Raw genomic sequence first — 56,951 nt, forward strand, 5'->3', positions numbered from 1 at the left:
CTCAAGGAACGGACGCTTCCTTTGTACTCACCCTCTCGGGCTTTCCTCCGGGCTTCCCTTCGGTGTTCCAAACTCTATCAGTGTTTTTCCGGCCCCCTGACCACCGTCCTGCGAGCATGCAGAAGGCGACCCCGGGATAGGATCTGACAAGTTGGGTGCTGCCAGGCCAGGCAAAGACGCTTGGTCGCGTCGCTCGGCCTCAAGCAGGAGTACGACTGTACATGCGGCCGTCGAGCAGGTGCAAATCGATTAGAGGTGTGGTCTAGACCACTAATCCAGACCTCTCGGGCGGAACCGGTACTACATATGACATACCCTGCTCCTCAGTGTGCCGTCCGGGACAGGCAGTGACGGCCCCATCACATTTCCACCCCTGGGAGGCTTCCCATGACCAGCGTGACGTCCCCGCTCGCAGGACGCGCCATCGGACTGACCGAGGTGCCCGATCCGGTCTTCTCCGGGGCCATGGTCGGCCCCGGCACGGCCATCGACCCCGTACGTGAACCCTCCGAGGCCGTCTCTCCCGTGGACGGAGTCATCGTCTCCCTCCACCCGCACGCCTTCGTCGTCGTGGACAGCGAGGGGCATGGCGTTCTGACCCATCTCGGTATCGACACCGTGCAGCTCAACGGCGAGGGTTTCGAACTGCTCGTCAACAAGGGCGACACAGTGACCCGGGGACAGAGTGTCGTGCGCTGGAACCCTGCCGCCGTCGAGGCCGCCGGCAAGTCCCCGGTGTGCCCGATCGTGGCTCTTGAGGCCACTGCCGAGTCTCTCTCCGAGCTCCGCGAGGACGGCGATGTGAAGGCCGGCGACAGGCTCTTCTCCTGGGAGTGACGTCAGTGCCGTCATATGACGGTGTGCAGGACAACCACCGCGGCGGCGGGACCCGCCGCACTATCGGAGACGGGTGAGATGGAGACAACGCTGCGAGGCGTCGGTGTGAGCCACGGTGTGGCGATCGGCGAAGTTCGGCACATGGGGACGGCGGTTCTGGAACCGCCTGCCAAGCAGATTCCGGTTGAGGACGCGGAGCGTGAACAGGGGCGCGCCCGCCAAGCCGTGGACGCTGTGGCGGCCGACCTGATGGCGCGCGGCAATCTGGCGGGGGGCGAAGCCCAGGCGGTACTCGAAGCCCAGGCCTTGATGGCCCAGGACCCCGAGTTGATGACGGACGTGGAGCGCCGCATCTCGGTCGGCAGCACGGCCGAGCGGGCGGTGTACGACGCTTTCGCCGCCTACCGTGACCTGCTGGCAAGTGCCGGTGAGTATCTGGCCGGGCGGGTGGCCGACCTCGATGACGTGCGGAATCGTATCGTCGCCCGGTTGCTCGGGGTTCCGATGCCGGGCGTTCCGGACAGCGACGAGCCGTACGTACTGATCGCTCGTGATCTTGCGCCGGCCGATACGGCGCTGCTGGACCCGGCCCTCGTGCTCGGTTTCGTCACCGAGGAGGGCGGGCCGACCAGTCACAGCGCGATCCTGGCGCGGGCGCTCGGTGTGCCCGCTGTGGTGGCGCTGCCTGGGGCCGGTGAGCTGGCCGAGGGGACGGTTGTCGCCGTGGACGGCAGCACCGGCGAGATCTTCGTGAACCCCAGTGATGAGAAGAAGGCCGAACTGGAGGCTGCGGCCGCCGCGCGCAAGGCCGCTCTCTCCGCTTCCACTGGGCCGGGTGCCACCTCCGACGGTCACAAGGTGCCGTTGCTCGCCAATGTCGGCGGTCCTACTGACGTGCCGGCCGCACTGGAGGCGGGGGCCGAAGGTGTGGGGCTCTTCCGTACCGAGTTCCTTTTCCTGGACGACAGCAAGAACGCGCCGTCCGAGGAGAAGCAGGTCGAGGCCTACCGGCAGGTGCTTGAGGCGTTCCCCGAGGGGCGTGTCGTCGTGCGGGTGCTGGACGCCGGCGCGGACAAGCCGCTGGACTTCCTGACGCCCGCCGACGAGCCGAACCCGGCGCTGGGTGTGCGCGGGCTGCGTTCGTTGCTCGACCACCCCGACGTACTGCGGACTCAGCTGACCGCGCTCGCCAAGGCCGCCGAGGGACTGCCTGTCTACCTTGAGGTCATGGCCCCGATGGTTGCGGACCGTTCGGACGCGAAGGCGTTCGCGGACGCGTGCCGGGAGGCGGGCCTGCGGGCGAAGTTCGGCGCGATGGTGGAGATTCCGTCGGCCGCGCTGCGGGCGCGGTCGATTCTGCAGGAGGTCGAGTTCCTGTCGCTGGGGACCAACGACCTCGCGCAGTACACGTTCGCCGCCGACCGTCAGGTGGGTGCGGTGTCCCGTCTGCAGGATCCGTGGCAGCCCGCGCTGCTCGACCTGGTGGCGATGTCCGCCGAGGGGGCGAAGGCCGAGGGCAAGAGCTGTGGTGTCTGTGGCGAGGCGGCGTCCGACCCGCTGCTGGCTTGTGTGTTGACCGGTCTTGGGGTCACCTCCCTTTCCATGGGCGCGGCTTCGATTCCGTATGTGCGGTCGACGCTGGCGAAGTACACGCTGGCCCAGTGCGAACGGGCCGCGCTGGCGGCCCGGGCCTCGGACAGCGCCGAGGAGGCGCGTCAGGCGGCTCAGGCGGTGCTGTCCGGCGAGTAGTCAGGCCAGAGGCCGTCCGTCGGTTCTGGTTCAGGGGCGCCCTGCCACTGGGTGGGGCGCCCCTGGCGTGTTCAGTGGTGGTGTCCTCCTGGGGGTTGTTCCAGGTCACCGAGGTCGGGCGGCACGCAGTAGTCGACTCCTGATTCCGGGGAGATGAGGTCTCCGGATTCGACGTCGGTGCAGTAGGCGTCGAAGACCTCGCCGGCGGTCAGGGGTTCCAGGCCGTCGCCACGCAGGCGCCAGCCGTAGATGCAGTCGGTGGTGTCGGGGTTGGTGGTGCGCATGACGAGGCCGCCGGGGCTTCGGGTGGCGATGCCGAGGGCGAGGACGCTGGTGAATTCGAGGGCTTCGACGTCGTCCAGGTGGGTGGATCCGTCCTCGTCCTGGTCGGCGTGGAGGGCGCAGACGATGGTTTCTGGTGTTCCCGAGACGCTGCAGACCAGGTGGCGGTTGCCGGGGCGGGCCGTGTCGAGGATGCGGACGAGGAGGCCGGAGGCCCGGGTGAAGGCCGCGCGGCCGATGTCCTCGCCGCAGGTGGCGCAGGTACCGAGGCGGGCCAGGAGTGTGGTCACGTACTCCCAGGTCGCCTGGCGGACGGCCTCGTCGACGAGGGCCGGGAGCAGGTCGGCGAGGGGTTGGCCCTCGTAGGGCAGGGTGGGGCCGGTGGTGGCGAGTTCGGCGGTGAAGCGGGTGCGGCTGGACGGGTTGTCGGGGTCCAGGCCGCTGTCGGTGCAGAACTCGGCGTATTCCTGGGGGTCGAAGAGGGCCACGCTGGTGTGGCTGCCTTGGGAGGCTCGGCTCCTGAGGAGTGCCTCTACTTGCTGGAGGTAGGCCGTGTGGTCGTCGAAGGTGAAGCTGCGGTAGCGCCGCATGGCGCGGAAGTCCTGCTCGTCGGTCAACAGGCCGATGGTGCCTGCGATTTCGCGGCGCAGAACGCGTCGCATGGTCTGGTGGTCGGTGTGCGCCATGTTTCCCCCTGTGCGCTGTCGATCAATGCTCACTCACAGTAACCGGCGGCACTGACAACGGCGTCCGAGCGAGGGGCTCACGGACCAGACGGTGCTGAATCACGCAGGTCAGAGCGATGGCGGAGCCGAAGACGGTCCAGCCGAGGGGGCCGGCGGCGATGGCCGCGGTGACCGCGAGTGGGCCGACGCTGCGCTGGGTCGACTGGGCGAGTCCGTGGACGCCGAGGTAGGCGCCTTGCGCGGTGCCGGGTGCGAGGGCGACGGAGAGTTCCCAGGAGACGGTGGCGTGCAGCATTTCCGCCATGGTGAAGGCGGCTGCCGATGCGGTGAGGAGCACAGTCGCGCTGACGGCTCCACCGGTGGCCGAGAGGGTCAGGGTGGTACCGCCCAGGGCGAAGGCTGCGGAGAGCGGTATGAGCAGGTTGCGGGCGGCTTTCGTGGTGGCGCCGAAGCGGGCCAGGGGGACTTGGAGGGCTACGACCATCACGTTGTTGAGGACCATCAGCAGGGGTGCCAGGCCGTGCGGTGCCTCGCTGGCGTGGGCGATCCACAGAGGCAGGCCGACCTTGAAGACGGCGTCGTCGAGGAAGAGGACGGTCTCGGTCGTGACGTAGGCGAGGTAGGTGCGGTCGCGCCAGGGGTTCGGAGGCTTGTTCGCACGCGGCGTGTCCTTCGATGTCGCGATGACGCGCTGTGGTGACGGGGGTTCGCCGCAATGCACGGTGAGTGTCGCGACGGCGACGAAGGAGAGGGCGTCGCCGAGAAGGAGCCAGTGGTAGGCGGCGGTTGTGCCGACGGCGAGTGCGGCCGCTGCGGCGAGACCGCCAAGGGCCCAGCCCGCGTTGGCGACGGTTCGGCTGATGGCCTGGTAGCGGATGCGGTGCGGTCCGGCGACGCGGGTGGCGTAGAGCTTGGTGAGCACGTTGGCGGCGCGGTCGCCGAAGCCGCCGGCGGCCGAGAAGGCGATCAGGAGGACGTAGTTGTCCGTGGTGAGCAGGGCGAAGGAGGCGAGGGCGCGCAGGAGTTGGAGGGCGGTGAGGACGCGGGTGAGCGGGAAGCGGTCGGCGAGGCGACCGCCCAGGGGTGCCCCCGCGATGCCGATGGCTCCCGCGATCGCGGCGAGGGTGCCGACCTGGGCGACGGAGAGATGTGAGACGTAGGTGAAGTACAGGACGGACACGGAGGCCCACAGGCCGCTGCCGGTGCGGTCGACGAGAGCGATCGCGAGCATTCTGCGACCGTCGCGTCCTCCGGGTATGCGTTTCGGCCGTACGGCTGTGCGGCGGGTCGTGCTCACTGCTCCCCCTTGCGTCGCATTATGTATTGATACATAGTTGATGACGTGGCAATACAATATGGGATCAGTGGTACGACGGCCAAGGGGATTGCCGCGTCCGTCGAACGGTCCGTGGCCGAGGGCGTGTTGGGACCGGATGCCGCGCTGCCTCCGGTGCGGCGGCTCGCGGACGAGCTGGGGGTGAGTCCGGGCACGGTCGCCACCGCGTACAAGGAGTTGCGGCAGCGGGGCATCGTCGTCACGCGCGGGCGGGGCGGCACCGTGGTGGCACAGGCCCCCGCGATGGCGTCCCGCCGGCCGCCCCGGGTCCCGGAGGGGCTGCGGGATCTGGCCGGCGGGCACCCCGACCCGCTCTTCCTGCCCGCGTTGGCGCCGCCGTCGCGGCTGTCCCCGGGGGCGCGCTCGCACCGGTCGACGCCTCGGCTCGCGCGGTTGGAGCAGGCCGTACGGGACTGGCTGGGACGCGACGGTGTGCCCGTGGAGCAGGTGACCTTCGCGCACGGTGCGCTGGATCTGATCGGGCGGTTGCTGTCGGTGGAGTTGCGGCCCGGGGACGCGGTGGCCATGGAGGATCCCGGGTATCACCATCTGCTGGATCTGGTCACGGCGTTGGGGCTGCGGAGCGTGCCGGTCGCCGTGGACGACGAGGGGCTGCGTCCCGATGCGCTGCGTGTGGCGCTCCGGGCGGGTGTGCGTGCCGTGGTGTACAGCCCCCGGGCGCAGAATCCGTACGGCGGCAGCTTCTCGGCCGCGCGCCGCGACGCCCTGGTCGAGGTGCTCCGGGACGGGCCCGAGATCCTCGTCGTGGAGAACGATCACGCGTCCGCCGTGGCGGGCGCTCCCCTGTGGTCGCCGGTTTCCTGTGGGTTGCCGCGCTGGGTGCACGTGCGGACGGTGAGCAAGTTCCTCGGCACCGACCTGCGGTGGGCCGCCGCGGCCTGTGATCGGACCACGCTGGCGCGGCACGACGGGCGGTTGCTGCTGACGTCCGGCTGGGTGAGTCATCTCCTCCAGGAGACCGTCCACGGGCTGATGACGGACGACGGCACGCGCGCGTTGGTCACGCGGGCGCAGGAGGCGTACAGGCTGCGCCGGGAAACTCTGTTCACTGAACTGGGCGGCCGGGGGATCGAGGCCCACGGGACGAGCGGGATGAATGTCTGGGTGCCGGTGCGGGACGAGTCCGCCGTGGTCAACGGGCTGCGGTCGTACGGCTGGTGGGTCGCCGCGGGGGCGCGGTTCCGCCTGTCGTCGGAGCCGGGGGTACGGATCTCCGTCGCCGAGCTCGAACCGGCCGAGGCGGTGCGGCTGGCCGCGGACTTCGCCGCAGTGCTCGGCGAGGGCGAGTCCGAGGCCACCTATGGAGGGTGATCCGCCGCTACGGGAGGGCGATCAGGCGCGTTTGCGGGCGAGGTCCTCGTAGAAGCTCAGCAGGTCGAGGTTGTCGATGGAACCCGGGTTGACCGCCTTCTCCAACGGGGTGCCCTGGAGGAGGCGTTTGACGGGTACCTCGATGCGTTTTCCGGTGAGGGTGTGCGGGACGCCGGGGACCTCGATGACCTCGTCGGGGACGTGGCGCGGGGAGAGTTGTTCGCGGACCGTCTGCTTGATGCGGCCCAGGAGTGCGTCGTCCAGGACGGCTCCGGGAGCGAGGTGTACGAAAAGGGGCATCCAGTAGCCGCCGTCGGGCTGTTCGATGCCGATGACCAGGGACTCCCTGATCTCCGGGAGCCGTTCGACCGCTTCGTAGATGTCGGCCGAACCCATGCGCACGCCTTGGCGGTTGAGCGTGGAGTCGGAGCGGCCGTGGATGACGACGGAGCCCCGGGGGGTGACGGTGATCCAGTCGCCGTGGCGCCACACTCCGGGGTAGGTGTCGAAGTAGCTGTCGTGGTAGCGAGTGCCGTCGGGGTCGTTCCAGAAGTAGATCGGCATGGACGGCATGGGGTTGGTGACCACGAGTTCACCGACCTCGTCGACCACGGGGTGGCCGTTCGGGTCCCAGGACTGGAGGTCGGTGCCCAGGCCGGGGGCCTGGAGTTCACCGATGTACACCGGGAGGGTCGGTACGGCTCCGGCGAAGCAGGAGCAGACGTCCGTGCCGCCGCTGACCGAGGCGATCCACAGGTCGTCGCGGACCTCGTCGTGGAGCCAGCGGAACCCGTCCGGGGGCAGCGGTGAGCCAGTGGTGGCGACGCACCGCACCTTGGAGAGGTCGAAGTCTCGGGAGGGGTGCACGCCGGCCTTGCGGCAGGCCATGACGTACGCGGCCGAGGTGCCGTAGAGGGTCGCACCGGTGCGTTCGGCGATGCGCCACTGGGCGGCCGTGTCGGGGTACCCGGGGCTGCCGTCGTAGAGGACGATCGTCGTGCCCGTCAGGAGACCGGAGACGAGGAAGTTCCACATCATCCAGCCGGTGGACGTGTACCAGAAGAAGCGGTCCTCGGGGCCCAGGTCGCAGTGCAGGCCGAGTTGTTTGAGGTGTTCTACGAGGATGCCGCCCTGGGACTGGACGATGGCCTTGGGGAGGCCTGTCGTGCCGGAGGAGTAGAGCACCCAGAGGGGGTGCTCGAAGGGGACCTCCTCGAAGACGGGTTCCACGTCGGCCGAGGTGAGGGACGACCAGTCCAGGGCGCCTTCGGGGGCGTCGGTGCCCAGGAGGGGGATGTGGACCACCGCGCGGAGGGTGGGCAGTTCACGGCGGAGTTCGGCGACCGTGTCGCGGCGGTCGTGCTCCTTGCCGCCGTAGCGGTAGCCGTCGACCGTGAACAGCACGACCGGTTCGACCTGTTGGAAGCGGTCGAGGACGCTGCGGGCGCCGAAGTCGGGGGCGCAGGAGGTCCAGACGCCGCCCACGGCGGCTGTGGCGAGCAGGGCGACGACGGCCTGCGGGATGTTCGGGAGGTAGCCGCTGACGCGGTCCCCGGGGCGTACGCCGAGGGTGCGCAGTTCGGCGGCCAGGGAGCCGACCTGGCGGCGGAGCTCCGCCCAGGTGACCGGGGTCGGTTCGTGGGTCTCGTCGACGTACAGGAGGGCCGGTTCGTGGGCGCGGGTGGCGCTCGCGCGCAGGGCGTGCTCGGCGTAGTTGAGGGTCGCTCCGGGGAACCAGTGGGCGCCGGGCATCGAGCGGTCGCCGAGCACGCGCGCGTAGGGGGTCGAGAAGCGGACGTCGAACCACTCGGTGACGGCCTGCCAGAAGGTGTCCAGTTCGTCGACGGACCAGCGGTGCAGCGCCGTGTAGCCGCCGCCGGCGGGGGCTCCGTGGTGTTCGGCCGCCCAGGACTGGAACCTGGTGACCTGTGCCTGGGCGATGCGTTCCGGATCTGGCTGCCAGAGCGGCAGGGGGTTCGCGGTCGACATGGGGCGGCTCCCGGGACTGTGCGCGTCGTGTGCGTCGGTCGCGCACGTGCGGGGGTGTGCGCGTGACGCGGCTGACACGGACGATGCCATGTGATCGACTTCTGCACCAGGGCACGTTCCAGATGATCCGTGCCGTGAAGATGTGGTCCCACCACGGGTGAACGGAAGTTGAACGACGCGGTTATCCGGGGCTCGTAATGGCAGGGTGAGCAGCATGGATGGTCGTGACCTGGTGCGTTCGGTGAAGGTGGTCGGTTCAACGGGGGCGGCGCAGGGGTTGCGTACCGTACGGGCGGCGTGGCGCAGGAAGCGGGCCGACGCCACCGGGCTGCCCGCGCGGGGGGCCGAGCGGGCGCGGGTGCCCGGGCCGGTGCGGGACGCGGAGCCCGGGCCCGGCGGCGGGGTTATCCGGTTCAGCCGTTCCGAGCTGCGCATCACCGTCGCCGTGAACGGGGCGGTCTTCTGGGGCTGGGACGGGGCCGCTCCTGAGCCCTCGTACGCGCTGGCGGGGCGACGCCCGGAGCCGGACCCCCGGGCCGTCCTGGAGCCGGACAAGGACGGCGGCTGGCGGGTCGTGGCGGAGCGGGTGACGGTCGCCGTGTCACGGCACGGAGCGGTCGAGGTGCGTACGCCCGGCGGTGTGACGCTGCGCCGGGATCTGCCGCCGCGCTGGTGGGAACCGGTGGGCGGGGGCACGGCGCGCTGGATGCAGCGGTCGGAGGTGGCGGCGGACGCCCGGTTCTTCGGACTCGGCGGGCGTGCGTCGGGTCCCCGGCTGCGCGACGGGACGTACCGGCTGTGGAACACCGACCCCGGGCGGGCCTTCGGGCCGGACGACGATCCGCTGTACATCACCATGCCCGTGCAGTTGGTGGTGGCCGACGCGGCCACGCATCTGGTGTTCCACGACACCTCCTGGGACGGCACGGTGACACTGCGGGAGGGCGAGGAGGGTGCCGGTTCCGGGCATGACCGGGCCGGGGCGTCCGAGCTGCGGATGGACGGTGGTCCGCTGCGCTGCTGGGTGATCGTGGGCACCCCCGCGCGCGTGCTGCACGCCTGGGTCTCACTCACCGGTGCTCCCGCGCTGCCGCCTGCGTGGGCGTTGGGGCACCATCACGCGCGGTGGGGCTTCGGCAGCGAGCAGGAGGTCCGGCGGATCGTCGCCGGCTACCAGGAGCGTGGTCTGCCGCTGGACGCCGTCCACCTGGACATCGACCACTACGACGAGCACCAGGTGTTCACCGTCGACCACGAGCGGTTCCCGAAACTGCCGGTGCTCGCCGAGGAGTTGGGGCGGGACGGCATCCGGCTGGTGTCGATCGTCGACCCTGCGGTGAAGGCCGAGCCTGGGAACGCCGTCTATGACAGTGGCACGGCCGAGGACGCCTTCGTACGGGACGCCTCTGGGCGGCTGGTGCGGGGCGTCGTATGGCCCGGGGAGGCGGTTTTCCCGGACTTCACGCACGCGCGTGTGCGGGAGTGGTGGGGCAGGCTCTACGAGGAGCGGCTCGCCCAGGGGTTCGCGGGTTTCTGGCACGACATGAACGAGCCCACGTCGTTCGCCGCCTTCGGGGAGTCGACGCTGCCGCGTTCGGCCCGGCACGACCTGGAGGGGCGCGGCGGTGACCATCGTGAGGCGCACAACGTGTACGCGCTGTGCATGGCCAGGGCGGCCTACGAGACCTTGCGCGAACTGGCCCCCCAGGAGCGACCGTTCCTCTTCTCGCGCTCCGGGTGGGCCGGGATGCAGGCCTACGGGGGCACCTGGTCCGGCGATGTGGCCACCGGCTGGCCGGGGCTGCGGGCCTCGCTGTCGCTGGTGATGGGACTGGGGCTGTGCGGGGTGCCGTACTCGGGTCCGGACGTGGGCGGCTTCGACGGGAGTCCGTCGCCCGAGCTGTATCTGCGCTGGTTCCAACTGGGCGCGTATCTGCCGCTGTTCCGTACGCACGCGAGTCTGCGGGCGGGGCGTCGCGAGCCCTGGGAGTTCGGCGGTGACGTGCTGGAGCACGCGCGCGTGGCGCTCGTCGAGAGACGGCGGCTGCTGCCGTACTTCATGACACTGGCGCATCTGGCGCGGCGGACCGGGGCGCCGTACGTGCGGCCCCTGTGGTGGGGTGCTCCGGAGGATCGTGCGCTACGGGACTGCGAGGACGCCTTCCTGCTGGGCGACTGCCTCCTGGTGGCGCCGGTGCTCACCCCGGGGTCGGACCGGCGTGCGGTGCAGTTGCCGCGGGGGCACTGGTACGACACGGAGACGGAGCGGGTCTACGAGGGGCCGGCCCAGGTTCTCGTCGACGCCCCGTTGTCGCGGATCCCGGTGTTCGCGCGCGCGGGTGCGGTGCTGCCGGTGCGCGGTGCGGACGGAGGTCTTGAGCTGGAGGTGTGGGCGCCCGCCCGTGGGCGGACCGGGGGCGGGCTGGTGGTGCCGGACGCGGGCGACGGCTGGGACGAACCGGAGATCGAGCGGTACGTCGCCCGCTGGGAGGGCCGGCGGGTGGTCGTGGAGCGGGAGTCGGAGGACGGCGTGAGCGCGCCGTCCTGCCCGGTGCGGATACGAGGGCTGGGCGAGGGCTGACCTCAGATGTACCGGCCCTCGAACCAGGCCCTGACGGCCACGGAGTGCAGCGGGAAGGCGAGCTCCTCCGGCCTGCGCAGGAGGTGCCAGCCCTCCGTCTCGTCGGTGGCGGCGGACTTGGGCAGGGTTTCGACCGGGCGTTCCGGGAGGACTCCGAAGAGCAGGAGATGGCCGTCGGGCGAGCTGATCGCGTCGACGAGTCGTACGTCGCGGCTCGCGGCCTCGATGCCGGTCTCCTCCCTGAGTTCGCGGACGAGAGCCTGCCGCCAGTCCTCGCCGTGGTCGACGTAGCCGCCCGGCAGGGCGACGCCTCCACGCGCGGGGGCGACGGTTCGGGTGATGACGACCAGGGCGGTGCCCTTCGTGTCGTACACGGGCTGGAGTGCGACGGCGACGGGCAGCGGGTTGCGGTAGGCGACCGTGCCGCAGGCCGGGCAGGTGCGGGGCCAGCCGGAGACGCCCTCTCCGTAGGGCGATCCACAGCTCGAACAGTGGGAGTCCGGCGCGGAGTTGGGGACGGAGCCTTGAGTTTCGGACACCCGGCGGACTGTATCCGATCAAGCGGAGGGAGTCTTTCCGGGGGCCGTGCGCGAAACGGGAGGGACGGCCGGAACCACCCCCGTGGGCCCCGGCCGTCCCTCCCGGTATCACGACGCCGGAAGCGGCTCGTTGGTTCACCGAAACGCCCTGCTCATTTTCCGTTGCCCGTGGCACACTTCTGACGTTCCGTCAGATCCAGTGCTGTGGAGGGACGTTGTCGCGGACACGCACACCTGTGGTCACCGATTGGTTCACCGGGGACGGGGACGCCTTCCGGCTGCTCGGCACGCGCTGTTCGGCGTGCGCCTCTGTCTTCTTCCCGCGTGAGGACGGGCATTGCCGCAATCCGGGCTGCCGGGGCGGCGAGTTGGAGGAGGTCCCCCTGTCGCGGCGCGGGCGTATCTGGTCGTACACGGACAGCCGGTACCGGCCACCGTCACCGTATGTGAGCGATCCGGAACTTCCGTGGGAGCCGTACGCGTTGATCGCTGTGGAGCTGGAGTCCGAGCGGATCGTGGTGCTGGGACAGGCGGTTCCCGGGATCACCGTCTCCGATCTGACGGTGGGCATGGAGGTGGAGGTCGTCCCCGGTGTGCTCGACGAGGACACGGAGACGACCTGGACGACCTGGCACTGGCGGCCTGCGGGGGTGACGGCATGACGGGGGACGTGGCGGTGCTCGGTGCGGGCATGCACCCCTGGGGCAAGTGGGGGCGGAGCTTCGTCGAGTACGGCACGGCGGCGGCCCGGGCGGCGCTCGCCGACGCCGGGCTGGAGTGGCGGGACGTCGGTTCGATCGTCGGCGCGGACACGGTGCGTGGCGGGTACCCGGGGTATGTGGCGGGCGCGACGTTCGCGAAGGCGCTGGGCTGGCAGGGCGCCCGGGTGGCGAGTGTGTACGCGGCGTGCGCGTCCGGGGCGCAGGCCGTCAACGCGGCGCGGGCGCAGATCCTGTCGGGGCTCGCGGACGTGGTGCTGGTCGTGGGCGCCGATGCCGCGCCCAAGGGGTTCTTCCGGCCGGCCGGCGGCGAGCGGCACGACGATCCGGACTGGCTCCGCTTCCGGGTCCTCGGGGCGACGAACCCGACGTACTTCGGGCTGTACGCGCGCCGACGGATGGCCCTCTACGGGGACACCCCGGAGGACTTCGCCCAGGTGAAGGTGAAGAACGCCGCCCTGGGCGCGCTGAATCCGTACGCGCGCTACCGCAAGCGGGTCTCCGCCGAGGAGGTCGCCGCCTCCGCGGTGGTCGCCGATCCACTGCGACTGCTCGACATCTGCGCCACCTCGGACGGCGGGGCCGCACTGGTGCTGTCGAGCATGGAGTTCGCGCGCCGGCACGGGACGGCGGACCCGGTGCGGATCCGCGCGGTGTCCACGGTGACGCCGCGCTATCCCAACACGGTGCTGGACCTCCCGGACATCGCCACGGACTCCGCGGCGGGCGCGCCACCGCCGGACGAGACCTTCCGGGCGTCGATAGCCGGCGCGGCCTACGAGGAGGCGGGCATCGGCCCCGAGGACCTCTCCCTGGCCGAGGTGTACGACCTCTCCACCGCCCTGGAGTTGCAGTGGTACGAGGACCTGGGGCTGTGCGCAGAAGGAGGGGGCGCCAAGCTGCTGCGGGAGGGCGCGACGGCCCTGGGCGGGCGCATACCGGTGAACGCGAGCGGTGGACTGGCCTCCTTCGGGGAGGCGGTGCCGGCCCAGGCGATCGCCCAGGTCTGCGAGTTGACCTGGCAGTTGAGAGGTGACGCGGGTGACCGGCAGGTCGCGGGGGCACAGGTGGGGATCACCGTGAACCAGGGGCTGTTCGGGCACGGGTCGGCGGTGCTGGCGGTGCGGTGAGCGGCGGAGTGCCGCCCAACCGGCGCGATCGGCCCGCAAGGTGCGTGAACGTCTAATGAACTGGGCCTGGGCGTACGCCGGTGGCGTCATCATGCTGCCGTGCGCTCCAGGACGGACACTCTCCGCTTCGCCTTCCAGCCGGTGGTCAATCTGACCACCGGTGGAATCGCGGGCCTGGAGGTGCTGGTCCGCCCGGAGACCGGCGACATCCTGGCCGAGGCCCGCCGCGATCCCGAACTCGACGGCAAGCTCGCCGTGTTGGCGGTCCGCGCCGCCGCCCGCAAGGAGACGCTGCTGCCGTTGCACATCAATGTGTTCGCCGGCACCCTCGCCGACCTCGGCGGGCTCACCGCGCTGCACAGCGCGGTCCGCGAGTCCGGACGCCTGCCGTGGGAGGTGACGGTCGACGTCGTCCCACCGTTCACGCACGTGCCGCGACGGGCGCTCCTGGAGGCGGTGTCCGCGCTGCGCGGCGAGGGCTTCCGGATCAGTGCGGACGGCGTCGGCGACGGTGACGTACCCCTGCGGCTGCTCACGGACCTCGCGCCCGACCTGGTGAAGCTCGACGCGTCGCTGCTGGAGCGGCCGGCCGCGGTGCGCGCCATGCGGACCCTGTGCGAGGAGTTGGGCGCCCTGCTGTCCGTGGAGGGGGTGGAGACCGAGGCGCAGTGCGCTCAGGCCCGGGCGGCCGGGGCCCAGTTGGCGCAGGGCCAGCTGTTCGCGCCACCGACGCGGATCCCGGCGGCGGACGTATACGTTCCACCCCGTGTCCCCGGTCTCGCCATGACGCAGTCGTCGGGGCCGTGGGTACGGGAGTTCGTGCGGCCGGCCGCACTGCTGCCCGACACCGCGTCCGCCGGCCAGGTGCGGGCGTTGCTGACCGGCTCGCCCGATGTCTCCGGAGTGGTGCTCGTGGACCGGGACGGGGTGCCGGTCCGGTCGGTGCACCGGTCCCGCTTCCTGCTGTCGATGTCGGGGCGCTACGGCCACGCCCTGTACGCCGACCGGCCCGCGGCCAAACTCGGGGACGAACCGCGGACGGTGGGCGTCGACGCGACCGCCTGGGAGGTCCTGGACGTCGTCGCGGTCGGCGACGCGGACCGTACGTCGGACGACGTGGCGGTCGTCGACCGGTACGGGCGATGTGTGGGCGTCGTACGGCTGGCGGACCTGGTACGGGCGTTGGCGGAGACGCGGGTGGAGGAGGCGGCGGGTCTCAACCCGCTGACCAGGCTGCCCGGTTCGGACGCGATCACCGGCGAGGTGGACCGGCGGATCGCGGACGGCCGGACGTTCGCGCTGAGCTGGCTGGATGTCGACCACTTCAAGCAGGTCAACGACGGGGCCGGGTTCGCGGCGGGCGACGAGTTGATCCGCTCGGTGGGACGAGCGCTGCAGTTGACGGCGTCCGGGCACACGCGCGTGGGGCACATCGGCGGCGACGACTTCCTGGTGCTCACCGATCCGGAGGGGCTGGAGCCGCTCGCCGCGACCGTGCTGGAGGTGCCCTGGGCGGCCGGTGGCCGGACCGTGACGCTGTCCCTGGCCACCGTGCTGTGCGTCCCGGGCAGCGTGACCGACCACCGGCAGGCGGCGGCGTCGCTGGCTCCGCTGAAGCAGGCGGCGAAGGCGCTGGACGGCACGAGCTGGGTGCTGGGCCGGGCGGGGCTGGACGGGTACGAGATCCTGTGCGGCGCCCCCACGGTGCCCGTACGGGCCTCCCGCACGGCGGCGGAGCCCCGCGGGCACTGAGCGGATCCTGCGGCGTCCTACGGGGCTCCAGGGGCCGTCAGGGCGGGTGTCACCGTTGCCGTCCGCGACCTTGACGCTCCTTCGGCACCGGTGAACACTTCCCGGTGTCGGTCGACATCGCCGTACATTCTCGGCGTACCAGGCACTGCGCCGCGCGGGCCGCACCCGCGCTCGGGCCCACTCCCCCACGGGCGATCTCGGCTGCGACGGCACGCTCGTCACGGACGCCGGGCGGGGCTCGGGACCCTCCCTGCCTTCGGCTGAAGTCGCCAAGGGAACCGCACCCTGCACGGAGGACCGGGGCCGACCGTCCCGGGCCCGGGCCTAGGAGCCGCCATGAGCAACGGAGACATATTCGTCGGTGAGGTCATCGGCACCGCGATCCTGATCCTCTTCGGCGCCGGCGTGGTCGCCGCCGTCGTACTGAACTACTCCAAGGCACAGAACTCCGGTTGGATCGTCATCGCCTTCGGATGGGGCTTCGGCGTGATGGCCGGTGCGTACACGGCCGCGCCGCTGTCCGGCGGTCAGCTCAATCCGGCGGTCACGATCGGGATCGCCATCGACACCGGGAAGTGGGACAAGGTCCCGCTCTACATCGCGGGACAGATGGTCGGCGCCATGCTCGGCGCGGTGCTGTGCTGGCTGGTCTACTTCGCGCAGTTCCAGGCCAACGCCGAGGAGGAGATGGCGCAGCCCACGCTCGGGATCTTCTCCACCACGCCCACGATCCGCAATGTCGTGGCGAACCTGATGACGGAGATCATCGCGACCGTCGCGCTGGTCCTGCCCATCCTGGCCTTCGGGCTCACCAAGGGACTGGGCACGTCCGGCACGGCGGTACTCGTCGTCTCCTTCCTGGTGGTCGGCATCGGTCTGTCGCTCGGCGGGCCCACCGGGTACGCCATCAACCCGGCCCGGGACCTCGGCCCCCGCATCGTCCACGCGCTGCTGCCGATCCCCAACAAGGGGACCTCGGACTGGAGTTACGCGTGGATCCCGGTGGTGGGGCCACTGATCGGCGGGGCGCTCGCCGGAGTCATCTTCAACGCGGCCTTCTGACAACAGTGTTCGAGCAGTCATCCGAGAGCAGCCCTCTGAAGGATCCGAAGGAAACGACAAAGGGGTCGTCATGACGGACAGGTTCGTCGCCGCAATCGACCAGGGCACCACTTCCAGCCGCTGCATCGTCTTCAACCAGGACGGCGCGATCGTCGCCGTCGACCAGCGTGAGCACCGCCAGATCTTCCCGAAGCCTGGCTGGGTGGAGCACGACGCCACCGAGATCTGGTCCAAGGTGCAGGCGGTGGTCGCCGGGGCGATCGCCAAGGCCGGACTCCGTGCCGACCAGCTCAGCGCGCTCGGCATCACCAACCAGCGCGAGACGACGGTCCTCTGGGACCGCGCCACCGGCAAACCCGTGCACAACGCCATCGTGTGGCAGGACACCCGCACCGCCCCCCTGTGCAAGCAACTGGGCGGCTCGGACGGGCCGGACCGGTTCCGCGAACAGACCGGACTGCCGCTCGCCAGCTACTTCTCCGGGCCCAAGGCGGCCTGGCTGCTCGACAACGTGCCCGGTCTCAGGGACCGCGCCGAGCGCGGCGAGATCGCTTTCGGGACGATCGACTCCTGGCTGATCTGGAACCTCACCGGCGGCACCGACGGCGGACGGCACGTCACCGACGTGACGAACGCCGGGCGCACCATGCTGATGAACCTGGAGACCCTCCAGTGGGACCCGTCCATCCTCTCCGCGATGAACGTGCCCGAGGCGATCCTCCCCGAGATCAGGTCCTCGGCCGAGGTCTACGGCACCGCGGTCGGCCAGCTCGCGGGCGTGCCCGTGGCATCGGCCCTGGGCGACCAGCAGGCCGCCGTGTTCGGGCAGGCCTGCTACGACGTGGGCACCGCGAAGAACACCTACGGCACGGGCAGCTTCCTGCTGCTCAATACCGGGAACCGGCCGGTGCCCTCGAAGAACGGGCTCCTCACGACGATGGGCTACAAGATCGGCGACGAGGCGCCGGTCTACTGCCTGGAGGGATCAATAGCCATCACGGGCGCGCTCGTTCAGTGGTTCCGGGACCAGCTCGGCATCATCCGCACCGCCGACGAGATCGAGCCCCTGGCCGAGAGCGTGGACGACAACGGCGGCGCGTACATCGTGCCCGCGTTCTCCGGGCTGTTCGCCCCCTACTGGCGCTCGGACGCGCGCGGTGTCGTCACCGGGCTGACGCGGTACGTCACGAAGGCGCACCTCGCGCGCGCGGTGCTGGAGGCGACGAGCTGGCAGACGCGGGAGGTCGTGGACGCCATGTTCCAGGACTCCGGGGTGCAGATCACCACCCTGAAGGTGGACGGCGGCATGACCAAGAACAACCTGCTGATGCAGCATCAGGCCGACGTGCTCGACGTGCCGGTGATCCGGCCCAAGGTCTCCGAGACGACCTGCCTGGGCGCCGCCTACGCGGCCGGGCTAGCCACCGGTGTGTGGAACGGCCTGGACGAGCTGAAGTCGCACTGGCAGAAGGACGTCGAGTGGACGCCTTCCATGGAGTCCTCGGTGCGGGACCGCGAGTACCACAACTGGCGCAAGGCCGTGGAGAAGAGCTTCGGCTGGCTGGAGGAGGGCGACAACTAGGCACGCGCGCGTGGTTGATGAGGCACACGCGCGTGCGTCCTTCGAGGAGCTGCGGCTCGTACCCCGGTCGGCGGAGGTACGGGCCGCGCCCGCGGCTCAGCTGGTGACGCTCTGGCGGCGCTTCGCGCCGTAGGCCATCGCGTGCTGGACGACCTCGATGAGGACTTCCTTGACCGACGACCGGTCGCGCGCGTCGCAGAGCATGAGCGGTACGTCCTGGTCGAGGTCCAGGGCCTGCCGTACGGTCTCCACCGGATAACGGGCGGCGCCCGCGAAGCAGTTGACGCCGACGACGAAGGGTATGGAGCGCCGCTCGAAGTAGTCGAGGGCCGCGAAGCAGTCCTCCAGGCGGCGGGTGTCGGCGAGTACGACGGCGCCCAGCGAGCCCTCGGAGAGCTCGTCCCACATGAACCAGAAGCGCTCCTGACCCGGTGTGCCGAACAGGTAGAGCACGAGGTCGTCCCGCAGGGTGATGCGGCCGAAGTCCATGGCCACGGTGGTGGTGTGCTTGCCCTCCACCCCACTGGTGTCGTCGACCGGACGTCCTGCCTCGGTGAGCAGTTCCTCCGTGCGCAGCGGCCTGATCTCGCTGACCGCGCCGACGAGGGTGGTCTTGCCCACGCCGAAGCCGCCGGCCACCAGGATCTTGAGCGTGACGGGCTCGACCGGAGGCTTGCCTCGCTCAGAACGCCCGAAGATCATCGATCTCTTCTCCTGCTTGATGGGGGGCGGGTCCTACTTGATGAGGGGGGCGCGGGTCGGGTCCGCGCCGGTCACAGTGCCCGGAGGCCGCTGATGACGTCGCGGAGAATACTCTCGTCGACCAGTTCGGCCGGGGGTACGGGCCGTGAGACGTGGACGAGTTCCCCGTCCACGAGGTCTCCGATGAGGACCCGTATCACGCCGATGGGCAGGTCGAGTTCGGCGGCGAGTTCGGCGACCGACTGCGGGGCGTCACGGCACAGACCGACGATGTCCACGTGTTCCGGGGACAGCGCCTGGTCCGCCTCGGAGTCGTCCGCCCGGGACTCCGCGACCACCACCGCGATCAGGTCGAGGCGGTGCTGTCCCGCGCTGGTGGTACGGCCGCGCGTCATCGCGTACGGACGGACGACCGGTCCGGCCTCGTCGTCGAACCAGTGGCCTCTTCCCTGACCGTCTCTGCTCATGTCACTTCACTACCCGCCGGAGGACAGATCGGTGCGCGGAGCCGCGCCGAGATGCACACCGACCCGCTTCACGAGCAGTGTCATCTCGTAGGCGACCTGTCCGACGTCCGAGTCCGCGTCGGCGAGGACGGCGAGGCAGCTGCCGTCACCGGCGGCCGTCACGAACAGGAAGGCCTCGTCGAGCTCTACGACGGTCTGCCGTACGCTGCCCGCCTCGAAGTGCCGGCCGACACCCTTGGCGAGGCTGTGGAAGCCGGAGGCCACGGCGGCCAGGTGTTCGCTGTCCTCGCGGGTCAGATCCTGGGACACGCCGGTGGGCAGACCGTCGCCGGAGAGCACGATCGCCTTGCGGATGCTGGCGACGCGCTCGACGAGGTCGTCGAGGAGCCAGTTCAGTCCGCGCTGGTCGGTCGTGTCGTGGCCGGTCGCCTTTGGTGCGGTCATCGACCGTCCCCCTTAGTTCCTTGTGCTGTGCCGCCTTGGGCGTCGTCGCCCTCGGCGTTCTCCTCGCGGCCGCGCTGCCAGCCGCGCTGGAGCGAGGCCATCCGGCTGCGTACCTCGTCGGCGTCGCGCTCCACGACCTCCGCCGGGCTCGTGGTGCGCCGTTCGGGGTCCTTCTTCAGCTGCGGGGCCAGGTTGGCCTGGCGCACACGTCTGGGCAACGCCCCGGGGTCGGGCCCGGTTCCGCGCGGTGAGGATTCGGAGTCGGGAACGCTGGACGCGATCTCGGCACGCCGGGTGCGTCGGGGAAGGGCCGGAGCCTCGGACGGTTCACCGAGTCCGCGCCCCGGAGCGGTCTCGGCGCGCCCGACGGGCACGTCGGTGCGGCGCCGTAGCGGCGTGTCACCGCGCCGTCGGGCCGGCAGCGGTGCCGGACCGTCCGTTTCGGATCGACCTGTGTTCGGAGCTTCCGAGGAACCGTCGAATCCACCGTCTCCGGAGTCCCCCGGGTCCCTTCGGGAACGCTGTTCCACGACCGGGCGCCCATGGGAACTCACGAGCTTGGGCGTCCGGCGACGGGGCAGCGGAAGCGGTTCGCCCCGTTGGGCGCCCGCATCCGCGCGCGGTCCGTCGTGGGCCTCGGAGAGCTGCTGGCGCGGGTCTACGGGGCGGACGGGGGCGAGGTCGTCCCGGAGGCCCGGGCGGCGAGGGCGGAAGACCTCGCCGCGCCCGGCGTCCCCGTCGTCGAGCGCGTTCGGGAAGCCGGCGGGGGCGTTCAGGTCGACCGGGGCCTCCAGTTCGACCGGCCCGTCCAGGAGGGCGGGCGGCAGGCCGGGAAGCTTCACGGGCACCTTGGAGAGCGCGGAGCGGTGCCCCTCCTCGAACTCGGCCTCCTTCGTCGGCTGGGGCCGGTCGAGGCGGAAGCCGATGCCGTTGGTGTCCGGGACCTCGTCGCTCAGCAGGGCGTCGGGGATGAACACGACGGCGGTCGTGCCGCCGTACGGGGAGGGCTGGAGGGAGACGCGGACGTTCTGCCGCTGGGCAAGCCGGCTGACCACGAACAGTCCGAGCCGGTCGGTGTCGGAGAGTTCGAACTCGGGTGTCTCGGCGAGCCGGAGGTTGGCGTCCAGGAGTGCCTCGGCCGCCATGCCGAGGCCGCGGTCGTGGATCTCCAGGGTGAAGCCGTTGGCGACCCGCTCCCCCAGGACCTGGACGGCGGTGTGCGGCGGGGAGAACACCGTGGCGTTCTCCAGGAGTTCGGCCACCAGGTGGGTGAGGTCGGCGACGGCGGGGCCGGTGACGGCGATCCGCGGCAGCCGGCGGACCTCGATGCGCTCGTAGTCCTCGACCTCGGCGACGGCCGCGCGGACGATGTCCATGAGCTGGACCGGCTTGCGCCACTGCCGGGACGGGGCGGCCCCGGAGAGGATCACCAGGCCCTCGGCGTGGCGGCGCATACGGGTCGTCAGGTGGTCGAGGCGGAACAGGTCGGCGAGTTCGTCGGTGTCCTCGGTCCTGCGCTCCATGGTGTCGAGCAGGGTGAGCTGCTTGTGCAGCAGGACCTGGCTGCGCCGGGCGAGGTTGACGAAGACCTCGGAGACGCCGGAGCGCAACTCGGCCTGTTTGACGGCGGCTTCGACGGCGGCGCGCTGCAGGGTGTTGAGTGCCTGGCCGACCTCGCCGATCTCGTTGCGGTCGTACTCCAGGCGCGGGACCTCGGTCTCCACGTCGACGACTTCGCCGACAGACAGGCGGCGCATCACGCTGGGCAGCCGGACACCGGACGCCTCGTGGGCGTCCAGGCGGAGTTGGCGCAGGTCGCGGATGAGACCGCGGCCGATGCGCACGGACAGGAAGAGCGAGAGGAGCAGGGCGATCAGGCCGAGGACACCGGCGACGGCGGCCTTGAGGATGACGTTCATCGCGACGGGGCGGACGCGGTCCTGATAACGGTCGTTGGCCTGGTCGTCGAGGGTGCCGAGCTTGTCCAGCACGGCACCGGCCGCGGTGTTCCAGGTCTGTGCGGTGACGTTGCGGGGCTCGCCGGACCCGGAGGAGACGGCGGCCTGTTCGGCCACACGCAGCGGGGCGCTGGCCGCGTTCTTCCAGAAGCGGTCGAAGTGGTCGCGCTCCGAGGAGGGCAGCAGCGGCAGGTTGATGTCGTACAGCAGGGTGCGCTGGGCCACGAGGTCGGAGACCGCGCGGGTCTCGTCCCGGGTCAGTTTGCCGACGATCAGCGAGGAACCGAGCAACGCGTCCTCGCGGGAGAGGAGTTCACGCGCGCGTGCGAGGTTGACGAGGGCGCGGTATTGCTTGTCCATCTCCACGTTGTCGACGACGTGGAGGTTGGTCAGCAGCACGTAGCAGGGGTCGATCAGGCGGTTGTACAGATCGAGGGCCTGGGCGCGGTTGACGGTGCCGTCCTCGACGCTGCGTCGCAGGGACTGCAGGCCGTCGAAGGCGTCGAGCACGGCGGAGACGCGGCTGTCGGTGGCCTGGCCCATCGCGTCGCGGACGTCGGGGTTCCGGGCGTTCCTGCGGATCTTTGCGACGGCTTCGTCGGTCGCGGTGCGGCTGCGCTTCAGGTCGGTGAGGCCGTCGGCGGCGCGCGGGTCGGCGAGATAGACCAGCGACTGGCGCCGTTCCTGCTGGATGACGCGGACCGTGTCCTCGGTGGGGTAGCCGATCTTCTCGACGACCGACGACACGTTGAACAGGTCTCCGGCCGCCCGACCGGTGAGGACCGTGGCGAACGCCCAGATCGCGGTCAGGGACACGAGCGGCACGAGAAGGAGCGCCACGATCTTCCGGCGGATGGACTTCCCGCGAAAGCGCATGGCCTCCCCCAGCTGGACCCCCGCCGGCCGGGGGTACACATGTGCGTCAACAAACGGCGCGAGCCTACTACTGACACACAGGTAACTCGAAGAGCTGTCCGGAGCGTGAACTTCCGCACCAGGGACCGGACATGGGGAGGTGTCAGGGCATTGCGGGAGATTGCCGCCCTGATTCCGCGACGTTCGCCGGACCTGACCGGATCGACCCACTTGGCCAGTTGGCTGGAAATTTTCGTTCCTTGGGAATCTTCGCGGGATGTTGTTCGTCTTTCTCTACGGGATATGGGTGCGGAACCGGCCACAGGAGCCGCATCCGCATCCGGGCGGCGTAAAACAGGGCAGGCCGGGCACCCACTGGGGAGCCGGAGTCTTCGGACTCGGGAGCGAGTGGTGTACCGGCGGTGGGGAGGACACGTTGATGGGCACGGCGGAGCGGCAAGAGGTGCTTGAGGACGGCGCGGCGGCGCGGTCGACGGGGGACGGCGAGGCTCCGGCGCGCTCGGGCGCACCGAAGGCGGCAGGGTTCGAGAGGCCGCGTGCGGCCCGCGCGACAGCCGAACAGCAGGAGTACTACAGGCCGTTGTGGATCGAGGAGCCCGCGCGTCGGCGGCGGCTGCCCGATCCGGTGCGTACGGCGGCAGTACGGGCGGTGATCATCATCGCCGTGACGCTGATCCAGGCGACGGTGGCGTTCCTGTGCACGATGGCCGGGTCCTGGCTGGCGTTCCCGATGGTGATCAGCAGCGTGGTCAGCACGGTGGTGGCCACCTGGGGCGCCCTCGATGTCTGGGTGACCCGCCAGATGTGGAACCAGCGCAACGGCGTCGTCTCGGAGCCCAGCAGCACGGCACGGGCCCTCCGCCGTGAACGGCGTCGGGCCCAGCGCCAGGCGAAGGCCACCCGGCGGGCGCAGGAGCGGATAGCCCGCAAGGGCGGTGCCGGGCAGCTGTCCCAGTCCCACTCCTGAGGTTCGCCTACGGGGCGGTCGGCGCCGGTCGCTTGAACATGCGGGTCGCCGTGATCTCGCTGTGCACCGACTCCCCTTCTCCGGCGGGGGCCTGCTGCGGCAGTCCCGGCCGGAGGTGTTCCTCCACGCTGATGTACTTGAGGCCGGCCCGCAGGTCGGCGTCATTGCGCAGCCGGATCACCAGCGGGAACTCGGCCAGTGCCGTCGTGTCGAACAGGCCGGTGGTGTAGAGGAGTTGGACGCCGAGCGCGTCGGACACGGCGCGCTGCAGCTCCAGCAAATAGGTGGCGTTGGCCCGTCCAATGGGGTTGTCGAGGAAGAGCGTGCCGGCGTGCCGGTGCTTGTCGCGGCCCCGGTCGTTCGAGCGCAGTGCGGCCATCGTGCAGTACAGGGCGATGGCCGCGGTGAGCAGCTGACCGCCGGAGAACACGTCGCCCATCTGCCCGACGGGCACCCGCTCGGCACGGAGTACGGCATCCGGCTTGAGGATCTCGACGGCAACGCCCTTGGGCTCAAGCGCCGCGCCAACTCCCCGCAGCAGCAGGGACATTCCGTCGCGGCGCATGTCGGAGTTCTTCTTCACGGCGGCGCGGGTGGCCTCGTCGACGACCTCGCCGAGCCGCTCGGTCAGCGTGGCCTGGTCGGGCTCCTCGAAGCGGATGCGCAGGAACTCCTGCCCGGACCACTCGCCGAGCCCCTCCGGGAGCCGGGACAGCCGCTGCGCGGACCGCAGGGTGGCGAGCGCCGACTCGACGAGCCCGCGGAGCCGGTCCACGATCGAGTCGCGGTTGCGTTCCAACTGCGCCAACTCGTCGGTGAGGACCCGGAGTCGGGGCGCGAAGGCGTCGGCCCACTTCTGCGCGTGCTCGGGCAGGGAGGACGCCGGCAACTCACGGATCTGCTGCCGCGCGGGGGTCCGCACCTGCTCGTACCGCGTGGAGTTGGCGTGCCGCACCAGCACATCGCCGGCTTCCCGTACGGCGCCCTCGGCGGCGGACAGGTCGGCGGCGCAGCCGCGCAGCGAGCGGCGGGCCTCGGCCGCGGAGTGCCGGGCCTCCTCCAGGCTGCCCGGGTACGGCTCGGGCTCCTCCTGATCCTCGTCCGAGGAGTGCTCGCGCAGCAGGTCCCGCAGCATCGCGGCGGTCTCGTCGAAGCCGCCGGCCCCGTCCTCGGCGGCGCGGTGGGCGTCGAGGAGTTCGGCGTGCGCCTCGCGGGCCTGGCCCAACGCGTCGGTGCGGGAGGCGACTTCGGCCGTGGCGGTGCGCAGCAGTGCCTGGGCGTGCTCGGCGTCGCGCGGGACCAGTTCCTCGGCCAGCTCGGTGTGTGCCTCGCCGTCCTCGGGCGCGTGCCGTTCGGCCTCGCCGCGCAACCGCCCGAGTTGCTCGCTCGCGTTGGACACCCGGGTCTCCAGCAGCTGCACCAGCTCCTCGGCGCGCGCCGCGGCGGCCTGCCGGGACGGCCCGTCGGAGCCGTCGGGTGACTCCAACAGCTGGGCCGCGCGGGTGCGGACCTTGTTGCTGAGCCGGTCCAACTCGGCGATCGCCGCGCTCTCGTCGCTCTCCGCCCGCGCCTGCTCGGCCCGCAGGTCGGCGCCGACGCCGACCTTCTCGTAGAGCTGGGAGGCGGCCCGATAGGCCTCGCGCAGGGCGGGCAGCGACGGCTTCGGAGCGTCGGGGCCGTCCGCCGGTACGTCGTCGGGGGCGCCCGCGATCTCGGAGCGCTCGGCGCGCAGTGCACGTGCCGTACGGCGGGCGTCGTCGGCCGCGCGCTGGGCGGCGCGGCGGTCCTCGTCGGCGGCGCGGGCGCGCTCCAGGCAGGACTGGGCGCGGGCCTCCGACTCGGTTGCCTCGTCGGCGAGTTCACGCAGCTTGACCTGCCAGCCGGCGCGTTCCCGCAGCCGGAAGGCGAGTCCGGCGAGGGCGTCGGCGGCACGGCGGGTCTTCTGCGCGGTCTCCTGCCGCTCGTCGCGCACCTGGGCTGCCTCGGCGGCGGCTTCGTCGGCCTCGGCGCGCAGGGTCCGTGCCTCGGCGAGCTCGGCCTCGGCCTCCTCGGCGAACGCGCGCGCATCCCGCGCGGACTGCGCCAGCTCGACCAGCCGCCCGCTCGGACAGCCGGTGCGCCAGGACGCGAGCCGCGCCGCCAGCTCCCGGTCCTTGCCGAGCCGGGCGGCGAGCGCGCGGATCTCCTCGTCCCGCTCGGCGGCCCGCGCGCGCAGCGTCTGCCGCTCCTCGTCGGCGGCGTGCTCGTCGTGCATGGCCGGGTTCGGCGGGACGAGGAACACGTCGGAAGAGGTGCTGTTCTGCGCGTCGGGCGCCGGGGTCGGGGCGAGCAGGGCGGCGGCCGTACCGACGGCCACGGCGGACCGGGGCAGCAGGGCCGCGTCGCTGAGCACCTCGCGGGCACGCGCGTGCGTGTCCGGGTCGGTGATGATCACACCGTCGACCAGCTCGGGCCGGGCGGCCAGCACGCGCGCGTGGTCGACGGGGTCGACGGCCTGGGCGAGGTAGCGCCAGCCGGGCAGGGCCGGGATGCCGTGCTCGCCCAGGTACTCGACGGTGGCCAACACGTCCGGGCCGGGCGGCAGCAGCCCGCCGTCACCGAGCGCGCCGAGGATCCGGGAGTCGTCGGCGGCGGCGGTGCGCAGGTCGAAGAGCTGGCGCTCGCCGGCGGCGACCCCGTCGTCGAGCAGTTCGCGCAACTCGTCGGCGAAGCGGTCGAGTTCCTCCGGGGTGAGGGCGCCTTCGGCGAGGGGGCGGGTGGGGTTGGTGGTGCCGGAGTGGGTGAGGGAGGCGCTGTCGGCGGCAGAACTGCCGCTCGCCGCAACCTCGTTGGCCCCGCGCGGCACAGGCACACCACCGGCACCACCGGCACCACCGGCACCACCGGCACCGGGCAGGCTGAGCAGCTCCGCCAGCCGCTCCTCCCCCGCCAGCCCCTCCGCGAGGCGCCGTTCCGCGTCGTAGGTCCGCTCGGCGGCGGTCGCCGCGTCGGACGCACGGGCCGCCGTCAGCTCCGCACGGGACTCCGCCGAAGCGGCCTCGCGGGCGTGCTCGGACGCCCGGCGGGATGCCTCGCGCGCCGTGTCCCAGGCGGCCACGGCCGTCTTCTCGGCGTCGCTCGCGGCGAGGGCCGCGCGAGCCGGGTCGGCGTCGGGGGCGCTGTCGTCGAGCCAGCCCGCGCGTACCGCCTCGGCGGTCTCCTGCTCGACCTCGGACAGACGCTGGCGCAGATGCCCGATCTCGCTGCGGGCGCGCTGTGCCTCGGTGGCGGCGGAGGTCGCGTCCCGGTGGGAGGTCTCGCCGACCTCCTGGAGGGCGGCAGAGCGCTCCTCGCCCTCGTTGGCGAGGTTCTCGGCGTTCTCCGCGGCCTCGTGCAGGGCCCGTACGAGATCGACGGCTGCCTTGGCGCGAGCGGCGAGCGCCGGTGCGGCGTCCCGCTCGGCCTCGCGGATGGCGACGGCCACGCGCGCGGAGCGATCGGCGGCGGCACGGTGGCGCAGGACGGCCTCGGCGGCCTGCCAGGCGGAGTGCAGGGTGCGGGCGTCGGCGAGTTCGCGCTTCTGCGCGGCGGCGGACTTCTCCGTGGTGGCGAGTGCCAACGAGGCATGCCGGTAGGCCAGTTCCGCGGCGATCAGCGCGCTGCGCTCGCGCGCCCCCTCGGAGTGCGTGACGGCGTACGCGGCGGCCGTGACCCGCTGCGCGAGGTCGGCGGCCCTGACCCGCTCCTGCGCGCCCCGCGCGGACAACCGGCGTGCCAGGGTGCGGGTACGGCGTTCGGCGCCGGTGTGGATGTCACGCGCGCGTGCCCGCGCCTCGGCGGCCTCGACGATCCGGCCGAGCAGGTCCACGGACCCGGCCGTGAAGTCCCGTTCGGCGATCAGTTCGGCGCGCCGTCCCAGCTTGTTGCCGAAGCCGCCGACCAGGTCGGCGAGCCCGTCGGTGTCGCGGGTGTCGGTGACCGCGCGCAGCAGCAGGTCGGTGAAGTCGGAGTCCTTCTTGACCGCGAAGAGACCGGCGGCCTCACCTTCGTCGGCGTTCATCTCCCGCTGGTAGCGGAAGAGTTCGGGGTCGAGTCCGAGGTCGCCCAGGTGCTCGATCCAGCGGTCGTGGATCTCCTCCCAGTGCACTTCGAGGTGCGGATACGCCTTGCCGGCCTCGGTGATGGCGTCCCGGAAGCCCTTCATGGTGCGCCGGCGGCCCTGCGCGCCGGACGCGCCCTCGACGGGCGGCCGTACGGAAGTGGCCTCGGCGACGGGGAGGTTGTCCAGGCTCAGCCCCGGACCGGGCCGGAACGAGTACCAGGCCTCGGCGAACTTCCGCGGGTCGTTGGAGACTTGACGCCCCCGCCACTCGCTGACCTTGCCGACGACCACGCACTCGCCGGTCAGCGTGTGCTGCCACTCCAGGGCGACATGCCCGCAGTCGTCCGCGAGAAGGAACTTGCGCAGCACACCGGAGCTGGCGCCGCCGAGCGTGTTGCGGTGTCCCGGCAGCATCACCGAGAAGATCAGCTTGAGCAGGACGGACTTGCCCCCGCCGTTCTCCAGGAAGAGCACACCGGCGGGCGCGGGGCGGCGCGGCGGGCCGACGGGCTCGTCCTCGAAGAACTCCGCCTGGGTGGGGGCGGGGTCGGGCACGGGCTTGCCCACGCCTCGCAGGTCAAGCACGGTGTCGGCGTAGCGCGCACCGGCGGGCCCGATGGAGTAGAGGCGGACCCGGGACAGCTCGTACATGGCGGACTCTCGTCGTAAGTCTTCGGCAGGTGTGGGGGGTTCGTGGGTCTTCTGGAGGGGCTGGGTTCAGGAGTGGAACGGCAGTCCGGCGTCGGCCACCAGCTCCAGGTCCTCGGTGTCCTCGGCGGGCAGCAGGCTCGCGGTGCCGTCGGTGACCGGGACGACGCCCAGCTCCAGCAGCTCGGCCATGGCGGCGCTGCCTGCCATGTCACGCACCTGGAGCTGGTAGCGGGCGGTCGTGCGGTACGTACCGCCGTTGTCGTCGCCCGTGCGCTGGAGGAAGCCGGAGTCGGTGAGGAACGCGGCGGCCTTGCCGACGATGCCGGTGGTCGAACCGGCGAGTCTGCGGGCGTCCTTGGTGGCTCCGGTCGAGCTGCGTCTGACCCAGATCCGCCAGGCGGCCTCCAGGCCGGGCGCGTCGGTGGCCGGGTCGGTGTTCATGCCCTGCTCGTCGGCCCGCTCCTCCAGGCGCCGACAGGCCTGCCGCACGAAGGCGTCGACGCCGTTGACCGTGACGCGGCCGATGTACCCGTCGTCGGCGAGGTCCTCGGGGCGCGGGAACGCCATCGCGGCGACGGAGAGATGCGCGAGCCCGTGCAGGAAGCGGTCCGCGGAGTCGGCGGCCGTACGACGCGCGTAGTCGCCCATGCGGACGGCGAACACCGAGTCCTCGGCGGCGGTCACGGCCATCCCCGCGCGCGGGGACACTTCCAGTACGACCAGACCGAGCCCCGCCGCCACGGCATCGGCGAGCCGGGCGAACGGCGGATCCTCCCGGTACCGGCGCAGCAGCTCGGCGTATTCCTGGTCCCGCGCGGGCTGCAGCTTGGGCTGCAGCCCGAACGCGACGAGCCGCGCCGCGTCGGCGGCGTCGGCGGGCGTGACAGCGGCGGTCACCGGCGCGGCGGCGGCCTCCGGCTCACTCCATTCGACGTGCTCGCTCACGGTCGGGGCTCCTTGCTGAGGTTCTTCATACAGCGGTCGTTCACGTAACGGTGGTTCACGTCGCGGTCGTTCACGCCTTACGCCGCCTCCGTCCTGCCCGCCGCCATCCCCGCCGCGTCCAACAGGGCCATCCCCACGATGAGATCGGCCCCACCGAACTCGGGATCGTCCAGCTCGGTCCCGTCGTCCACGGCGAACAACAGCTTCGGCTCCCCCTGGCGATACGCGGTACCGACCGGCGGGCTGGCCGCGTGCACAGCCAACAGGGCGACCAGATAAGGCAGTTCGGGATCCTGGCGACGCGCATCGGCAAGCAACCCCGACAGCCTCCGCGGCGCGTCCGCCGGCAGATCGAGCAGCTCCATCGCCGCCGCCAACTGCTCCTCACTGAACCGGCTGTCGTCCGGTGTCGCGATGAGATCCGGCTCCGGCATCTCCGCACCGAGGTGCTCCCGCTCCTGAGGCGGCGTCAGCAGTATGTCGACGAGGTCGCCCACCCGGACGGACACCGGCGTGCGCAGCCCGGTCCCGCGCGCGAAGAACGCGTCGGTGACCCGGATCGCCTGCTCCAGGGGCAGCGGCAGCACCGGCGAGACGAGATGCCCGTAGAGGTCTATCCCCGACGTCGTCATGGGCGTGGCGAAGGCCTGCCGGTCCTGCTCCGCGCGGAACAGCGGTCCGGCCTCCAGGAGACGCGACTGGAGTTGTGTGTGCCGTCGGATGCAGTCCTTGACGATGTCGACCAACTCGGCGGCGCGGCGCTTCTGTTCGGGGTCCTCGGACTCGTCGCGGGCCTTGCGGATGTTGGTGAGGATCGCGTTCTCGTGGCGGTAGCGGTCGGCCACGTGGTCGAGTGCCTCGGCGATCATGTCGGGCACGGCGTTGAGCCAGTCCACCGCGCGGACGTTGCGCCGGGTGGCGTCGAGGGCGCGGCGCAGGGTCTCCGAGTACTGCACGGTGCGGTACCGGGCCTGCTCGGCGGCCAGTTGGGCGTCGGCGAGCCGACCGCGGCTGATCAGTACCTCCAGCTTGACCTCGGCGGCGATCTGCGCGCTGGTGACGTCGGTGTCGAGGGCGCCCACGAGGACGTTGACGGCCTCGTCCGTCGTACGGAGGTAGACGCTGCCGCCGTAGCCGGGGACCTCCTCGATCAGCTTGAAGTCGTAGTCGCGGCGCACATAGGTCCCGTCCTGGGCGAAGGTGCCGTAGACCGTGCGGAAGCCGCGGTCCACGCTGCCGACGTTGATCAGGTTCTCCAGGACCCAGCGGGCGACGCGCTCGTGCTCGGTCACGGGGCGCTGTGGGGCCTGGGCGGCGATGCGCGGGATGAGCCTGGCCACTATCTGGTCGTGGTCGGCACCCGTGTCGAAGTCCATGTTGAGGGTGACCAGGTCGATGGCGGCGAGGGCCACCTCCGCCATGCCATAGACCGAGTACTCGCCGGCGAGATTGGCCTTGCGTGCGTCGAGGTCGTGCAGCGGCGCGGTGCAGGCGAGCGCGCGAAGTCGCCGCGCCAGTCCCTCGTCGGCGGCCGGGCCCGGGGCGGGGCGCGGCCCCGCGCTGAACTGGGGCGGAACGCTGTCCGTCGATGCAGGCGAAGTCACGCTGCACAGACTAGGTCCTCGGTCTGACAACGACCCAAACGACGCAGAAGCGACTACGGCCACAGCACCGTGCGGGGGTGGGCAGGGCGCCGTGCCCTCGTCAGCCGAGGGCCGTGCCGTCCTCGCCGACCCGCTGCCGGTACGCGTCGACGACCCGTTCGAGCGAGTCGTCGAGGTAGACCGCGAGCAGTCTCTCGGCCTCGGTGGCGTCGCCCGCCTGGAGCGCCTGGAGGATCAGGCGGTTGCGCTGGAGGTACGGCTCGTGGAGCGCCCTGGGGTCGTCCACGAGGTGGAAGGCGAGCCGGAGTTCGGCGAAGACGCTGCGCATCAGCTCGTCGGTGCGGGCGCTGCCGGCGAGGGCGACGAGTTCCCGGTGGAAGTGGATATTGGCCGTACCCACTCCTTTCCAGTCATCCTCGACGGACGCCAACTGCCCCTCGGTCACGGCCGCGGCGAGCTGTTCGACGGCGTACGGCGGCTCGCCGAGCCCGCGGACGACGGCGCACTCGACGAGGCGGCGGGTGCGGTAGATGTCCTCGACGTCCTCGACGCTCAGGACCCGGACGAAGACGCCCCGGTTCAACTCGTGGACGAGCAGACGCTCATGGGTGAGCAGTCGGAACGCCTCGCGGAGTGTGTTGCGCGACACACCGAGTGCCCCGCCGATGCTGTCCTCCGAGAGTCGGGTCCCCGGCGGGAAATAGCCCTCGGCGATACGGCTTCTGAGGATGTCCGAGACGCGTTCGGCGGTGCTCGTGCGGCCCAGGAGGGCTCGGTCGTCGGCGAGGCCCGCCAGCTGATCTGCCATGCCCGGAATTCAACCGCAGATATAAGAACGAAACAACATGCCTCTTGAAGGATCGTTCAACGATCCTCTACTTTACTTTCCACGGCGCCACCCGCTCACCCCGGCGCCCACGGCTCCCGCACGGCACGGCTCAGTCCCAGCACCCTCCGTCCTCCCTCTGCGAGGTGCACATGAGCACGACCCCTCCACCCCAGGCCCTGAACACCGGAACGCAGCCCGACACGGACGAACTGACCGCCGACGACGGCGCGTTGGCCTGGCTCCGCGCACTCGGCCCGAACGGCCGCCGTGCCTTCGCCGGGGCGTTCGGCGGCTACGCGCTGGACTCCTACGACTACTTCACGCTGCCGCTGAGCATGGTCGCGCTGGCCGCGTACTTCGGCCTGGACAGCGGCCAGACCGGCCTGTTCACCACGGTCACGCTGGTCGTCTCCGCGGTCGGGGGCGCCTTGGCGGGCGTCTTCGCCGACCGAGTGGGCCGCGTCAAGGCCCTGATGATCACGGTGATCACCTACGCCGTCTTCACGGTGGCCTGCGGCTTCGCGCCCAACTACGAGACCCTGCTGGTGTTCCGCGCCCTCCAGGGCCTCGGTTTCGGCGGCGAGTGGGCGGTCGGCGCGATCCTGGTCGCCGAGTACGCGAGCGCCAAGCACCGCGGCCGTACCCTCGGCGCGGTCCAGAGTTCCTGGGCGGTCGGCTGGGCGCTGGCCGCGGTCGTCTACACGCTGGTCTTCTCGTTCCTCGGCGACGACCTGGCCTGGCGGGTGATGTTCTGGACCGGCGCGCTGCCCGCGCTGCTGGTGCTCTGGATGCGGCGCCGGGTGCACGACGCCCCCGAGGCGACGGCCGTGCGCGAGCAGAACGCCCAGAAGGGCTCGTTCGCGGCGATCTTCAAGCCGGGCTCGGCCGGGACGCCGGGTCTGCTGCGCACGACGGTCTTCGCGGGCCTGCTCTCCACGGGTGTCCAGGGCGGCTACTACACCCTCGCCACCTGGGTGCCCACGTACCTCAAGACGGAACGCGGCCTGTCGGTCGTCGGCACCGGCGGCTATCTGACCTTCCTGATCTCCGGCGCCTTCCTGGGGTACCTCACCGGCGGCTACCTCACCGACGTGCTGGGCCGCAGGCGCAACATCTGGCTCTTCGCCCTGCTCTCGGCGATCTGCATCCTGGTGTACACACACATCCCCAATGGCGCCAACACCCTTCTTCTGGTGCTCGGTTTCCCGCTCGGGTTCTGCATGTCGGCGATCTTCAGCGGCTTCGGCTCGTACCTGAGCGAGCTGTACCCGACCGCGCTGCGCGGCACGGGACAGGGCTTCACGTACAACACGGGCCGAGCTGTCGGCGCCGTCTTCCCGACGCTGGTGGGCTTCCTGGCCGACAGTTGGGGTGTGGGCGGAGCGCTCGTCTTCGGGGCCATCGGTTACGGCATCGCGGCGCTGGCGCTCCTGGGACTGCCGGAGACCCGCGGAAAGGAACTGGCGTGAACCGTACGGAGGACCGTCCCCTGACCCTCGTCGACGAGCACGCGCACGCGTGGAGCCCGCATACCGCGCGGGCCCGCTTCCGGGCCGGGCTGACGGGTCCGACGGCCGGGGTCGCGGCGGGCCACACCCAGGTCAACCTGATCTCGGTGCCCGCCGACTGGGCGTACGACATGCTGCTGTTCTGCCAGCGCAACCCGAAGCCCTGCCCGGTGCTCGACGTCACGGACGCCGGCTCCTGGGAGACCGTTCTGGCCGACGGCGCGGACCTGCGCACCGATCTGCCGCGCTACCGGGTGTGGCGGGACGGCGAGTTGACGGACGAGCCGACGGACGTGCGGGCGTACTGGCGCGAGGACCTGGTGTCGTTCCTGATCGGCTGCAGCTTCACCTTCGAGTGGTCGCTGAGCGAGGCGGGCGTCCCGATCCGGCACATCGAGCAGGGGCGCAACGTCCCGATGTACGTGACGAGTCGCCCGTGCCGCCCGGCGGGGCGGCTGCACGGCCCGATGGTCGTGTCGATGCGCCCGGTGCCCCCGGAGCATCTGGCGACGGCGATCCGGGAGACCGCGCTGCTCCCGGCGGTGCACGGCAGCCCCGTACACTGCGGCGATCCCTCAGGGCTCGGCATCGAGGACCTCGGCCGCCCGGACTTCGGTGATCCGGTGGACGCCGCGCCGGACGACATCCCGGTGTTCTGGGCCTGCGGAGTGACCCCGCAGGCCGTGGTGATGGCGTCCCGGCCGCCATTCGCCATCACGCACGCGCCGGGCCAGATGTTCGTCACCGACGCCCGCGACGAGCAGTACCGCGTCGCCTGACCAGGAGAGATGATGATCGATCTGAACGCCGACCTCGGGGAGGGCTTCGGCCGCTGGCACCTCACCCACGACGAACAGCTGTTGTCCGTCGTCACCAGCGCCAACGTGGCCTGCGGTTTCCACGCCGGGGACGCGGTCACCATGCAGCGGGTGTGCGAGCTGGCGGCCGAGCGCGGGGTGCGGGTCGGCGCGCAGGTGTCCTACCGGGACCTGGCGGGGTTCGGGCGGCGCGCCATGGACGTGCCTGCCGCCGAGCTGGCCGCCGAAGTGGCTTACCAGATCGGTGCCCTTGAAGTGTTCGCCCGCGCGGCGGGCACGTGCGTGTCGTACGTCAAGCCGCACGGCGCGCTCTACAACCGGGTCGTGCACGACCCGGAGCAGGCCGCCGCGGTGATCGAGGGCGTACTCATGGCCGACGCATCGCTGCCGGTGCTCGGCCTGCCTGGCTCGGTCGTGCTCGAACTGGCCGCCAAGGCCGGGCTGCCGGCCGTCACGGAGGCGTTCGCGGACCGCGCCTACACCGACGAGGGCAGGCTCGTGCCGCGCGACCTGGACGGCGCGGTGGTCAGCGACCCCGAGGCCGTCGTGGAGCGCTCGCTGAGCCTGGCCCGCTTCGGGGCGGTCGACGCGCTCTCCGGGGTGCGCATCGAGGTACGGGCCCGCTCCCTATGCCTGCACGGGGACACGCCCGGAGCGGTCGAACTGGCCCGCAGGGTCCGCGAGCGGCTCCTGGAGTCGGGTGTCCGGGTGGAGTCCTTCGTATGAAGGCGATGCCCGTCGGAGACAGCGCACTGCTCGTCGAGGTCGCCTCCGGGGAGGAGGCCCAGGCCGTCCACGCGGAGCTGATGCGCCGCCGCGCGGAGGGCCTGCTCACCGTCCGCGAGATCGTCCCCGCCGCCCGCACGATCCTCCTCGACGGCCTCGACGACCCGGCCCGTCTGGCATCCGAACTGATCGCCTCCGAGGTGTCCCCCGCTCCCCCGCGTACCGGCGAGGTGATCGAGCTCCCGGTGCGCTACGACGGCCCGGACCTCGCCGACATCGCCGCCCTCTGGGCCGTCCCCGAGCGGGAGGTGGCCCGCATCCACGCGGCCACCGAGTTCCGCGTCGCCTTCTGCGGGTTCGCCCCCGGCTTCGGGTACCTCACCGGCCTCCCGGCCCGCTACGACGTCCCCCGCCGGGCAACCCCGCGCACGGCCGTCCACGCGGGTGCCGTGGGCCTGGCGGGCCCGTACACCGGCGTGTACCCCCGTTCCTCGCCCGGCGGCTGGCAGCTGATCGGCACGACCGACGCGGTCCTGTGGGACCACGCGCGCGTGCCCGCCGCGCTGCTGTCGCCGGGCACGCGCGTGCGCTTCGTCCCGGTGGCGGACCTATGACGGACCGCGCACTCGTCGTCGTGCGGGCCGGGGCCCTGACCACCGTGCAGGACCTGGGGCGGCCCGGACACGCGCACCTTGGGGTACCGCATTCCGGGGCGCTGGACGGGCCCGCGGCGGCGCTCGTCAACCGGCTGGTCGGCAATCCACCCGAGGCTGCCGTCCTGGAGACGACCCTCAACGGGTGTGCCGTACGGCCTCGTTCAACGATCCTCGTGGCGGTCGGCGGCGCGCCCTGCCCGGTCGCGGTGGACGGACGGCCCGTCGCCTGGGGTGCGCCCGTCCACGTGCCCGCCGGGGCGCTTCTGGACATCGGAACAGCCTTCTCCGGAGTACGCACTTACGTCGCCCTCGCCGGCGGCGTCGCCGTCGAACCGGTGCTCGGCAGCCGCTCCACGGACCTGCTGTCCGGGCTCGGTCCGGCGCCGCTCACGAACGGCGCCATACTGCCGCTGGGGTCCCCGACGCACCTCCACGCGCGCGTGGACGTCGCCCCGCAACCGCGCCCCCCGGTCGAACTCGTCCTCCGGGTGACGCTCGGACCCCGCGCCGACTGGTTCACCCCGGAAGCCTTGCGGGCGTTCACGGCACGCGTCTACCAGGTGTCGTCGGCGAGCAACCGCATCGGGCTGCGCACCGAGGGCCCCGCCCTAGAGCGGACCCTGACCGGTGAACTCCCCAGCGAGGGCATGGTCCTGGGCGCTGTCCAGGTCCCCCCGGACGGCCGTCCCGTGGTCTTCCTCGCCGACCATCCGACCACCGGCGGCTACCCGGTGATCGCGGTCGTCCGCCGGGCAGACCTCCCGGCCGCCGCGCAGGCGGTGCCCGGAACCCCGGTCCGCTTCGTGGCCGTACGGCGCCGCTGAGGGCCCGTGCACGCCCTATGCGGTGTCCGGCTGCTTCTCCCCCACCGAGAGGGCTGCCAGGGCCGCCGACACCGCGTGGGACGCGCTCAGGTCGAGCCGTGCGCTGGTGCCCCGCGCGCGGTGGCGCATCTCGTCGGCGGCCAGCCCGAGGAGCTGCGGCAGCAGGTCGGTGCAGCGACGGGCCACCCACCCGGTACCCGCGGTCGCCAGCCACCACAGGCTGGCCGACTTGGTGGGCGCCGGAAACTCGGGCTCGGGCGACGGCGCGACCCCCGTGGCCACACCCTCCTCGGCGAGCAACGCGTGGAAACGCAGGGCCAGTTGGCGGTGGCCGCGCTCTCCGGGGTGCAGTCGGTCCGCGCTCCAGATCGCCCGGTCCATGATCCACTCGCCCTCCGCGGCATGCAGATGCACGGCGCCGTAACGCTCGGAAAGCGCGTGCACCACTGTGTTCACCGCTCGCTGCCGCCTGGCGAGCGGGCGGGCCAGTGCCCCCGGGAGGCCGAGCATCGCGCCCGGGTCGGGCAGACAGGCCGTCAACAGGACCGCGCCCTGTGCCGTGAAGGCCGCGTAGACCTTGTCGAGCCGGGCGGCCAGGGCCTGGATGTCGAAGGTGCAGCGCAGGGTGTCGTTGACGCCTATGACGACGGACACGACGTCCGGGTTCAGGGCGAGCCCGGCCGGGGTCTGCCGCTCCAGCACGTCCCGTGACTGTGCCCCGCTGACCGCGAGATTCGTGAACTCCACGGTGTCTTCGGGCTGCCCGGCCAGCCCGTCGGCGAGCAGCGCGGCCCAGCCGCGCCATGCCTCGCCGACGGGATCGCCCACGCCCTCGGTGAGCGAGTCACCGAGGGCGACGAAACGGACCGTTCTCATGCCACGCCTCCGGGCACGAACCGCCGTACCGGGACATCCGCGTCGTGCGCGGTGAGGAACGCGTCGACCGCCGTGTCCCACCCGAAGCACTCCGCACGCGCGCGTGCGATCTCCCGCCGCTCCGGCTCGGAGCGCTCCAGCAGCATGTCCACGGCGTCCGCGAAGGCCCGCCCGTTGTCCGCGGCCGTGGCCCCGGCGGAGCCGATGACCTCGGGGAGCGCGGACGAGGCGCTGGCCACCACGGGTGTGCCGCAGGCCATCGCCTCCAGGGCGGCGAGCCCGAAGGTCTCGGCGGGCCCGGGTGCCAGGCACACGTCGGCGGAGGCCTGCAGCGCGCCGAGCAGCCGCCGGTCGGAGACGTGCCCGAGGAAGGTGACCGGCAGCCCGCGCTCCCGCGCCCGCTGTTCGAGCCTGGCCCGCAGCGGTCCGTCCCCGGCGACCACGAGGACCGCCCGCCGCCCGCGCCGTACCAGCGCCTCCAAGGCGTCGAGCGCGGTGCCGGGCCGCTTCTCCACGGAGAGCCTGGTACAGGTCACCAGCAGAACCTGGTCCACGCGCGCGTACTCCGCACGCGCCACCGGGTCCCGCAGGGCCGGACTGCGCCCCACCAGGTCGACGCCCAGCGGAGCCCGCACGACGTTGCGGGCGCCGATGCGGACGAACTCCCGCTCGGCGAACTCGGTGGTGCACACCACGCGCGCGTAGGTGTGCGCCGTACGGACGTTGAGGGCGTCGGCGGTGCGCCGGGACAGGTTCTCCGACAGGCCCCAGGTGCGCAGGACGCCGTCGGCGGTCTCGTGGGACACCATCACGGCGGGGATCCGGGCCCGCCTGGCCCACTTGCCGGTCCAGCGCAGGGTCGTACGGTCGGAGACCTCAAGGCGGTCGGGGGCGAGTTGTTCCAGGAGGTTGGCCACGCGCCGCTTGTCGGCGAGGACACGGTAGCCGCCGGTTCCGGGCAGCAGCGGACCGGGCAGGGTGATGATCCGGCCCTGCTCGGTCTCGCGGTCGGTGTGGCGCTCGCCGGGCACGATGAGGACCGGGTCGTGCCCGGCCTCCTTGAAGCCCTTGCCCAGCTCGCGCAGGGCGGTGCGCAGGCCCCCGGAGGCGGGGGCCACGAAGTTGGCGAGCCGCACGATCCGCAGCGCAGCGGTGTTCACGCCGCCACCACCACCTTGCGCGCGGCGAGGACGTCGCCGTAGTGCGCGATCAACTGGTCGCCGACGGCCGCCCAGGTGCGGCCCTCGACCATGGCCCGCGCGGCGGTGCCGTACTCGGCCCGCAGCGCGGGATTGGCGGCCAGGGTCCGTACGGCGTCCGTCACGGCGTTCTCGTCACGCGGCGGGAAGAGGAACCCGGTGCGCCCGTGGGCGACCAGGTCGAGGGGGCCGCCCGCGGCAGGCGCGACGACGGGAACGCCGCTGGCCATGGCTTCCTGGACGGTCTGACAGAAGGTCTCAAAAGGTCCGGTGTGCACGAATATGTCCAACGAGGCGAAGATACGGGCGAGCTCGTCGCCCGTACGGCGTCCGAGGAAGACCGCGCCCGGCAGCGCCTCGGTGAGGTGCGGCTGGCTGGGGCCGTCACCGACGATCACGACCCGCACGCCCTTGATGCCGCAGACTCCGGCGAGGAGTTCGATCTGCTTCTCGGGGGCGAGCCGGCCGACGTAGCCGACGATCAGTTCGCCGTTCGGGGCGAGTTCGCGCCGCAGCGCCTCGTCCCGGTACTCGGGGCGGAAGCGCTCGGTGTCGACCCCGCGCGGCCAGAGCCTGACCCGGGGAACGCCGTGTGCCTCCAGGTCGCCGAGGGCCGCGCTGGAGGGCGCGAGGGTGCGGTCGGCGGCGGCGTGGACGGAGCGGATGCGGCGCCAGGCGGTGGCCTCGCCCGCACCGACGTACGTACGGGCGTATCCGGCCAGGTCGGTCTGGTAGACGGCCACGGCGGGAATGCCGAGCCGGGCCGCGGCGGCCATGCCGCGGACGCCGAGGATGAAGGGGCTGGCCAGGTGCACGATGTCGGCCCGGTGTTCGGTGATGGCCGCGGCGACGCGTCGGCTGGGGAGGGCGACGCGGACCTGGGGGTAGCCCGGGAGCGGTAGGGAGGGGATGCGGATGACGGGGCACGGCGACTGGGCGTCGGGCCCGGAACCGGCCGCGGTGGCCGGCGCGACGACGAGCGGATGATGACCGCGATCCACGAGGTGCCGGGCGGTCTGGAGCGCGCAGTGGGCCACGCCGTTCACATCGGGGGGAAAGGATTCGGTCACGATGACGACACGCATACCCGTGTTGTCGCCGTGCTGGACGTGCCCGCGTCAACGTGGATCTGTGCGAACGGTGAACGTCCCATGAGCGTTGCGCTGCACACCCGAGCAGGTCAGACGGCGTCCATGCCCGTCTGACCCGCGGGTCATCCCGTGTTCACACTGCGGGGGCGTCGGGCCCGATCCGGCTCCGTACGGCTGTCTGGACCTCCGCTTCCTCGGCCGGGTCGGCGGCGAGCCTGCGGAGCTGTTCCACGACCCGGGCGTCGCCGGTCTCGGCGTGCCGGGCGGCGATCTCGCGGGTGGTCTCCTCGCAGTCCCAGAGGCACTCGACGGCGAAGCCGGTGGGGAAGGAGGGGTCGGTGGCGGCCAGGGCCCGGGCGGCCCGGGTGCGCAGATGGGACGAGGCGGTCTCCCGGTACACATGGCGCAGGACGGGAGCGGCACAGGCGATGCCGAGGCGTCCGGCACCGTCGACGAGGGTCCACAGGGTGGGGGCGTCGGGTCCTTCGCCCATGACGGCCTCCCTGAGGGCGCCGAGGACGAGGTCGCTGTCCTGGGCTCCGCCCCGGCAGGCGAGCATCCGGCCGGCGGCGGCGCCGAGGGGGTCGGGCCGTCGGGCCCAGCCGCGGGCCCGGTCCACGGCGGCGACGGAGCGCATCCGTTCGAAGGCGTCTACGGCGGCCTCGACCACGGGCGCGGAGCCGGTGGCGACCGCTCGTTCGATCAGCTGGAGGGCTTCGGAATCGTTGCTGTCGGCGAGATACCGCAGGGCGGTGCAGCGGGCTCCCTCGCTGCCGTCCTTGGCCGCCTCGACGATCTCGGGCCGGTTCTCGGGGCCTGCCACCGCGCTGAGGCAGCGGGCGGCGGGGACGTGCAGCGCGGCACCGCGTTCGACGCCCTGTTGGGCCCATTCGAACACCGCTTGCACGCTCCACCCCGGACGGGGCCCGGTTGGTCGCATCTGCCGTTGCCAGCGGTCGAAGCAGCCGGCTTCCTGGGCGGCACGCACGCGCGTGGCGATCGATCCGCGTGAGTCCTCGGCCCACAGCCGCCAGGGCCGGGGTTCGAAGGCGTCGCGCACGGCGGCGGCCAGTTCGGCCTCGCCCTCGGGATCGGCCGGGAAACGCGCCAGCACGGGGGCGGCGAGGGCGCGCAGGCCCGCGTCGTCGTCCCTGAGGGCGAGTTCGTCGAGCGCCCAGGCCCAGTTGGTCCCGGAGGCCGCGTACCGGCGCAGCAGCGCGAGCGCGTCCCGCCTGCCGTAGGAGGCGAGGTGCCCGAGGACGGCGAGAGCGAGGCCCGTGCGGGACTCCTCGGTGTCGAGGACGTCCTCGGTGTCGAAGAGGTGGGCCTCGACGGCGTCCAGGTCGCCGTTCAGATCGAGGTACAGACGGGCGTAGTACAGGGAGCGGTTCTCCACCTGCCAGTCGTGGCGGGGGTCGCGCAGCACACAGTGGTTCAGCGCAGCCAGTGCCTCGGCACGGGGTGCGGTGAGCGCGTGCAGTGTGCCGTCGCCGCGGCCCCGCTGAAGCAGGCCGAGCAGCGTACCGCTGGGCGCTATGACCGGATCGAACATGGGAAACAGCCTCACATCAAGCGTCGACGCAACCGGGGGACGTGCACTACCTGGCCGCGTGACAACACGTCGGGGCGCCCGCCGTTTCCTGCTTGCTGTAGACCATTTTCCTCTGCCTCTCGTCGGTGGCCCAAGCGGACCCTCACGGTCCGCGCGGTGCGGCAACACCTGCCCGGCCATCGCGTCCGTGAATCACGACGTCATGATGACCCGGCAGTTCTCGCTGCCGCGACCGAAATTTCGGGCGGCCCCGTGCTGCCTTCCCCCGTTTTCCCCCGTTTTCCTTGTCGTACCTGGTCACACGGCCCGTCCCAGTCGGTGACGGACCACACTTCAGTGCGCGCCGAACAGCTCCAGCAACTCGGCCTTGCCGAACATCCGGGCCGTGTCGAGCGCCGACGGCGTGCCCGCGGCCGGATCGGCACCGGCCTCCAGCAGGACTTCGATCACCTCTTGCTCGCCCTTGAAGACGGCTCCGGCGAGCGGGGTCTGCCCCCGGTCGTTGATCCGGTCGGCCTCGGCTCCGCGCGCCAGCAGGGCCCGTACGGCGTCGGCGTGCCCGTGGTACGCGGCGAGCATCACCAGGGAGTCACCGCGGTCATTGGTGAGGTTGGCCGGAACGCCCGCGTCCACATACGCCACCAGCGCCTCGGTCCCGCCCTGGCGGGCCAGATCGAAGATCTTGGTCGCGAGCTCCACGACCTCGGGGTCGGGGGCTTCACTCATCGGCCTGACCGCCTCTCACTAGTACGGGTGAATCGCCAGCGTACTGGCTCCGTCGACACATGACCGGCGCCCTCCGAGGCAAAGATCACCACAGGGCCCGACATGGGTGAAAGCCCTGCTCAGACGGCCCGAATGCGCTCCGCCATCAGAGGGAAATCCGCCGAAATTCACCCACTTGCACCTTTTATCGTATGGATACATCCTGTGATCCTGGAAGAACTCATGGTGACTGTCCCCACGAACCAGGAGAGCTCAAATGATCCTGTCCATGTCAGGCGTCGTCCTTCTCGGCATCATCGTCTTCCTCTTCTTCAAGAAGGACGGACTCAAGGCCTCGCACGCCATTGTGGCCGCGCTCTTCGGCTTCTACATGGCCAGCACGGCCATCGCGCCGAGCATCAAGGCCGGTGGGGAGAGCCTGGCGAGCCTCCTCGGCGGCATCAAGTTCTGACGCAACCACCCGTACGCACCACCAGGAGACAGCAGTGGCCCGGCGCCCCCTCCCCCGCATCCTGAGCAACGGCAGCGCACAGATCGCCCGGAGCCGGGAGCTGGCCCGGACGGCGGCCGACAGCGCCACCGACGTCCTCCATCCGCTGATCACGATCACTCGCGGTCTGCGCCGGCTGGCATCCGCCGGGCGGCGCAGATGGGCCGACACCCCCAAGGACAAGCGCGGGCCACTGCTGTTCCTGGTGGCCTCGGTGGTCCTGGTGGTGGCACTGGTGCCGTACGGCCCGCTGCTCGCCGTCATCGTCCTGATGGCGGCGGCAGCGTGGCACGGCCGCGACCGCACCCCGCCGGCGCCCGAAGGGCCCGACGAGTCCCAGACCCAGCGCCTGCAGTCCCTCTACGAGGCGCTGGTGCCCTACTTCTCGGCCGCCGAGGACCCCTCCCCCCTGTTCGCCCACGGCGGAGACTGGGAGAAGGCCTTCCCCGCCTACGAGTTCGACGGCACCGGCCGCATCACCCACCTGGTCGTCCGCTACCCGGCCTACTTCACCGACGGCGAGGCCGACTCCCGCGCGCGGATCGAGCAGCTGCTCACCGCGAAGTCCGGCCGCGGCCGGGAGTACCGGTTCGAGTGGGACGAGGAGGGCAACCAGCTCACCATCGGCGTCCTCGCCCCGCTCCCCACCGACATCTCCGCCCAGCGCTTCGTGACCGCGCCCGGCGAGACCGTCCTCGGCTTCACCGACCCGACCCATGTCCACCGCACGCTCCCCCTGACCCACGGCACGGAACAGCGTGACGTCCCGCCCGTCGTCTGGCGCACCGGCATCCGCTCCACCGAGCCGAACCTGCTGGTCATGGGCCAGCCCGGCAGCGGCACCTCCACCCTGCTGCGCTCCATCGCCCTCCAGGCACTCCAGTACGGCGACGTCCTGATCGTGGAGGGCGGCGGCACCGGCGAGTACGCCTGCCTCTCCGGCCGGGACGGCGTCCTCGCCGTAGAGTGCGGGCTGACCGGCACCCTGGCCAGTCTGGAGTGGGCCTCCCAGGAGACGGAACGCCGACTGATCGCGGCCAACCACGCCCGCCAGTCGGGCCATCCGGCGCCGGACGACACCAGGCGCCCCCTGTGGATCATCCTGGACCGCCCGAGCGCCTTCGCCCACCTGGCCGCGGCCGACGGCCGCCAGGACCCGCAGTCCCTGCTCCAGGTACCCCTGCGGCACGGCCGCGCGGCCCATGTGACGGTGGTGGTGGCCGACCAGTTCGACTGCGCGGACACCCTGAGCGACGCCGTACGACAGCACACGCGCGCGCGTGTCGTCCTCGGCCCCGCCACCGCCGCCCAGTTGGAGGCGGTCCTCGGCGCTTCCCCGCACACCACGCCGATCGCCCAGGTGCCGCCCGGCCGCGGCTACGCCCGCCTCGGCAGCGGCCCGGTGCACCGCCTCCAGGTCCCGGCGACCCCGGACCCGTACGACGACGCGACGAGCGACGCGGACCGTCAGGCGGTGCTGGCCCTGCTCCCGCCGCGTACGACACCGGCGGACGCGGCGGAGACGGTGGCGACGGAAGCGGTGGTGGAGGCCGCGGCGGCGGAGTCTTCGTAGGAGCCGGGTTCGGTGCGGGCGGCCGGGAGTCGTCCGCCCGCACCGGCCCCGGACAGAACACGAAGGCCGAACCGCAGCTCACCGAGCGGGGGCGCCCACCCGCACCGAACCCGGGTACACCCCTCGCCGGCTACGCCACGAACGTCCGCGGCGACTCGCCCGCACCCCCGGCAGCCCCGTTCTCCACCAGTCGGGCCGCCGCCGCCAGTCGGGCCGCCGCCTCCTCGGCCACGGCCCCGCCCACGGTGAACGGCAGCCGCACATACCCCTCGAAGGCCCCGTCGACGCCGAAGCGCGGCCCGGACGGCACCCGTAGCCCCACGCGCTCCCCCATCTCGGCGAGCCGGGAACCCGACAGCCCACCCGTGCGCACCCAGAGCGTGAGCCCGCCCCTGGGCACCTCGAACTCCCAGCCGGGCAGCTCCCGCCGTACCGCCGCGACCAGCGCGTCCCGGTTCTCCCGGGCCTGGGCACGCCTGATGTCGACGGCCTGCTCCCAACCGCCCGTGCTGAACAGCCAGTTGACGGCTAGCTGTTCCAGCACCGGAGTGCCGAGGTCGGCGTAGGCGCGGGCGGCGACCAGGCTGCGAATGACATCCGGAGCCGCGCGCACCCAGCCGATACGCATGCCGGCCCAGAAGGCCTTGCTGGCGGAGCCGACGGTGATGACGGTCGAACCGGCCGGGTCGAACCCGCAGACGGGCCGCGGCATCTCGACGTCGTCCAGCCACAGTTCGGTCATCGTCTCGTCGGCGACGAGCACGGTGCCGGCCGAGCGGGCCGCGTCCACGAGCTGCCGCCGCTGGTCGTCGTCGGCGAGGGCGCCGGTCGGATTGTGGAAGTCGGCGACGACGTACGCGAGCCGGGGCGCCGCGTCCCGCAGCACCTGCCGCCACCGGTCCAGGTCCCAGCCGGTCAGCCCCTCGGCCATCGCCACCGGCACCAGCCGGGCACCGGCCTCCCGCATCAGCTGGAGGATGTTGGCGTAGGAGGGCGACTCGACGGCGACCCGCTCACCGCGCCCGGCGAAGAGATGGCAGATGGCGTCGATGGCGCCCATCGCACCCGTGGTGACCATGATCTGCTCGGGCATGGTCGGGATCCCGCGCAGCGTGTACCGCTCGGCGATCATCGCGCGCAGCGCGGGCAGTCCGGCCGGGTAGTCGCCGTGCGTGTGGGCGTACGGCGGCAGCTCCTCCAGGGCGCCCTGCACGGCCCGGGTGAGCCACGGCTCGGGCGCGGGCAGCGAGGCGCAGCCCAGGTCGATCACCGAACCGAGGGCCTCCGGGGGCAACGGCTCCAACCCGCGCGCGGGGAGCGGGTTTCCGGCCGGTACGGCGGTCCAGCTGCCGGCCCCGCGCCGCGACTCCAGGAACCCTTCGGCGCGCAACGCCTCGTAGGCGGCGGCGACCGTGGTGCGGCTGACGGACAGCGCGAGCGCCAGCTCCCGCTCGGCGGGCAGGCGCGCGGCCACCGGGACGCGCCCCTCCAGCACGAGCAGGCGGATGCCGTCCGCGAGGGCCCGGTAGGCGGGCGGGCGGCGGGTGCCGGGCCCGGCCGGGCGGTCCTGCTGGGAGTTGAGCAGCCGGGCCAGCTGCGCGGCGCCCATCGCCGAGGTCCACTGCGCCATGGAAACCAGTCCACCTTCCCGGAATTGGCCATGGATGACGTCTGTTCTCAAGCCACAGAGTGTCATGCGTCAGGCCACTACCACCACCAGGGGGCACCTCTTGTCCACGCGGCACCGTCTCGGCCGACGGTTGGTCCAGCTCTACGTCGGACTTGCGCTCTACGGCGCCAGCTCGGCGCTCCTCGTGGTCTCCGGGCTGGGCCTGGAGCCCTGGAACGTGCTGCACCAGGGCCTCGCCGAACTCACCGGCCTGACGATCGGCGTGGTCTCGATCATCGTGGGCGCTGCGGTGCTGCTCCTGTGGATCCCGCTGCGCCAGCGTCCGGGCCTCGGCACCGTCTCCAACGTGTTCGTGGTCGGACTGGCCATGGACGGCACCCTCGCACTGGTCCCGGACGCGCACGGCCTGGCCGTACGGATTCCGCTGCTGCTGGCCGGCGTCCTGCTCAACGGGGTCGCCACCGGGCTCTACATCTCCGCGAGCTTCGGACCTGGCCCGCGCGACGGGCTGATGACCGGGCTGCACAGGCTCACCGGCCGCTCCATCCGGCTGATCCGCACGGGCATCGAGGTCGCCGTCGTGGCCACCGGCTTCGCGCTGGGCGGCACGGTGGGCATCGGCACGCTGCTCTACGCCCTGGCGATCGGCCCGCTCGCCCAGTTCTTCCTTCGCGTCTTCGCCGCCCCCTCGGCATCCGTCGGCAGCACGGTCGTAGCCACCGGGTCACCGGAACGGGCGATACTGCCCGGGTGACCACGCTCATACGTCATCCGTACCTCGACCATCCCGGCCCCATCCCCTTCGCCCACCGGGGCGGCGCCGCGGACGGCCTGGAGAACACGCTGTTCCAGTTCCGGCGCGCGGTGGAGCTGGGCTACCGGTACATCGAGACCGACGTGCACGCCACGGCGGACGGGAAGCTCGTCGCCTTCCACGACGAGACCCTGGACCGGGTGACGGACGGCGCGGGCCGGATCGCGGACCTGTTCTGGTCGGACGTGAGCCAGGCGCGCGTGGCGGGCAGGGAACCGGTGCCCCTCTTCGAGGAGCTGCTGGAGACCTTCCCCGAGGTGCGCTGGAACGTCGACATCAAGGCGGAGCCGGCGCTGCACCCCCTCCTGGATCTGCTCGAACGCACCGACTCCTGGAACCGCGTCTGCGTCGGCTCCTTCTCCGAGAAGCGTGTGGTCCGAGCCCAGCACCTGGCCGGCCCGCGCCTGGCCACGTCGTTCGGCACGCGCGGGGTGCTGAACCTGAGGCTGCGCTCCTGGGGCGCGCCCCTCCCGGTACGCCGTTCGGCTGTGGCCGCACAGGTGCCCGAGGAGCAGTCGGGCGTCCCCGTCGTTGACCGGCGCTTCGTGAACGCCGCCCACGCGCGTGGAGTACAGGTCCACGTGTGGACCATCAACGAGGCCGATCGCATGCACCGGCTCCTTGACCTGGGAGTCGATGGCATCATGACCGATCACATCGACACACTGCGCGAGGTCATGGTGGAGCGGGGCGTCTGGGCCTGAGCCCCGGGACCGACGCGTGCACGGGGAAGCGAGGGCACGGGTGGGTACCGACACCCTGCGGTCACCGGAGGCCGACGAGGCAGCCGAACGGCGGCGCGAACAGCGCGGCTGGTACTTCTACGACTGGGCCTGCTCCGTCTACTCGACGAGCGTGCTCACCGTGTTCCTGGGCCCCTATCTGACCTCGGTCGCCAAGTCGGCGGCCGACCCGGACGGGTTCGTGCATCCCCTGGGGATACCGGTCCGGGCGGGCTCGTTCTTCGCCTACACCGTCTCCGCGTCCGTGATCGTGTCGATCCTCGTCATGCCCCTCGCGGGCGCGGCGGCCGACCGCACGGGCCGCAAGAAGCCCCTCCTGGCGCTCGCCGCGTATGTGGGCGCGACCGCGACCACGGGCCTGTTCTTCCTGGACGGCGACCGCTATCTCCTGGGCGGCTTCCTGCTGATCGTCGCCAATTCCTCGGTGGCCGTCTCGATGGTCCTGTACAACTCCTACCTCCCGCAGATCGCCCCGCCCGAGGAACGCGACGCGGTCTCCTCGCGCGGCTGGGCCTTCGGGTACGCGGCCGGCTCCCTGGTCCTGGTCGCGAACCTGATCCTGTTCACCGCCCACGACTCCTTCGGCCTGTCCGAGTCGATGGCCGTCCGCATCTGTCTCGCCTCGGCCGGCATCTGGTGGGGCGCCTTCACCCTCGTACCGCTGAAACGGCTGCGCGACCGCGGCCGTACGACGTCCGAGGCGCCCACGGCGCAGGGCTGGCGGCAGCTGGCGGCGACGGTCCGGGACATGCGCGGCAAACCGCTCACCCTGTCCTTCCTGTTCGCCTACCTGATCTACAACGACGGCATCCAGACGGTGATCTCCCAGGCGTCCGTGTACGGCTCCGAGGAGCTGGGCCTGAGCCAGTCGACGCTCATCACGGCCGTGCTGATGGTCCAGGTGCTGGCGGTGGCGGGCGCGCTCGGGATGGGGCGACTCGCCCGGGCCTACGGGGCCAAGCGGACGATTCTCGGCTCGCTGGTGGCGTGGACGGTGACGCTGGCCGCCGGGTACTTCCTGCCCGCCGGCGCGCCCGTCTGGTTCTTCGTGCTGGCCGCCGGGATCGGCCTCGTCCTGGGCGGCAGCCAGGCGCTGTCCCGGTCCCTGTTCTCGCATCTGGTGCCGCCCGGCAAGGAAGCCGAGTACTTCTCGGCGTACGAGATGAGCGATCGGGGCATGAGCTGGCTGGGCCCACTTCTGTTCGGGGTGACGTACCAGCTGACCGGAAGTTATCGGGACGCGATCATCTCCCTGGTGGTCTTCTTCATCGTGGGATTCGTGCTGCTCGCACGGGTTCCGGTGGCACGCGCGATCCGCGACGCGGGCAATCCTCTTCCCCAGAGGATTTAGCGCTGGAGGCGAAAGGGCGGTAGTGTACGCGTTTGGCCTGCCTGGCGTACCGTTACTGCGCGTCAAAGATGACGAATCGCTAGGTGACATCTGCTAGTAGATGTGACAAACCGGGCGCTGGTGGGTACAACAAGGGGCGGCTACGACGGCGACGCATGACCCCGTACGGGAATCTTTACCGCCGACCGGACGTTGACCGGATGACGACGACAGCGACACCTGTCCTGTGGGCGACAAGCCCGGGAGGCACGATTCATGAGTGAGCGAGCTCTTCGCGGCACGCGCCTCGTGGTGACCAGCTACGAGACGGACCGCGGTATCGACCTGGCACCACGCCAGGCCGTGGAGTACGCATGCGAGAAGGGACATCGCTTTGAGATGCCCTTCTCGGTCGAGGCGGAGATTCCGCCGGAGTGGGAGTGCAAGGTCTGCGGGGCCCAGGCACTCCTGGTCGACGGCGACGGCCCTGAGGAAAAGAAGGCCAAGCCCGCGCGTACCCACTGGGACATGCTGATGGAGCGGCGCACCCGCGAGGAACTCGAAGAGGTCCTTGAGGAGCGTCTTGCCGTTCTCCGTTCCGGCGCGATGAATATCGCGGTTCACCCGAGGGACAGCCGCAAGTCGGCCTAGTCCCGAAGGTGCGGAGCGGTTCTACCGCACACGCAAGTGGCACAAGCAAGTAAGCGCGGGCGCCGTACGAACCTGTACGGCGCCCGCGCTTTCGCCTGCCCGGATGTCAGCTGGTGAGCGGCGGGCGCGGGCCCTGCGGGGTGTCACCGCCGGGCTCGTCCCGGACGATGACCTCGCCCTGGACGACCTTGCCGTCCGGGCGGTGCATCCGGGCCTGCTGGAAGGCGTCCCCGAGGGTGCCGGGGGCGGCCCTGCGCAGCTTCCGCTCGACCGTGCGCTCCGCGTAGCGCCCCAGGGCCCGCTGGACCGGCGGGATCAGCAGGAGCAGACCGGCCGCGTCCGAGATCAGCCCCGGGATCATCAGCAGCAGTCCGCCCAGCATCATCAGGCCGCTGCCACCGCCGCTGGCCGGGGCGGTGCCCTGCTGCACGGCCTGGCTCAGGTTCTGGAAGGCCCGCCGGCCCGCCCGCTTGATCACCACGGCGCCGAGCACCAACCCGGCGAGCAGCAGGAAGAAGACCACAAGACCGCTCGACGCACCCGCCACCACGGTCAGCAGCCAGATCTCCAGCACCAGCCACGCGGCGATGCCCAGCGGCAGGAACGTACGCAGCCGGGAACGCGGAGGCCGGGCGGCGGAGGAAGGAGTGGATGCGCCAGTCGTCATACGTCCAGTGTGCCTGGGCCCGGCTCAGTGCGGGATAAGGGGACGATCAACGAGGCCTGTGGGGTTGCGGGGCTACGGCTGTGAGGGCTTTCTTCCGGAGTTGCCCCGGCCGCGGAGCTTGCCGACCCGCTCCCCCACGCCCCACGTGGTGACCCGCCACAGGGCCTCGACGAGGATGTCGCGGCTCATCTTGGAGTCGCCGTGTTCGCGCTCCACGAAGGTGATGGGGACCTCGACGACGTGGTAGCCGGCCTTGACGGCTCGGCGGGCCAGGTCCACCTGGAAGCAGTAGCCCTGGGAGGCAACGTCGTCCAGGCCGAGGCCTTCGAGGGTCTCCTTGCGGAAGGCGCGGTAGCCGCCGGTGATGTCGCGCAGCGGCAGGTCGAGCGCCACGCGCGAGTAGAGGCTGCCGCCGCGGGAGATGAACTCGCGGGACTTCGGCCAGTTCACCACCCGGCCGCCGGGCACCCAGCGGGAGCCGAGCACCAGGTCCGCGCCCTTGAGCGCGGTGAGCAGCCGGGGCAGCTCCTCGGGCTGGTGGGAGCCGTCGGCGTCCATCTCCACGAGGACGCCGTAGCCGTTGTCGATGCCCCAGCGGAAGCCCGCGAGATAGGCGGCGCCGAGACCCTCCTTGCCCTTGCGGTGCAGCACCTGGACCTGTTCGTCCTCGGCCGCCAGCTCGTCGGCCAGCTTGCCCGTGCCGTCGGGGCTGTTGTCGTCGGCCACGAGGACATGAGCCTCGGGGACCGATCGCCGCACCCGTCCGACGATGGCCTTGATGTTCTCCGCCTCGTTGTAGGTCGGGATGATCACCAAGGCCGTGCCGAGCGGGCCGAACTTCCGCCCCTGGGCCTGTGCCGCGAGGGCTCCGTCGCCGTCGTTCACTGCTGCCCCTTCATGTCCGTACGCAGGCGTCCACCATAGTGGCCGCCGCCTGGGATGACATGCCACGTCGTTCGTACGGTGGTGTCGATTCGACAAGAACGGGGTAAGACTGTGCCTTTTGGCCACTGATGTGCTGCGGATGGGGGCCCGGCGCCCTTCGGGCCGACCTGGGACCCGCCGGCTGCGGGTCGACCAAAGCCGTTGTCTACTGGACGTCCGGGCCCCACCCGGGTCACACCAGCCGACCGGCCGGAACGTTCCCTCGCCGTGGCGCGGGCGCTGAGCCTGGCTCCCAGTGGCGGTGCCCCGGTGCGGCACACCGTCCCTGACCCAGCGGCGCTTCGGCGATTGTTCGGAGGTTCCCCGGTCGGGCGTCCGGTGGTGGACTCGGACGAACCTACCGGCCCCCTGCGCCCAACTGTCAACAGCCGTCTGACCTGCGCTTTCCCCATCAACTGGCTGGTCAGGGCAGAGGATGCGCAGGTCGCGCGACGGGGCGGCGGGCGCTGATCGGGGGCACGCCACCCCGGGAGATCACTCGCCCGGCCGTACGAACACCGTCCGTCCGCCCACGACGGTGCGCAGGCAGACCGGAAGGTCGCCGCCCGGCGTCAGGTCGGGCAGTCCGGGTGTGCCGGAACGCGGGTCGGTCGACCAGCGCGCGACCCGGTCGTCGGGCGCCTGCACGACCAGGGCGTCGGTCCGCCAGACGGCGTAGTCGGCGGGCGCTCCGGGGACCAGAACACCCGCGTCGTCCCGTCCTACGGCCCGCCAGCCACCCCGCGTATGTGCGGTGAACGCGGCCCGCGCGGAGACCCGATGTTCAGCCGTTCGGTGGAACGCGGCGGCCCGGACCGTCCCCCAGGGGTCGATCGGGGTGACCGGGCTGTCGGAGCCGAAGGCGAGCGGCACACCGGCCCGGAGCAGAGCCGCGAAGGGGTTCAGGGCGCGCGCCCGCTCGGCACCCAGGCACTGGGCGTACATGCCCTCCTCGCCGCCCCACAGCGCGTCGAAGGCGGGCTGCACGGAGGCGGTCAGGCCCAGTTCGGCGAAGGCCGCGATGGTCTCCGGGGTGAGCAGCTCCGCGTGTTCGACGCGATGGCGGGCGGCGCGGACGCGGGCCAGGCCGGCCTTCTCGGCGGCCGCGCGGACACCTTCGACCACGGCGGTCACGGCGGCGTCCCCGATGGCGTGGAAGCCCGCCTGGAGGCCCGCCTCGGTGCAGGCGACGACATGGGCGGCGACGGCGTCCGCGTCGAGGTACGCGATGCCCGTGTGCCCGGCGTCGCTGTACGGCTGGTGCAGGCAGGCGGTGTGCGAGCCGATGGAGCCGTCGACGAAGAGGTCCCCGGCAGCCCCTACGGCGCCCAGCTCCCGCGCCTTGGCCACGTCCTGCTCGGCCCAGTAGCCGACGACCCGCGGCCCGGGCTCCTCGGCGGCGAGCCGCAGCAGACCCGTGAAGTCGTCCTCGGAGGAGATGTCCGGCCCCGCGCACTCGTGGACCGATCCGACGCCCAGGGAGGCCGCGCGGGCGAGGGCGGCGCGCTGGGCCTCGACGCGCTGCTCCGGCGTGATGGCGGCGAGCGCGGTGGCGCGGACGGTGTGGTGGACGTCGGCGGTGAGGGGGCCGTCCGGCGCGTCGAAGCCGGGGACGAGGTCGAGCAGGGCGGTGGTGACGACCGCGGAGTGGACGTCGATGCGGGAGAGGTAGAGCGGGCGTCCGCCGGTCGCCGCGTCGAGTTCGGCGCGGGTCGGCGGGCGGCCTCCCGGCCAGCGGGCGGCGTCCCAGCCGTGGCCGAGCAGGACGCGGTCGGCCGGACGGGCGGCGGCGAAGTCCCGGACGAGGGACAGGGCCGTCTCCAGGGAGGGCGCGTCGGAGAGGTCGAGGCCGGTGAGTGCGAGGCCGGTGGCGGTGGTGTGCACATGTGCGTCGGTGAACGCCGGGGTGACCAGCGCGCCGTCCAGGTCGACCACGTCGTCGACGCCGTCCGCGAAGGCGTCGGCGGCGCCCTCGGAGCCGACCCAGGCGACCTGGCCGCGCTCCACGACCATCGCGGTCGCGAAGGGGTCGGCGGGGCTGTGGACTTCGCCGCGGCGGAGCAGGACGGTGGCCGGTTCGGGGGTGCGCTCACTCATGGGAACAGTCTCGCGCCTCACCGGCGCGGCCCCGCACGCAGGTCGGTCAGATGCGGGGCGGGCGGGCCTCGTACGGCGTCGACAGGACGACCGTGGTGCGGGTCGAGACGCCGGCCAGGCCGCGCAGCCGGGCCAGCAGCTCCTCCAGTTCGTGCGGGGTGGAGACCCGCACCTTGAGGATGTAGTTCTCCTCGCCGGCGACGCTGTGGCAGGCCTCGATCTCGGGGACGCCGGAGAGGCGGTCCGCGATGTCGTCGGGGGCGCTGGGGTCGAACGGTTTCACCGAGATGAAGGCGGTCATGGGCAGGCCCACCGCCTCCGGGTCGACGACCGCGGCATACCCGCGGATGACGCCACGCTGTTCCAGCCGGCGCACCCGCTGGTGCACGGCCGACGTGGACAGGCCCGTGGCCTTGCCCAGGTCTGTGTAGCTCATCCGCCCGTCCTTGACGAGCAGCTGCACGATTTGTCGGTCCAGCTCCTCCATGGCGCAAGAACTTACAGGGCGGCTGATCTCCTCCGATACCTCAGCGGCGCAGGTCATACCCGGTTCGTGATGTGGCCGCGTGCGGCCTGTGAGTCAGCTGGGGACAAATCCGCCGCCCCGGGCATCTGCGGGCGGCATGTGACGAACGCCACAGGCCTCGAACGGTCTCCGTGATGTTCTCGTGATTACCGCGGAGACCGGACGGGAAGTGCTTGCTGTGGTCGAGGCCGCAGCGCCTTCACGGCCCAGCCCAGTAGGGGGAGAAACCCATGCAGAGTCTTAAGCGCCCTGGACGCACCGCGCCCAAGCGGCCGCAGCTCGTCGTCGAGTCCGAGCCGGAGGGCGTCGAACCCGACGGTTTCGAGGCCGACGAACTCGACGAGTACGACACCTTCGAGATGTACCGGGTGATCTGCCCGGACTGCGTGCAGCCCATCGCGCTCCTCGCGGACGAGGAGGTCCTGCCGGAGCACGCGCTGTGCGCCTCTCCGTGGAACCCGTTCGGGCTGACGGTCTGCGCCGGTACGGGCCGTCGGGCGGCCGACGCCCGGTCCGCCGACGAGACCATGGAGCTCCAGGAGCAGGACACCGCGCTGCTGTTGACGCTCCCTCAGGGCCTCGACTGGCGGACTCAGCCCTTCTCGCACGTCGGTGGCCCCAGCTCGCGTCCGATGCGGGTGCCCGACATGCGCCGCGCCGCCTGAGCGCTCTCGCTCAACCCCAGTAGCTGCCCTGCACCATGGCCCGCAGGCTGCCGTGGTGCAGGATCAGTGTGTCCGGGTCCGCCGGGACGGCGCTCTCCCCGAAGTGCACCTGCCGGTAGGCGACGCGCAGCATCACGATCGCGTGCCGCAGGGCGGCGTACAGGGTGTAGAAGTCCATGTCGCGCGGGGTGTGGCCGGTGAGTTCGGCGTACCGGGCCTCCACCCGGTCCCGGCGGAAGAACTCCGGCAGTCCCGCCTGGCCGAAGGCGGCCGTGAGGTCCTGGAAGAAGCGGTGCAGATAGACGGTCCAGCCGAGGTCCACCTCGCGCGGGGCCGGTGCCGCCATCTCCCAGTCGAGGACGGCGACGGGGTCGAATCCGTCGTAGACGACGTTCCCGATGCGCGCGTCGCCCCAGTTGAGGACCGTCTCGCCGGGGTCGGCCGGCCAGAGTTCCGTCAGCCGGTCGAAGGCGCTCTCGATGAGTGGTGAGCGGGCGAGTCCGTCAACTACCCATTCGTAGTAGGCATGTTGGGATGCGACATGGCGGCTGAGTGCGTCGCCGTCGCCGGGGAGCGCGAGGAACTCGGTCTCGGCCGCCGGGACTTGGTCGTGCAGGCGGGCGATCAGTCCGACCGAGGCGGCTTCCAGGCGCTCCCGTTCCGCGTCGGTCGCAGCGTGCAGCCAATTGCCCTCGTACGTATAGGGCATGACGTCCGGCGGTACGCGCCCCTCCACGCGTTCCATGACGAAGAACGGGGCGCCGAGCGGGCCCGGGTCCTCCTCCAGCCAGCGGACTTCCGGTACCGGGAGGTCCGTACGGTCGGCGACCAGGCGCATGGTGCGGAACTGGCGCGGCAGGTCGTAGACCGGGAAGACGGTGTACGCCGCCGGGTCGGCCGCGAGTCTCAACGCGCAGGCGCGCAAGGGTGGTTCGGGGTGTTCGATGTCGAAGAGCAGGGTCTCGCTGGACATGCCGTTGGAAGCCGGGACCCTGATGTCGACGGCCTTGGCGCCGGGCAGGCGGGTGTCGAGCCAGGCCGTGAGGCGGTGGGCGAGTTCCTCGGGGTCGCGGGTGGTCGTGCGCGGGCGGGGTGTCGTGGCCATGTGTCAACTCCCCTACGGGGCAACCGAGTCGAAGCCGGTGAAGCCGCTCGGGTCGTGGCGGCCGAAGGAGCCGTGCTCGAAGATGCCGTGGCCCACCTGGCCGTCGAGGCGGAAGCGGGCCGCGTGGTCGGTGACGCCGTAGGCGGCGAGCGGAGTGGGTCGCGTGAGGTCGTAGGTGCGGTGGTCGAGCCACTCGCGGCCCCGCCAGGTGCCGTGCTGCCAGTCGTCGGCGGGTGGATAGCCGGCGCCGACGGCCAGGGGCGACGAGGTCAGGATCTCGACTTCGAGTTCCTGCGGTTTGCGCGTGTCCCCGAGGTGGACGAGGGCGCGCTCGGGGTGGCGGGTGCCGGGTCGGTAGGTGATCTCGGCCTGGGGCCAGCCGAGTTGGCGGTCGCGGTGGCCGGGGCGGACGACGGTCGCCTCGTTCAGGGTGCGGTACCCGTCGGCGTCCTCCTGGACGATCACCATGAGGAAGCGGTCCTCGAAGCGGACCGGGCACCAGATCCAGTGGAAGCCCTCGGCCGGGTGGTCCACCGCGAGCCGGCCGCCCTCCTCGCCGGGGATGGGACGCACGCCCCAGCTGCGGTCACGGGTACCGGTCCAGCCGTCGGCGGTGACCCGGAACTCCTCGTCACCGGCGCGGATCACGCCCTCCGCGCCACCCGCCTGGACGAAGCGGCGCCCTTCGAGGGTGAGCCGGTCGCCGCGGTACTGGACGTGGTGGGGTTCCCAGAGCGCGGGGAACTCGGCGGTCCAAGTGAGGTCGTACGAGAGGGAGTTGTGATCGCAGCGCAGGCGCAGACGGTGGAGTGGCTCCTCGACCTCGATGCGCAGCGGGCCGACCGCGAGGTGCATGCGGTCGTCGCCGAGGGCGTCCGAGGCGCGGACGGCGTGCAGGGTGTCGCCGGTGCGGAGGGTGGCGTAGGCGTCGATCACGCCGACGTTGGGGTAGACACCGAGGCCGAGGATGAGCAGGGCGCGGCCCTCGTGGTCGAGGACGTGGAAGATGCAGCGGTCGTAGGCGTTCCGGTCGCCGGTCGCGACGTGCTTCATCGACAGGGGGACCTGGTGCACGGGGTACTCGTCGAGGGGCACGGGACGGTCGTCTGCCACGGCTAACCTCCCCTGGGGACAGTGGAGGTGACGGTACGTCAGGGGGCGTTCGGTAGCCAGAGGCGAGAGCCGTACGCCGGTGAACTCACGCTCGATTTCGCGCGCCGGTGACCTGCCGCCGGGCTCTTACGTTGCCCTGGTATGACCCGCACATATGCGCCGACCGGGCGTCAGCGCCGAATCTACGTCCCGGCACCCGCAGAATCGGTTCAGCCTGCTCCGCCGCAACCGCAGGATCCGCCCATCTACCGTGATCTCATGCGGACTTGGGCCGACCGGGGCCGCACCCTGCCGGGGCGGCACGACCCGGAGTGGGTGCGGCTGGCGGCGCCGCCGGTCGGGCTCAGCCAGTTCGGTGGGCTTCCGGACCCGCGAGATGGCGGGCGATGACCATGCGCTGGATCTGGTTGGTGCCCTCGACGATCTGCAGGACCTTGGCCTCGCGCATGTAGCGCTCGACCGGGAAGTCCGCGGTGTAGCCGTATCCGCCGAGCACCTGGACGGCGTCGACGGTGGCCTTCATCGCGGTGTCGGTGCAGTGCAGCTTGGCCATGGCGGCCTGTTTGGCGAAGGGCCGGCCCGCGTCGCGCAGCCGGGCCGCCGCGAGGTAGAGCGCCCGGCCCGCCTCGATCTGGGTGGCCATGTCGGCGAGCATGAAGCGCAGCCCCTGGAAGTCGGAGATCGGGCGACCGAACTGCTGCCGTCCGGTCGCGTACGCCACCGCCTCGTCGAGTGCCGCCTGCGCCAGGCCGATCGCGCAGGCCGCGATGCCGAGCCGTCCGGAGTCCAGCGCGGACAGGGCGATGGCGAAGCCCTGGCCCTCCTCGCCGAGGCGCCGCTCGTCGGGGACCCGGACGCCGTCGAAGTGGACCTGGGCGGTGGGCGAGCCCTTCATGCCCATCTTCTTCTCCGGCACCGCACCGCTCAGACCGGGCGCGTCACCGGGCACCAGGAAGGCGCTGATCCCGCGCGGGCCGTCCTCTCCGGTGCGGGCCATGACCGTGTAGAAGTCGGCGATGCCGCCGTGCGTGATCCATGCCTTGGTGCCGTCGATCACCCAGTCGTCGCCCTCCCGCACCGCCTTGGTGCGCAGGGAGGCCGCGTCGGAGCCGGAGGACGGCTCGGAGAGGCAGTAGGCGCCCAGCAGTCCGCCGCCGAGCATCGCGGGCAGGTACTCGACCTGCTGCTGCTTGGTGCCGTAGTTGGCCAGCGCGTGGCAGGACAGGGAGTGGACGCTGACGCCGAGGCCGACGGTGAGGCGGGCCGCCGCGAGTTCTTCGAGTACCTGGAGGTAGACCTCGTACGGCTGGTCGCCGCCGCCGTACTCGGAGTCGTACGGCAGGCCGAGCAGTCCGGACTCCGAGAGCAGGGTGAAGACCTCGCGCGGGAAGCGTCCGGCGTCCTCTTCCTCGGCCGCCCTCGGGGCGATCTCACGCTGCGCGATGTCGCGGACCAGCGAGATCAGATCCCGGGCCTCGTCCGTGGGCAGTTGCCGGTCCACCGGCTGCGGGGCGCGGTCGGGCATGGCGACGCTCTCCTCCCTGTCG

At 71.7% G+C, this 56,951-nt stretch carries 47 protein-coding genes; 22 read left to right on the forward strand and 25 right to left on the reverse strand.

The window, feature by feature from the left end:
• Positions 1–387 precede the first annotated feature (387 nt).
• The gene (locus tag ACWDEW_RS42490; RefSeq protein ID WP_359614162.1) at positions 388–837 is read left to right on the forward strand and encodes a PTS sugar transporter subunit IIA; all 450 of its coding nucleotides are present in this window, start codon (positions 388–390) and stop codon (positions 835–837) included.
• Positions 838–915: 78 nt separating this feature from the next.
• Positions 916–2,586 (forward strand): phosphoenolpyruvate--protein phosphotransferase, encoded by a 1,671-nt coding sequence (gene ptsP, locus ACWDEW_RS42495; protein WP_450520763.1) that lies wholly within the window; start codon positions 916–918, stop codon positions 2,584–2,586.
• 71 nt (positions 2,587–2,657) lie between these two features.
• Here the strand turns inward: ptsP and ACWDEW_RS42500 are convergent, their stop codons facing one another.
• Both ACWDEW_RS42500 and ACWDEW_RS42505 read right to left on the reverse strand, forming a co-directional pair.
• Positions 2,658–3,554: a hypothetical protein gene (locus ACWDEW_RS42500; RefSeq protein WP_450520764.1), complete on the reverse strand. Its 897-nt coding sequence runs from the start codon at positions 3,552–3,554 to the stop codon at positions 2,658–2,660.
• Positions 3,555–3,576: 22 nt separating this feature from the next.
• Positions 3,577–4,785 (reverse strand): MFS transporter, encoded by a 1,209-nt coding sequence (locus tag ACWDEW_RS42505; protein ID WP_450520766.1) that lies wholly within the window; start codon positions 4,783–4,785, stop codon positions 3,577–3,579.
• A gap of 111 nt (positions 4,786–4,896) precedes the next feature.
• On the opposite strand from ACWDEW_RS42505, the gene ACWDEW_RS42510 reads away from it, so the two are divergent.
• Positions 4,897–6,222: an aminotransferase class I/II-fold pyridoxal phosphate-dependent enzyme gene (locus ACWDEW_RS42510; RefSeq protein WP_450520768.1), complete on the forward strand. Its 1,326-nt coding sequence runs from the start codon at positions 4,897–4,899 to the stop codon at positions 6,220–6,222.
• Positions 6,223–6,243: 21 nt separating this feature from the next.
• Here ACWDEW_RS42510 and ACWDEW_RS42515 read toward each other — a convergent pair whose 3' ends face one another.
• Entirely contained in the window at positions 6,244–8,211 is a 1,968-nt protein-coding gene (locus tag ACWDEW_RS42515; RefSeq protein WP_450520769.1) for an acetoacetate--CoA ligase, read from the reverse strand.
• A gap of 214 nt (positions 8,212–8,425) precedes the next feature.
• On the opposite strand from ACWDEW_RS42515, the gene ACWDEW_RS42520 reads away from it, so the two are divergent.
• Positions 8,426–10,792, forward strand: a complete 2,367-nt coding sequence (locus tag ACWDEW_RS42520) for a glycoside hydrolase family 31 protein (protein ID WP_450520771.1) — start codon at positions 8,426–8,428, stop codon at positions 10,790–10,792.
• A gap of 2 nt (positions 10,793–10,794) precedes the next feature.
• Here ACWDEW_RS42520 and ACWDEW_RS42525 read toward each other — a convergent pair whose 3' ends face one another.
• The gene (locus ACWDEW_RS42525) at positions 10,795–11,331 is read right to left on the reverse strand and encodes an NUDIX domain-containing protein (protein WP_450520773.1); all 537 of its coding nucleotides are present in this window, start codon (positions 11,329–11,331) and stop codon (positions 10,795–10,797) included.
• A 236-nt stretch (positions 11,332–11,567) separates the two neighbouring features.
• Between ACWDEW_RS42525 and ACWDEW_RS42530 the strand changes: the two genes are divergently transcribed.
• The 5 genes from ACWDEW_RS42530 (at position 11,568) to glpK (ending at position 17,576) form a co-directional block, all read left to right on the forward strand.
• A complete protein-coding gene (locus tag ACWDEW_RS42530) occupies positions 11,568–11,993 on the forward strand; it encodes a Zn-ribbon domain-containing OB-fold protein (RefSeq protein ID WP_450520775.1) in 426 nt (141 codons plus the stop codon).
• Positions 11,990–13,180 (forward strand): lipid-transfer protein, encoded by a 1,191-nt coding sequence (locus tag ACWDEW_RS42535; RefSeq protein ID WP_450520777.1) that lies wholly within the window; start codon positions 11,990–11,992, stop codon positions 13,178–13,180. The genes ACWDEW_RS42530 and ACWDEW_RS42535 overlap by 4 nt, the downstream gene beginning before the upstream one ends.
• Positions 13,181–13,279: 99 nt before the next feature.
• The gene (locus ACWDEW_RS42540; RefSeq protein ID WP_450520779.1) at positions 13,280–14,932 is read left to right on the forward strand and encodes an EAL domain-containing protein; all 1,653 of its coding nucleotides are present in this window, start codon (positions 13,280–13,282) and stop codon (positions 14,930–14,932) included.
• A 336-nt stretch (positions 14,933–15,268) separates the two neighbouring features.
• The gene (locus tag ACWDEW_RS42545; protein ID WP_362982694.1) at positions 15,269–15,994 is read left to right on the forward strand and encodes an MIP/aquaporin family protein; all 726 of its coding nucleotides are present in this window, start codon (positions 15,269–15,271) and stop codon (positions 15,992–15,994) included.
• A 70-nt stretch (positions 15,995–16,064) separates the two neighbouring features.
• On the forward strand, positions 16,065–17,576 hold the full coding sequence (glpK, locus tag ACWDEW_RS42550; protein WP_450520780.1) for a glycerol kinase GlpK: 1,512 nt from the start codon (positions 16,065–16,067) through the stop codon (positions 17,574–17,576).
• Between the two features lie 96 nt (positions 17,577–17,672).
• Here the strand turns inward: glpK and ACWDEW_RS42555 are convergent, their stop codons facing one another.
• The 4 genes from ACWDEW_RS42555 to ACWDEW_RS42570 form a co-directional block, all read right to left on the reverse strand.
• On the reverse strand, positions 17,673–18,278 hold the full coding sequence (locus ACWDEW_RS42555) for a GTP-binding protein (protein WP_450520782.1): 606 nt from the start codon (positions 18,276–18,278) through the stop codon (positions 17,673–17,675).
• A 71-nt stretch (positions 18,279–18,349) separates the two neighbouring features.
• The gene (locus ACWDEW_RS42560; RefSeq protein WP_450520784.1) at positions 18,350–18,745 is read right to left on the reverse strand and encodes a DUF742 domain-containing protein; all 396 of its coding nucleotides are present in this window, start codon (positions 18,743–18,745) and stop codon (positions 18,350–18,352) included.
• A 9-nt stretch (positions 18,746–18,754) separates the two neighbouring features.
• The gene (locus tag ACWDEW_RS42565) at positions 18,755–19,189 is read right to left on the reverse strand and encodes a roadblock/LC7 domain-containing protein (RefSeq protein ID WP_093624343.1); all 435 of its coding nucleotides are present in this window, start codon (positions 19,187–19,189) and stop codon (positions 18,755–18,757) included.
• Positions 19,186–22,023: a nitrate- and nitrite sensing domain-containing protein gene (locus ACWDEW_RS42570; protein ID WP_450520786.1), complete on the reverse strand. Its 2,838-nt coding sequence runs from the start codon at positions 22,021–22,023 to the stop codon at positions 19,186–19,188. Before ACWDEW_RS42570 ends, ACWDEW_RS42565 begins: the two co-directional genes overlap by 4 nt.
• 418 nt (positions 22,024–22,441) lie before the next feature.
• On the opposite strand from ACWDEW_RS42570, the gene ACWDEW_RS42575 reads away from it, so the two are divergent.
• Positions 22,442–22,990 carry a hypothetical protein gene (locus ACWDEW_RS42575; RefSeq protein ID WP_450520788.1) on the forward strand — a complete coding sequence of 183 codons (549 nt, stop codon included), beginning with the start codon at positions 22,442–22,444 and terminating at the stop codon, positions 22,988–22,990.
• Between the two features lie 7 nt (positions 22,991–22,997).
• Here ACWDEW_RS42575 and ACWDEW_RS42580 read toward each other — a convergent pair whose 3' ends face one another.
• The 4 genes from ACWDEW_RS42580 to ACWDEW_RS42595 form a co-directional block, all read right to left on the reverse strand.
• On the reverse strand, positions 22,998–27,722 hold the full coding sequence (locus tag ACWDEW_RS42580; RefSeq protein ID WP_450520789.1) for a hypothetical protein: 4,725 nt from the start codon (positions 27,720–27,722) through the stop codon (positions 22,998–23,000).
• Between the two features lie 66 nt (positions 27,723–27,788).
• Complete coding sequence (locus ACWDEW_RS42585) at positions 27,789–28,667, reverse strand: hypothetical protein (protein WP_450520790.1); 879 nt, start codon at positions 28,665–28,667, stop codon at positions 27,789–27,791.
• A gap of 77 nt (positions 28,668–28,744) precedes the next feature.
• Positions 28,745–30,271, reverse strand: a complete 1,527-nt coding sequence (locus ACWDEW_RS42590; RefSeq protein WP_093624351.1) for a hypothetical protein — start codon at positions 30,269–30,271, stop codon at positions 28,745–28,747.
• Positions 30,272–30,371: 100 nt separating this feature from the next.
• Positions 30,372–31,079 (reverse strand): GntR family transcriptional regulator, encoded by a 708-nt coding sequence (locus ACWDEW_RS42595; RefSeq protein WP_450520791.1) that lies wholly within the window; start codon positions 31,077–31,079, stop codon positions 30,372–30,374.
• Positions 31,080–31,249: 170 nt separating this feature from the next.
• Between ACWDEW_RS42595 and ACWDEW_RS42600 the strand changes: the two genes are divergently transcribed.
• Genes ACWDEW_RS42600 through ACWDEW_RS42620 form a run of 5 tightly spaced genes read left to right on the forward strand, consistent with a single transcriptional unit; the run spans position 31,250 to position 35,632 of the window.
• Complete coding sequence (locus ACWDEW_RS42600) at positions 31,250–32,569, forward strand: MFS transporter (protein WP_450520793.1); 1,320 nt, start codon at positions 31,250–31,252, stop codon at positions 32,567–32,569.
• Complete coding sequence (locus ACWDEW_RS42605; protein WP_450520795.1) at positions 32,566–33,387, forward strand: putative hydro-lyase; 822 nt, start codon at positions 32,566–32,568, stop codon at positions 33,385–33,387. Before ACWDEW_RS42600 ends, ACWDEW_RS42605 begins: the two co-directional genes overlap by 4 nt.
• 12 nt (positions 33,388–33,399) lie before the next feature.
• Positions 33,400–34,152, forward strand: coding sequence for a LamB/YcsF family protein (locus ACWDEW_RS42610; RefSeq protein ID WP_450520860.1), 753 nt, complete (start codon positions 33,400–33,402; stop codon positions 34,150–34,152).
• Positions 34,149–34,766: a 5-oxoprolinase subunit B family protein gene (locus tag ACWDEW_RS42615; protein WP_450520797.1), complete on the forward strand. Its 618-nt coding sequence runs from the start codon at positions 34,149–34,151 to the stop codon at positions 34,764–34,766. Before ACWDEW_RS42610 ends, ACWDEW_RS42615 begins: the two co-directional genes overlap by 4 nt.
• Positions 34,763–35,632 carry a 5-oxoprolinase subunit C family protein gene (locus ACWDEW_RS42620; protein WP_450520799.1) on the forward strand — a complete coding sequence of 290 codons (870 nt, stop codon included), beginning with the start codon at positions 34,763–34,765 and terminating at the stop codon, positions 35,630–35,632. Before ACWDEW_RS42615 ends, ACWDEW_RS42620 begins: the two co-directional genes overlap by 4 nt.
• Before the next feature lie 15 nt (positions 35,633–35,647).
• Here ACWDEW_RS42620 and ACWDEW_RS42625 read toward each other — a convergent pair whose 3' ends face one another.
• The 5 genes from ACWDEW_RS42625 to ACWDEW_RS42645 all read right to left on the reverse strand — a co-directional run bounded on the left by ACWDEW_RS42625 (position 35,648) and on the right by ACWDEW_RS42645 (position 41,076).
• A complete protein-coding gene (locus ACWDEW_RS42625) occupies positions 35,648–36,508 on the reverse strand; it encodes an SGNH/GDSL hydrolase family protein (RefSeq protein ID WP_450520801.1) in 861 nt (286 codons plus the stop codon).
• On the reverse strand, positions 36,505–37,668 hold the full coding sequence (locus tag ACWDEW_RS42630; protein ID WP_450520803.1) for a glycosyltransferase: 1,164 nt from the start codon (positions 37,666–37,668) through the stop codon (positions 36,505–36,507). The genes ACWDEW_RS42625 and ACWDEW_RS42630 overlap by 4 nt, the downstream gene beginning before the upstream one ends.
• Entirely contained in the window at positions 37,665–38,792 is a 1,128-nt protein-coding gene (locus ACWDEW_RS42635) for a glycosyltransferase family 4 protein (protein WP_450520805.1), read from the reverse strand. Before ACWDEW_RS42635 ends, ACWDEW_RS42630 begins: the two co-directional genes overlap by 4 nt.
• A 139-nt stretch (positions 38,793–38,931) precedes the next feature.
• Positions 38,932–40,350: a HEAT repeat domain-containing protein gene (locus ACWDEW_RS42640; RefSeq protein ID WP_450520807.1), complete on the reverse strand. Its 1,419-nt coding sequence runs from the start codon at positions 40,348–40,350 to the stop codon at positions 38,932–38,934.
• A 333-nt stretch (positions 40,351–40,683) separates the two neighbouring features.
• Positions 40,684–41,076 (reverse strand): ankyrin repeat domain-containing protein, encoded by a 393-nt coding sequence (locus ACWDEW_RS42645; protein WP_019066472.1) that lies wholly within the window; start codon positions 41,074–41,076, stop codon positions 40,684–40,686.
• Between the two features lie 256 nt (positions 41,077–41,332).
• Between ACWDEW_RS42645 and ACWDEW_RS42650 the strand changes: the two genes are divergently transcribed.
• Both ACWDEW_RS42650 and ACWDEW_RS42655 read left to right on the forward strand, forming a co-directional pair.
• Positions 41,333–41,527 (forward strand): hypothetical protein, encoded by a 195-nt coding sequence (locus ACWDEW_RS42650; RefSeq protein WP_019066471.1) that lies wholly within the window; start codon positions 41,333–41,335, stop codon positions 41,525–41,527.
• Between the two features lie 34 nt (positions 41,528–41,561).
• A complete protein-coding gene (locus ACWDEW_RS42655; RefSeq protein ID WP_450520810.1) occupies positions 41,562–43,139 on the forward strand; it encodes a hypothetical protein in 1,578 nt (525 codons plus the stop codon).
• A 130-nt stretch (positions 43,140–43,269) separates the two neighbouring features.
• Here the strand turns inward: ACWDEW_RS42655 and ACWDEW_RS42660 are convergent, their stop codons facing one another.
• Positions 43,270–44,769, reverse strand: coding sequence for an SCO1417 family MocR-like transcription factor (locus ACWDEW_RS42660; RefSeq protein WP_450520812.1), 1,500 nt, complete (start codon positions 44,767–44,769; stop codon positions 43,270–43,272).
• 64 nt (positions 44,770–44,833) lie between these two features.
• On the opposite strand from ACWDEW_RS42660, the gene yczE reads away from it, so the two are divergent.
• The 4 genes from yczE (at position 44,834) to ACWDEW_RS42680 (ending at position 48,307) form a co-directional block, all read left to right on the forward strand.
• Positions 44,834–45,523, forward strand: a complete 690-nt coding sequence (yczE, locus tag ACWDEW_RS42665) for a membrane protein YczE (RefSeq protein ID WP_450520813.1) — start codon at positions 44,834–44,836, stop codon at positions 45,521–45,523.
• Positions 45,520–46,287 (forward strand): glycerophosphodiester phosphodiesterase, encoded by a 768-nt coding sequence (locus ACWDEW_RS42670; protein WP_450520814.1) that lies wholly within the window; start codon positions 45,520–45,522, stop codon positions 46,285–46,287. Before yczE ends, ACWDEW_RS42670 begins: the two co-directional genes overlap by 4 nt.
• A 40-nt stretch (positions 46,288–46,327) precedes the next feature.
• Positions 46,328–47,677, forward strand: coding sequence for an MFS transporter (locus ACWDEW_RS42675; protein ID WP_450520815.1), 1,350 nt, complete (start codon positions 46,328–46,330; stop codon positions 47,675–47,677).
• Positions 47,678–47,932: 255 nt separating this feature from the next.
• On the forward strand, positions 47,933–48,307 hold the full coding sequence (locus tag ACWDEW_RS42680; RefSeq protein WP_003977404.1) for an RNA polymerase-binding protein RbpA: 375 nt from the start codon (positions 47,933–47,935) through the stop codon (positions 48,305–48,307).
• A gap of 106 nt (positions 48,308–48,413) precedes the next feature.
• Here the strand turns inward: ACWDEW_RS42680 and fxsA are convergent, their stop codons facing one another.
• The 4 genes from fxsA to ACWDEW_RS42700 form a co-directional block, all read right to left on the reverse strand.
• On the reverse strand, positions 48,414–48,974 hold the full coding sequence (fxsA, locus tag ACWDEW_RS42685) for an FxsA family membrane protein (RefSeq protein WP_450520817.1): 561 nt from the start codon (positions 48,972–48,974) through the stop codon (positions 48,414–48,416).
• A gap of 72 nt (positions 48,975–49,046) precedes the next feature.
• Entirely contained in the window at positions 49,047–49,859 is an 813-nt protein-coding gene (locus tag ACWDEW_RS42690) for a polyprenol monophosphomannose synthase (RefSeq protein ID WP_450520819.1), read from the reverse strand.
• 534 nt (positions 49,860–50,393) lie between these two features.
• The gene (locus ACWDEW_RS42695; RefSeq protein ID WP_450520821.1) at positions 50,394–51,995 is read right to left on the reverse strand and encodes an amidohydrolase; all 1,602 of its coding nucleotides are present in this window, start codon (positions 51,993–51,995) and stop codon (positions 50,394–50,396) included.
• 46 nt (positions 51,996–52,041) lie between these two features.
• Positions 52,042–52,482: an Lrp/AsnC family transcriptional regulator gene (locus ACWDEW_RS42700; protein WP_019066462.1), complete on the reverse strand. Its 441-nt coding sequence runs from the start codon at positions 52,480–52,482 to the stop codon at positions 52,042–52,044.
• 269 nt (positions 52,483–52,751) lie between these two features.
• Here ACWDEW_RS42700 and ACWDEW_RS42705 point away from each other — a divergent pair, with 269 nt between their 5' ends.
• Positions 52,752–53,186 (forward strand): hypothetical protein, encoded by a 435-nt coding sequence (locus tag ACWDEW_RS42705; RefSeq protein ID WP_450520823.1) that lies wholly within the window; start codon positions 52,752–52,754, stop codon positions 53,184–53,186.
• Positions 53,187–53,196: 10 nt separating this feature from the next.
• Here ACWDEW_RS42705 and ACWDEW_RS42710 read toward each other — a convergent pair whose 3' ends face one another.
• The 3 genes from ACWDEW_RS42710 to ACWDEW_RS42720 form a co-directional block, all read right to left on the reverse strand.
• Positions 53,197–54,291: a phosphotransferase family protein gene (locus tag ACWDEW_RS42710; RefSeq protein WP_450520825.1), complete on the reverse strand. Its 1,095-nt coding sequence runs from the start codon at positions 54,289–54,291 to the stop codon at positions 53,197–53,199.
• A gap of 12 nt (positions 54,292–54,303) precedes the next feature.
• A complete protein-coding gene (locus ACWDEW_RS42715) occupies positions 54,304–55,404 on the reverse strand; it encodes a hypothetical protein (RefSeq protein ID WP_450520827.1) in 1,101 nt (366 codons plus the stop codon).
• A gap of 343 nt (positions 55,405–55,747) precedes the next feature.
• Complete coding sequence (locus ACWDEW_RS42720; protein ID WP_450520829.1) at positions 55,748–56,929, reverse strand: acyl-CoA dehydrogenase; 1,182 nt, start codon at positions 56,927–56,929, stop codon at positions 55,748–55,750.
• Between the last annotated feature and the right edge of the window lie 22 nt (positions 56,930–56,951).

The sequence above is a fragment of the Streptomyces sp. NPDC001100 genome (genome assembly GCF_053598575.1).

Bases quoted from the DNA above. Each gene is read 5' to 3' on its own strand.
- ACWDEW_RS42620 (WP_450520799.1), top strand. From the start codon at position 34,763: ATGACGGACCGCGCACTCGTCGTCGTGCGGGCCGGGGCCCTGACCACC.
- ACWDEW_RS42600 (WP_450520793.1), top strand. From the start codon at position 31,250: ATGAGCACGACCCCTCCACCCCAGGCCCTGAACACCGGAACGCAGCCC.
- ACWDEW_RS42645 (WP_019066472.1), bottom strand. From the start codon at position 41,076: ATGAGTGAAGCCCCCGACCCCGAGGTCGTGGAGCTCGCGACCAAGATC.
- ACWDEW_RS42515 (WP_450520769.1), bottom strand. From the start codon at position 8,211: ATGTCGACCGCGAACCCCCTGCCGCTCTGGCAGCCAGATCCGGAACGC.
- ACWDEW_RS42680 (WP_003977404.1), top strand. From the start codon at position 47,933: ATGAGTGAGCGAGCTCTTCGCGGCACGCGCCTCGTGGTGACCAGCTAC.
- ACWDEW_RS42500 (WP_450520764.1), bottom strand. From the start codon at position 3,554: ATGGCGCACACCGACCACCAGACCATGCGACGCGTTCTGCGCCGCGAA.
- ACWDEW_RS42700 (WP_019066462.1), bottom strand. From the start codon at position 52,482: ATGGAGGAGCTGGACCGACAAATCGTGCAGCTGCTCGTCAAGGACGGG.
- ACWDEW_RS42695 (WP_450520821.1), bottom strand. From the start codon at position 51,995: ATGAGTGAGCGCACCCCCGAACCGGCCACCGTCCTGCTCCGCCGCGGC.
- ACWDEW_RS42490 (WP_359614162.1), top strand. From the start codon at position 388: ATGACCAGCGTGACGTCCCCGCTCGCAGGACGCGCCATCGGACTGACC.
- ACWDEW_RS42565 (WP_093624343.1), bottom strand. From the start codon at position 19,189: ATGACCGCACCAAAGGCGACCGGCCACGACACGACCGACCAGCGCGGA.
- yczE (WP_450520813.1), top strand. From the start codon at position 44,834: ATGCGTCAGGCCACTACCACCACCAGGGGGCACCTCTTGTCCACGCGG.
- ACWDEW_RS42625 (WP_450520801.1), bottom strand. From the start codon at position 36,508: ATGAGAACGGTCCGTTTCGTCGCCCTCGGTGACTCGCTCACCGAGGGC.
- ACWDEW_RS42505 (WP_450520766.1), bottom strand. From the start codon at position 4,785: ATGCTCGCGATCGCTCTCGTCGACCGCACCGGCAGCGGCCTGTGGGCC.
- ACWDEW_RS42520 (WP_450520771.1), top strand. From the start codon at position 8,426: ATGGATGGTCGTGACCTGGTGCGTTCGGTGAAGGTGGTCGGTTCAACG.
- ACWDEW_RS42615 (WP_450520797.1), top strand. From the start codon at position 34,149: ATGAAGGCGATGCCCGTCGGAGACAGCGCACTGCTCGTCGAGGTCGCC.
- ACWDEW_RS42610 (WP_450520860.1), top strand. From the start codon at position 33,400: ATGATCGATCTGAACGCCGACCTCGGGGAGGGCTTCGGCCGCTGGCAC.
- ACWDEW_RS42720 (WP_450520829.1), bottom strand. From the start codon at position 56,929: ATGCCCGACCGCGCCCCGCAGCCGGTGGACCGGCAACTGCCCACGGAC.
- ACWDEW_RS42635 (WP_450520805.1), bottom strand. From the start codon at position 38,792: ATGCGTGTCGTCATCGTGACCGAATCCTTTCCCCCCGATGTGAACGGC.
- ACWDEW_RS42640 (WP_450520807.1), bottom strand. From the start codon at position 40,350: ATGTTCGATCCGGTCATAGCGCCCAGCGGTACGCTGCTCGGCCTGCTT.
- ACWDEW_RS42650 (WP_019066471.1), top strand. From the start codon at position 41,333: ATGATCCTGTCCATGTCAGGCGTCGTCCTTCTCGGCATCATCGTCTTC.
- ACWDEW_RS42595 (WP_450520791.1), bottom strand. From the start codon at position 31,079: ATGGCAGATCAGCTGGCGGGCCTCGCCGACGACCGAGCCCTCCTGGGC.
- ACWDEW_RS42710 (WP_450520825.1), bottom strand. From the start codon at position 54,291: ATGGCCACGACACCCCGCCCGCGCACGACCACCCGCGACCCCGAGGAA.
- ACWDEW_RS42555 (WP_450520782.1), bottom strand. From the start codon at position 18,278: ATGATCTTCGGGCGTTCTGAGCGAGGCAAGCCTCCGGTCGAGCCCGTC.
- ptsP (WP_450520763.1), top strand. From the start codon at position 916: ATGGAGACAACGCTGCGAGGCGTCGGTGTGAGCCACGGTGTGGCGATC.
- ACWDEW_RS42660 (WP_450520812.1), bottom strand. From the start codon at position 44,769: ATGGCGCAGTGGACCTCGGCGATGGGCGCCGCGCAGCTGGCCCGGCTG.
- ACWDEW_RS42705 (WP_450520823.1), top strand. From the start codon at position 52,752: ATGCAGAGTCTTAAGCGCCCTGGACGCACCGCGCCCAAGCGGCCGCAG.
- ACWDEW_RS42535 (WP_450520777.1), top strand. From the start codon at position 11,990: ATGACGGGGGACGTGGCGGTGCTCGGTGCGGGCATGCACCCCTGGGGC.
- ACWDEW_RS42580 (WP_450520789.1), bottom strand. From the start codon at position 27,722: ATGTACGAGCTGTCCCGGGTCCGCCTCTACTCCATCGGGCCCGCCGGT.
- ACWDEW_RS42570 (WP_450520786.1), bottom strand. From the start codon at position 22,023: ATGCGCTTTCGCGGGAAGTCCATCCGCCGGAAGATCGTGGCGCTCCTT.
- ACWDEW_RS42560 (WP_450520784.1), bottom strand. From the start codon at position 18,745: ATGAGCAGAGACGGTCAGGGAAGAGGCCACTGGTTCGACGACGAGGCC.
- glpK (WP_450520780.1), top strand. From the start codon at position 16,065: ATGACGGACAGGTTCGTCGCCGCAATCGACCAGGGCACCACTTCCAGC.
- ACWDEW_RS42575 (WP_450520788.1), top strand. From the start codon at position 22,442: ATGGGCACGGCGGAGCGGCAAGAGGTGCTTGAGGACGGCGCGGCGGCG.
- ACWDEW_RS42545 (WP_362982694.1), top strand. From the start codon at position 15,269: ATGAGCAACGGAGACATATTCGTCGGTGAGGTCATCGGCACCGCGATC.
- fxsA (WP_450520817.1), bottom strand. From the start codon at position 48,974: ATGACGACTGGCGCATCCACTCCTTCCTCCGCCGCCCGGCCTCCGCGT.